42 protein-coding genes, 5 tRNA genes and 1 pseudogene are annotated in these 54,179 nt (G+C 47.9%); 36 read left to right on the top strand and 12 right to left on the bottom strand.

Annotated features, from left to right (window positions below; genetic code table 11):
- Positions 1–372: 372 nt before the first annotated feature.
- The 7 genes from BRO54_RS08730 (at position 373) to BRO54_RS08695 (ending at position 5,964) form a co-directional block, all read left to right on the top strand.
- A tRNA-Gly gene (locus tag BRO54_RS08730) sits at positions 373–444 on the top strand.
- 10 nt (positions 445–454) lie between these two features.
- Positions 455–528, top strand: a tRNA-Arg gene (locus tag BRO54_RS08725).
- A gap of 100 nt (positions 529–628) precedes the next feature.
- Positions 629–699, top strand: a tRNA-Gly gene (locus BRO54_RS08720).
- Positions 700–913: 214 nt separating this feature from the next.
- A tRNA-Arg gene (locus BRO54_RS08715) sits at positions 914–990 on the top strand.
- 727 nt (positions 991–1,717) lie between these two features.
- On the top strand, positions 1,718–1,822 hold the full coding sequence (locus BRO54_RS20995; RefSeq protein WP_074043696.1) for a YqcI/YcgG family protein: 105 nt from the start codon (positions 1,718–1,720) through the stop codon (positions 1,820–1,822).
- Between the two features lie 53 nt (positions 1,823–1,875).
- Positions 1,876–2,514 carry a LysE family translocator gene (locus BRO54_RS08700; RefSeq protein WP_074043695.1) on the top strand — a complete coding sequence of 213 codons (639 nt, stop codon included), beginning with the start codon at positions 1,876–1,878 and terminating at the stop codon, positions 2,512–2,514.
- Between the two features lie 636 nt (positions 2,515–3,150).
- A complete protein-coding gene (locus tag BRO54_RS08695) occupies positions 3,151–5,964 on the top strand; it encodes a tetratricopeptide repeat protein (protein WP_074043694.1) in 2,814 nt (937 codons plus the stop codon).
- A gap of 103 nt (positions 5,965–6,067) precedes the next feature.
- Here BRO54_RS08695 and BRO54_RS08690 read toward each other — a convergent pair whose 3' ends face one another.
- A complete protein-coding gene (locus tag BRO54_RS08690; RefSeq protein WP_074043693.1) occupies positions 6,068–7,309 on the bottom strand; it encodes an aminopeptidase in 1,242 nt (413 codons plus the stop codon).
- Between the two features lie 286 nt (positions 7,310–7,595).
- Here BRO54_RS08690 and BRO54_RS08685 point away from each other — a divergent pair, with 286 nt between their 5' ends.
- Positions 7,596–9,032 (top strand): sodium/proline symporter, encoded by a 1,437-nt coding sequence (locus BRO54_RS08685; protein ID WP_074043700.1) that lies wholly within the window; start codon positions 7,596–7,598, stop codon positions 9,030–9,032.
- 56 nt (positions 9,033–9,088) lie between these two features.
- On the opposite strand, the gene hpaB is transcribed toward BRO54_RS08685, so the two are convergent.
- Entirely contained in the window at positions 9,089–10,534 is a 1,446-nt protein-coding gene (hpaB, locus tag BRO54_RS08680) for a 4-hydroxyphenylacetate 3-monooxygenase, oxygenase component (protein ID WP_074043692.1), read from the bottom strand.
- 317 nt (positions 10,535–10,851) lie between these two features.
- Here hpaB and BRO54_RS08675 point away from each other — a divergent pair, with 317 nt between their 5' ends.
- The 5 genes from BRO54_RS08675 (at position 10,852) to BRO54_RS08655 (ending at position 14,978) form a co-directional block, all read left to right on the top strand.
- Positions 10,852–12,519, top strand: a complete 1,668-nt coding sequence (locus BRO54_RS08675; RefSeq protein WP_420809666.1) for a class I adenylate-forming enzyme family protein — start codon at positions 10,852–10,854, stop codon at positions 12,517–12,519.
- 69 nt (positions 12,520–12,588) lie between these two features.
- On the top strand, positions 12,589–12,837 hold the full coding sequence (locus BRO54_RS19150; RefSeq protein ID WP_420809667.1) for a carboxyl transferase domain-containing protein: 249 nt from the start codon (positions 12,589–12,591) through the stop codon (positions 12,835–12,837).
- Positions 12,838–13,254: 417 nt separating this feature from the next.
- Complete coding sequence (locus tag BRO54_RS08665; protein WP_013524078.1) at positions 13,255–13,539, top strand: autorepressor SdpR family transcription factor; 285 nt, start codon at positions 13,255–13,257, stop codon at positions 13,537–13,539.
- Positions 13,526–14,173, top strand: coding sequence for an SdpI family protein (locus BRO54_RS08660; protein WP_074043690.1), 648 nt, complete (start codon positions 13,526–13,528; stop codon positions 14,171–14,173). The genes BRO54_RS08665 and BRO54_RS08660 overlap by 14 nt, the downstream gene beginning before the upstream one ends.
- A gap of 22 nt (positions 14,174–14,195) precedes the next feature.
- Positions 14,196–14,978 carry a YhfC family intramembrane metalloprotease gene (locus tag BRO54_RS08655; protein WP_074043689.1) on the top strand — a complete coding sequence of 261 codons (783 nt, stop codon included), beginning with the start codon at positions 14,196–14,198 and terminating at the stop codon, positions 14,976–14,978.
- A gap of 81 nt (positions 14,979–15,059) precedes the next feature.
- Here the strand turns inward: BRO54_RS08655 and BRO54_RS08650 are convergent, their stop codons facing one another.
- The gene (locus tag BRO54_RS08650; RefSeq protein ID WP_044743730.1) at positions 15,060–15,242 is read right to left on the bottom strand and encodes a small acid-soluble spore protein H; all 183 of its coding nucleotides are present in this window, start codon (positions 15,240–15,242) and stop codon (positions 15,060–15,062) included.
- Between the two features lie 265 nt (positions 15,243–15,507).
- Between BRO54_RS08650 and bioF the strand changes: the two genes are divergently transcribed.
- On the top strand, positions 15,508–16,680 hold the full coding sequence (gene bioF / locus BRO54_RS08645) for an 8-amino-7-oxononanoate synthase (RefSeq protein ID WP_074043688.1): 1,173 nt from the start codon (positions 15,508–15,510) through the stop codon (positions 16,678–16,680).
- A 92-nt stretch (positions 16,681–16,772) separates the two neighbouring features.
- Here the strand turns inward: bioF and BRO54_RS08640 are convergent.
- Positions 16,773–16,846: transfer RNA gene (locus tag BRO54_RS08640), tRNA-Pro, on the bottom strand.
- 342 nt (positions 16,847–17,188) lie between these two features.
- Positions 17,189–17,650, bottom strand: coding sequence for a Uma2 family endonuclease (locus BRO54_RS08630; RefSeq protein WP_074043686.1), 462 nt, complete (start codon positions 17,648–17,650; stop codon positions 17,189–17,191).
- Between the two features lie 135 nt (positions 17,651–17,785).
- Between BRO54_RS08630 and BRO54_RS08625 the strand changes: the two genes are divergently transcribed.
- From BRO54_RS08625 to BRO54_RS08585, 8 genes are all read left to right on the top strand, one after another.
- Entirely contained in the window at positions 17,786–18,361 is a 576-nt protein-coding gene (locus BRO54_RS08625) for a Uma2 family endonuclease (protein ID WP_074043685.1), read from the top strand.
- A gap of 172 nt (positions 18,362–18,533) precedes the next feature.
- A complete protein-coding gene (gene glsA, locus BRO54_RS08620) occupies positions 18,534–19,460 on the top strand; it encodes a glutaminase A (RefSeq protein WP_074043698.1) in 927 nt (308 codons plus the stop codon).
- A gap of 13 nt (positions 19,461–19,473) precedes the next feature.
- The gene (locus BRO54_RS08615) at positions 19,474–19,878 is read left to right on the top strand and encodes a cytosolic protein (protein WP_074043684.1); all 405 of its coding nucleotides are present in this window, start codon (positions 19,474–19,476) and stop codon (positions 19,876–19,878) included.
- 439 nt (positions 19,879–20,317) lie between these two features.
- Positions 20,318–21,634 (top strand): ABC transporter substrate-binding protein, encoded by a 1,317-nt coding sequence (locus BRO54_RS08610; RefSeq protein ID WP_074043683.1) that lies wholly within the window; start codon positions 20,318–20,320, stop codon positions 21,632–21,634.
- A 181-nt stretch (positions 21,635–21,815) separates the two neighbouring features.
- Positions 21,816–23,123, top strand: a complete 1,308-nt coding sequence (locus tag BRO54_RS08600; RefSeq protein ID WP_074043681.1) for a carbohydrate ABC transporter permease — start codon at positions 21,816–21,818, stop codon at positions 23,121–23,123.
- Positions 23,124–23,138: 15 nt separating this feature from the next.
- Positions 23,139–23,966, top strand: coding sequence for a carbohydrate ABC transporter permease (locus BRO54_RS08595; RefSeq protein WP_074043680.1), 828 nt, complete (start codon positions 23,139–23,141; stop codon positions 23,964–23,966).
- 269 nt (positions 23,967–24,235) lie between these two features.
- Entirely contained in the window at positions 24,236–24,682 is a 447-nt protein-coding gene (locus tag BRO54_RS08590) for a MaoC/PaaZ C-terminal domain-containing protein (RefSeq protein WP_074043679.1), read from the top strand.
- Positions 24,683–24,840: 158 nt separating this feature from the next.
- Entirely contained in the window at positions 24,841–26,136 is a 1,296-nt protein-coding gene (locus BRO54_RS08585; protein ID WP_074043678.1) for an MFS transporter, read from the top strand.
- 162 nt (positions 26,137–26,298) lie between these two features.
- On the opposite strand, the gene BRO54_RS08580 is transcribed toward BRO54_RS08585, so the two are convergent.
- Both BRO54_RS08580 and BRO54_RS08575 read right to left on the bottom strand, forming a co-directional pair.
- Positions 26,299–27,465, bottom strand: a complete 1,167-nt coding sequence (locus tag BRO54_RS08580; protein ID WP_239691230.1) for an RNA-guided endonuclease TnpB family protein — start codon at positions 27,463–27,465, stop codon at positions 26,299–26,301.
- A 115-nt stretch (positions 27,466–27,580) separates the two neighbouring features.
- Positions 27,581–27,727: pseudogene (locus BRO54_RS08575) on the bottom strand (GNAT family N-acetyltransferase); the annotation flags it as partial.
- A gap of 360 nt (positions 27,728–28,087) precedes the next feature.
- Here BRO54_RS08575 and BRO54_RS08570 point away from each other — a divergent pair.
- The 5 genes from BRO54_RS08570 to BRO54_RS08550 all read left to right on the top strand — a co-directional run bounded on the left by BRO54_RS08570 (position 28,088) and on the right by BRO54_RS08550 (position 33,461).
- Positions 28,088–29,092, top strand: a complete 1,005-nt coding sequence (locus tag BRO54_RS08570) for a LacI family DNA-binding transcriptional regulator (protein ID WP_074043677.1) — start codon at positions 28,088–28,090, stop codon at positions 29,090–29,092.
- A 165-nt stretch (positions 29,093–29,257) separates the two neighbouring features.
- A complete protein-coding gene (locus tag BRO54_RS08565) occupies positions 29,258–30,337 on the top strand; it encodes a Gfo/Idh/MocA family protein (protein ID WP_074043676.1) in 1,080 nt (359 codons plus the stop codon).
- A 118-nt stretch (positions 30,338–30,455) separates the two neighbouring features.
- Entirely contained in the window at positions 30,456–31,205 is a 750-nt protein-coding gene (locus BRO54_RS08560; protein WP_074043675.1) for a ThuA domain-containing protein, read from the top strand.
- Positions 31,202–32,356, top strand: a complete 1,155-nt coding sequence (locus BRO54_RS08555) for a Gfo/Idh/MocA family protein (protein WP_074043674.1) — start codon at positions 31,202–31,204, stop codon at positions 32,354–32,356. Before BRO54_RS08560 ends, BRO54_RS08555 begins: the two co-directional genes overlap by 4 nt.
- A 133-nt stretch (positions 32,357–32,489) precedes the next feature.
- Entirely contained in the window at positions 32,490–33,461 is a 972-nt protein-coding gene (locus BRO54_RS08550; RefSeq protein ID WP_074043697.1) for a sugar phosphate isomerase/epimerase family protein, read from the top strand.
- 135 nt (positions 33,462–33,596) lie between these two features.
- Here the strand turns inward: BRO54_RS08550 and BRO54_RS08545 are convergent, their stop codons facing one another.
- Positions 33,597–33,929 carry a hypothetical protein gene (locus BRO54_RS08545; protein WP_013144985.1) on the bottom strand — a complete coding sequence of 111 codons (333 nt, stop codon included), beginning with the start codon at positions 33,927–33,929 and terminating at the stop codon, positions 33,597–33,599.
- A 69-nt stretch (positions 33,930–33,998) separates the two neighbouring features.
- Entirely contained in the window at positions 33,999–34,457 is a 459-nt protein-coding gene (locus BRO54_RS08540) for a CBO0543 family protein (RefSeq protein ID WP_074043673.1), read from the bottom strand.
- A 225-nt stretch (positions 34,458–34,682) separates the two neighbouring features.
- Between BRO54_RS08540 and BRO54_RS08535 the strand changes: the two genes are divergently transcribed.
- The 7 genes from BRO54_RS08535 (at position 34,683) to BRO54_RS08505 (ending at position 48,623) form a co-directional block, all read left to right on the top strand.
- On the top strand, positions 34,683–36,383 hold the full coding sequence (locus tag BRO54_RS08535) for a P-loop NTPase family protein (protein WP_128570078.1): 1,701 nt from the start codon (positions 34,683–34,685) through the stop codon (positions 36,381–36,383).
- Between the two features lie 36 nt (positions 36,384–36,419).
- Positions 36,420–37,994 (top strand): hypothetical protein, encoded by a 1,575-nt coding sequence (locus BRO54_RS08530; RefSeq protein WP_235048623.1) that lies wholly within the window; start codon positions 36,420–36,422, stop codon positions 37,992–37,994.
- On the top strand, positions 37,991–43,036 hold the full coding sequence (locus BRO54_RS08525; protein WP_074043672.1) for an FtsK/SpoIIIE domain-containing protein: 5,046 nt from the start codon (positions 37,991–37,993) through the stop codon (positions 43,034–43,036). Before BRO54_RS08530 ends, BRO54_RS08525 begins: the two co-directional genes overlap by 4 nt.
- An 85-nt stretch (positions 43,037–43,121) precedes the next feature.
- Entirely contained in the window at positions 43,122–44,000 is an 879-nt protein-coding gene (locus BRO54_RS08520) for a DUF4007 family protein (protein ID WP_020755162.1), read from the top strand.
- Between the two features lie 173 nt (positions 44,001–44,173).
- Positions 44,174–47,398, top strand: a complete 3,225-nt coding sequence (locus BRO54_RS08515) for a hypothetical protein (protein ID WP_223810923.1) — start codon at positions 44,174–44,176, stop codon at positions 47,396–47,398.
- A gap of 14 nt (positions 47,399–47,412) precedes the next feature.
- On the top strand, positions 47,413–48,213 hold the full coding sequence (locus BRO54_RS08510) for a hypothetical protein (RefSeq protein ID WP_223810922.1): 801 nt from the start codon (positions 47,413–47,415) through the stop codon (positions 48,211–48,213).
- A gap of 134 nt (positions 48,214–48,347) precedes the next feature.
- Positions 48,348–48,623, top strand: coding sequence for a hypothetical protein (locus tag BRO54_RS08505; protein ID WP_020755165.1), 276 nt, complete (start codon positions 48,348–48,350; stop codon positions 48,621–48,623).
- Positions 48,624–48,744: 121 nt separating this feature from the next.
- Here BRO54_RS08505 and BRO54_RS08500 read toward each other — a convergent pair whose 3' ends face one another.
- Positions 48,745–50,412 carry an IS1634 family transposase gene (locus tag BRO54_RS08500; RefSeq protein WP_074043671.1) on the bottom strand — a complete coding sequence of 556 codons (1,668 nt, stop codon included), beginning with the start codon at positions 50,410–50,412 and terminating at the stop codon, positions 48,745–48,747.
- A gap of 272 nt (positions 50,413–50,684) precedes the next feature.
- Between BRO54_RS08500 and BRO54_RS08495 the strand changes: the two genes are divergently transcribed.
- Positions 50,685–50,972, top strand: a complete 288-nt coding sequence (locus BRO54_RS08495; protein WP_033012018.1) for a hypothetical protein — start codon at positions 50,685–50,687, stop codon at positions 50,970–50,972.
- Positions 50,973–51,664: 692 nt separating this feature from the next.
- Positions 51,665–52,828, top strand: coding sequence for a tryptophan synthase subunit beta (gene trpB, locus BRO54_RS08490; protein ID WP_062898725.1), 1,164 nt, complete (start codon positions 51,665–51,667; stop codon positions 52,826–52,828).
- A gap of 366 nt (positions 52,829–53,194) precedes the next feature.
- Here trpB and BRO54_RS08485 read toward each other — a convergent pair whose 3' ends face one another.
- The gene (locus BRO54_RS08485) at positions 53,195–53,659 is read right to left on the bottom strand and encodes an exosporium glycoprotein BclB-related protein (RefSeq protein WP_239691231.1); all 465 of its coding nucleotides are present in this window, start codon (positions 53,657–53,659) and stop codon (positions 53,195–53,197) included.
- Positions 53,660–53,860: 201 nt separating this feature from the next.
- The coding region (locus tag BRO54_RS20240; protein ID WP_204378354.1) for a tetratricopeptide repeat protein at positions 53,861–54,179 on the bottom strand (319 nt) is incomplete at its 5' end.

The raw sequence follows: 54,179 nt of genomic DNA, 5'->3' as shown, positions 1-54,179 counted from the left end.
AACCTAGCAAGAAAAGTGGAGGCCGCCCGCTTATCGGCGAGGTGCGCTGGAGGGCCTGCGAGGAGGCTCGAACCAAGCAAAGCTTGGTTCTGCGTGGGTGGTATCACAGGAGCGTAAGCAATGTGTCGCCGCCGCAGCAGGACCGAAGCGTCGCGAGCCGATGGCGGCTGGAACTAGACAGTACGAAAAGTGGAAGCGCCGCGATTAGCTCTCGAAGCCAAATGTTCTTCACCCGCAGGGGTGCTTGCACCCCGAGGGGGAAGGTTATTTGGCAGAAGAGAGCTAGGCGCTGGAACTGGACAAAGAAAAGCGCAGGCGAGCGGCTTCTTCCAACGGTTATCTAGTTTTGAAGGAATGAATTTTTCTCATGATGCGGAAGTAGTTCAGTGGTAGAACACCACCTTGCCAAGGTGGGGGTCGCGGGTTCGAGTCCCGTCTTCCGCTTTTCCATCATGCGCTCGTAGCTCAATTGGATAGAGCATCTGACTACGGATCAGAAGGTTAGGGGTTCGAATCCTCTCGAGCGCGTTTATTAACTAACTTCAAAAAAGGTATTGACAAAAAAACAATTAGCGATTATATTTTTATTGCAGTCGTTTCTAAGACAAGTCCTAATGATATTGATCATGCGGGTGTAGTTTAATGGTAAAACCTCAGCTTCCCAAGCTGAAGTCGTGGGTTCGATTCCCATCACCCGCTTTCCTTTTATTTTTATTGTGTAATCGGAGAGATCCCCGTTTTAAAGCGGGGATATTAGAGTGTGATCCGTATCATGTCCCAGTAGCTCAGCTGGATAGAGCAACGAGCAAAGTCATCTTCGAAATGGCTACGAGTTGTCCCGACGCACCAAGCTTCCTTGAGTAGGCTTGTAGAGGAAGGGACAGCGGGAATATTGGGGTGTCCTGTTGATTATGTCCCAGTAGCTCAGTTGGATAGAGCAGCGGCCTTCTAAGCCGTCGGTCGGGAGTTCGAGTCTCTCCTGGGACGCCATTTCCATACGAAAAGAACGCGCAAAAGGCGCTGGAACGAAGTTCTCCGATCGCCAGGAAAGAAGATTGATTCCATGTGCGAGAGGGGAATTTTTTATTTGGTTATAAGAGCCGACAGTGGGAATATTGGAGTGTTCTGTCGATGATGTCCCAGTAGCTCAGCAGGATAGAGCAACGAGCAATGACTTCTATGAACCCGCTACGAGTTGCCCCGACGCATCCATCTTCTCGAGTAAGCTTGTAGAGGAAGGGGCATCGGCCCTAAGCCGTCGGTCGGGAGTTCGAGTCTCTCCTGGGACGCCACTTACATACGATTCGTTCGGGTTAAAATCCTCAAAACCCTTGATACGACCGCGTTTGCGGTCGTTTTTCATTTTTTGGGAATCCCGAAAAAAAACGATAGGATCCGAAAAAATTTTGCACGAATTTTGCACCGTGATCACAAGGCATTATAGAGTTCCACCATGGTTTGATCTACCTGCCGCGATTCTTTTTGTTCCTTCTCGTCTATGATGTGAGAGTAGAAATCTTCATCTGAAAGAGCGTGCAAACGTTCCGAAAGAATGTGCAAAATCCAGAATAATCCGTAAAAATTTTGCACATGATTTCCGAATCCTCCTGAAATAATTTGAAAAAGGGATTCTGAAATAATGTGCTAATTTACATTAAGATATTATGAAGAGAATGTTAATTATATTTGTATTATAATTACAAATATTGAATAAAAAATGATTAGTGTTATTATTTGTATTGAAGGAAATCCTCCTCATCCAGATATAGGCGATTATGGAGACCCTGACAAAAGAGAATGGAAACAGTATATATTATCCTGATACAAATGAAGAAAGTGTGATGAGGTGTCCATTAAAAAAGGAGAGATTAATATATGCTAAGTAGTTTTTTTGCTTCGGTTCTTCTTGGCTTATCTTTATCAATTCCGATTGGTCCTATTAACATAGAAATGGTGAAGCGGGGAATAAAGTACGGATTTTTTCATTCATGGGTTGTCGGATTGGGAGGAATGTCAGCGGATATTGTACTAATGTTTGCCATCTTTTTTGGCTTATCCGTTTTTTTAACAAAATCTGTTGTACAGCTCATCATGTGGTTTTCTGGTTTCTTAATTTTGTGTTATTTGGGTTATGATAGCATAAAGGAGGCATTTAAAAAGGTTGAAATAACCGGAGAGGTTAACAAAGAAGGTTTATTCAAATCATATCTTTCTGGCTTCTTTATAGCTATATCGAATCCACTTAATATTGTTTTTTGGGTTAGCATCTATGGATCTGTATTAGCGATGGAATTGAATTCTATTGAAAGGTATCATGCACTTGCTAAAAGTAGTGCGATATTTCTGGGGATCGCATTATGGGATTTTACAGTAGCACTCTCTGTACATTTGGGAAGAAAAATGATAAGTCAAAAGTGGCTAAAATGGTTATCTGTTGCTGCAGGGATTTCTTTGATTGGATTTGGTATAAGCTTTGGATATAGAGCCTTTAAAACGTTTCTACATATGATATAAGTTTCGGTATCTAAAATCGTTATGATATACGGTACATCTCTCCGAAGCAATCTCTTTATTGACAGGGAGAGTATTTAATGTATCAAGCCATAAAAATAAAAGCCTCCTTTTGGTTTACATCTCACATTTCGCACCCTGACAGGGTAGAAAGAAAGGATTTTTTATTTCGTTTTTCAGGCAGGTCCATTCATCCTTGAAATATCAATAATTTTGTGATGTGCTTGTTATCCCTTCTGGGGGGACGCCATTTACATACGAAAGGAACGCACGAAGTAGCGTGAAAAAAGTCTCCTATTGCGAGCGCCGGATCAGAGGGCGCTGTGATAGGAGACTTTCGTTTTTGATTAAACATATACGGCGAAATCGCACGGAAATAAATCTCCTATCGCGGTTTAGCTGAATTGTGATGGGAGATTTTTTTCTTCCGTAGGCAATAGAACCTCTATTTGTCTGGGCCGGGCTTGCCGACCTTTCTCTCTTTTGGCATCGCACGCTTACTGCGATCGCAGAAGCATTTTTTCGTTAATGGAACAGCTGTGTTTTGTCTTGCAAATGAAAACAAATTGAAACGTTCCTTTCCGCGAAAGTTTGTTAAAATATATAGAATAGAAATAAAATCATAAAACGTGCCATACAATGAACATGCATGGCAAATATACGAGTCAGGTGATCGACATGGGGTTTGAACAGCAACTTGTTCATAAAACATTTTACGAGACGTTGATCGAGGCGGGAGAACGCGACGTTGTCAGCGCGCTTGGCGATATTTTTTTCACGGCGCATCGGGATGGCGCTGATTTGTCGTCGATTCGCTTTGCCCAAGGGGAAGTGTATTTCCACCGCCGCGATTATGAGGCGGCGATCTTTAAATGGGAACAAGTCCATCACGACGATTTGCGCCCGTGGGCGCAAAAAAACATCGCCGACAGCTACTATGAGCTTGGGCGGCTCGAGCTGGCCGAGGAGCTGTACCGTTCGATTGAGACGGCAAGCGAAACGTTGCATGCGGAAATCATTTTGCGTCTGTTTTCGCTCTACCGTGAGTTGGGGGAAAAAGCGAAAGCGGATGATATGATTAAGCGCGGCGTGACGTTGTATCCGGATTATCCGAACATGACCGAATGGGCGCGCGCCTTTTTCGAGGAGCAAGGTGATTGGGAAAGCGCCGTCGAGCTTGCTTTAGGAGAGGCGGTGCGGACGTCGGCGCGCCGCTGGGCGGACATCTTGACCGGTTATGTGGAACAAGGACATGCGCGAACGATGGCGCCTGCGCGGTTTTCACGCTGCCTGGCGCTGTTGTACGAAACGGATCGCGTGAAGTTTGAACGGCTTGTGCAGGCGCTATGGAACGGTTATCGGGATGGAGACCTCTATTTTTCGTGGCTCGCGGAGTGGAACCGCCTCTATGACGAGTTGGCGATCGGCCGCGACTACGACTGGAAGCGAATTCCCGACCTTTTAGGGGAAGCCTATGCGGGATTGATGAAAGGGCCGTACCGATTGAAAGAGTTGGTGGAAGTTGTTCCACCGCTTGTCAAAAGCTGGGCGAGTTTAGCCGACGGTCCGGAGACAGCGGTGGCCGCGGCTGCCGTGTTGGCGTGGAGTGAGAAATTTCCTGAGGCGTTTGAAGAAGATACGGTCAACGACGCCGCTAAGCGGCTCGTCCATGCGAAACGGCAAGCTGGGGAAGCGGGTGTGTCGCTATTTGAAGAAATTGCCGATTGGGCGGAAGAGCAGCGGGCGGGCTCGCATTTCCGCTTCCGCTGGTTCGTGCGGCAGCTGTCCGATTCGCGGACGCATTTCATTTTGGTCGCTGGGGCGTCACGCCATGAGCGGTTGGCGTTTTTGCGGACGTTGGTCGGCGAGGCAGCGTTGGCGGCGCCGTCTGCGCCGGTGCTTGCGTGGAGAAACGGCGGGGAGATGGAAGTCGCGAAAATCAGCGACGACCAGTTTACCGTTTTTTCGAGCATTGACGAATTTCAACAGGCAACGGGCGGCCGCGGAAGCCGGTTTCCCGATGATGTCGTTATCGAGTGCAGAGCACCGTTTTCACTCGTGCCGCAAGGGATTGTCTTGTTGGATATAGGCCCGCTCGGCGGGCGCGCTTCATCCGACCATGAAGCGCTTGTGTCGTTTTCGCTTGCTGATAGCATTCTTTTTCTTCTCAACGGCGAGGATCCGTTTTCTAGCGCCGATGAACAGTTGATGCTGCAGCTTCGCGAGCGGGCGCCGTCTGCGCCGATGTACGTTTTGCTTCCTCCGGGCGACGGGATGGTGGATGAAGAGGAGACGGCGAGAATCGTTGAGGAAGTGGAAGCGCACGTTCGTACGATCGTTCCGGAAGCCAATGTCATGGTCTATTCGCCGCATGCGCCAAGCCGCAAGCAGCAACAAGCCCTCGTCGGCTGGCTTGAGGAGATGCGCCGCTGCGTGTCCCCTGTCCGCCGCGAGGAAGCGATTTTAACGACGATCCGTCAGTTCATCGCTCATTTGTTCCGGCAGCGGGTCGAGGCGGAAAGCCGACTGGCGGAGCTGGTCGTATGGAAAAAAGAAATGGCGGCCAAACTCAGCGGCGCCATTCATCAGCTTGGCGACCTGCAAGAGGAGAAAACGGCCAAAACGGCAAAGTCGTTCCGCACCGTCTTGGCGGAAATGCGGGGCGAGCTGTCAGCGGCGATTCCCGATCTGTTGCGCAACATGGCGGATCTTGTGAGCGAAGACAGCGATTTTTCCCGCTTGCATCTTGAACTGAACGACAAAGCGAACGAACAGCTTCGCGCTTATCTCGATGAAGAGGCGCTGCCAAAGCTGCGCCGCGCCATGGAACAGTGGATTGCAGCGACGGAAGACGAATTCAACGAATGCCAGGTGTTTTTGCATGAAATGGGCGAAGGGTTTAACGCCATGTTCGGCGAGGAACGGCTCAAGCTCGAATGCGACTTTCGCATTCTCGCCGATTGGCGGCGCGATACGGATCGGTTGATCAGCGGGGTGCAAGTGGGCAAGGTGAACTTTTTCTTGCGGAGAACGCCAAGCCAGCTGCTGTTGAAAGGGGCGGGCAAACTGCTCGGTGCCTTTGCGCAAAACAAGGCGATGCTGGCGCAAAAGTATAAGCAGTTCATCCAGACGCAAGATTACGCTGAGGTGGTGGAGGCGATCATCCAGCAGTTGCTACTGCCGTTTGAATGGTTTGCCAAATCGCTTGAACGCGACGTTACCCAATTTTTCCATTCGCCATTAACGGCGCTCGATGAAACGTTGAAACGGCTGGAGCTGGAGATCGCTGCCCAGGAAGGCGAGCTCAAACATATGCGCAAAAACCCTGAGGCGTACCGCGACCCGCTCGTGCTCTTTGGCATTCGTTTGCGGCAATGCGAGCAGCTGGCGCAGGCGGCATCTGCCGCTGTGCACTTGCTGCAGGACGAAAACAAACCAATCGGTTCGGTCTAATGGTTCCGTGCGGAACCGTGCTTGAACGGAATAAGGCTGCGTCAACGGTCGGGTCTGGCCGCTCGTTTGGCGCAGCCTTATTGTTTAGAGCTGGCAAAACCGATTACGACAGTTCGAATGCCCAGTTGCCATTGTGGAAAATCGGCTCGCGCTTCCCGTCTTTCGTCACGCCGTCAATGTTCAGCTCAGCTGAGCCGATCATAAAGTCGACGTGGACGAGGCTGTCGTTGACGCCGCGACGGTCGAGTTCGTCTTTGGACAACGACGCGCCGTTTTCGATATTGGTCGGATACGCCTTGCCGAGCGCCAAATGGCAAGCGGCGTTTTCGTCAAACAGCGTGTTGTAAAAAATGAGATTGGACAGCGACACCGGCGATTGGTGCGGCACGAGGGCGACTTCCCCGAGGCGGCGCGCCCCGTCATCGGTGTCAAGCAAATGCTTAAGCGTCTCATATCCTTGTTCGGCGCTGAAGTCGACGACTTGACCGTCTTTGAAAGTGAGCGTAAACCCATCGATCACGTTGCCGTTGTAATTGAGCGGCTTCGTGTTGCGCACCGTGCCGTTGACGCCGTCTTTATGCGGCATCGTAAACACTTCTTCGGTCGGAATGTTTGGATTGAAGCGCACGCCGCTTTGGCTGGTCGCCGCGCCGCCGTGCCAGACGTGGCCGTCGACGAGCTCGACCGTGAGATTGGTGCCGGGCGCTTCGTAAACGAGCTGTTTGTATTGCTTGTTGTTTAAGTAATCGACGATGCGGGCGAGCCGATCGTTATGTTCGCGCCAGGCAGCGATCGGATCGTCATGATCGATGCGGGTGATGCGGAAAATCGCTTCCCATAATTTGTCGATGGCTTCTTCATCACGCAGATCGCCAAATACTTTTTGCGCCCAAGCCGGCGTGGGGACGGAAATGAGCGACCAGCAGTTCCGATCGGCCATAATGGCGCTTCGGTAGTTGGCGAGCGCTTGAGCCGCTGTTTTATTGGCGGTCGCGATCCGCTTTGGATCGACGTCTTTTAACAAGTCAGGATTCGGGGCGTAAATGGATAAAAAGGCAGCGCCTTGTTCGGCGAGTTCTTCCATCGCTCTCGCCCGCCACATCGGATACTCGGAAAACGCTTCCTCAGGGGCGTGTTGAAATTTGATGTATGTAAGCGCCTCGTCGTTCCACTCGACATACACGTGCTTCGCCCCGGTTTCGTACGCGGTTTTGGCGATTTTGCGGACGAGCGGCGCCGCCTCGAGCGGGGCGTTGACGAACAGCGTTTGCCCGGGCTGAATGTTCACGCCCACCTTCACCGCCAGCTCGGCATATTTGTTTAATTCGTTTTCCCAACGATCCACTTCGGTCACTCCTTTTTTTGGTGTCAAGTCCACTTTAATACAATGTTGTTCCCTTTGGCAACTTTCATACAGCCCGGCCGCTGGAATAAACGACATACCATGATCATAAAAGTAATAATAAAAGAGAAGACAGCAGGAAGGGAAAACGATTGGACAGCAGCGCCGGCATTGTCGTCTCCGCACGATGGCAATGCCGGCTTTTTCTACGAAAGGGGGGATGGCTGGAAGAGAAGGAGAGCACGGAGCGATGGCGGCCAAGCGAATGATACAACGGGGAGGAGAAACGATGAATGGCATCATTTTGGCGGAGCTCGTCCTTTACTGTTTGGTCATTGCGGCGCTTGGATATCGGTACGGAAGAAGAGAGATGAGCCACTCCGATTTTTTGCTTGGCGGAAAAAAACTTCCCGGTTGGGCGCTCGCGTTTTCCGAGCGGGCGACAGGCGAATCGGCATGGCTGCTGCTTGGCTACACCGGGTTTGTGTTTGCGAGCGGGCTTTCTGCCATTTGGGTGGCCGTCGGCATTGTCATCGGCATTGTGTGCGCCTGGCTCTTTTTGGCGGACCGTTTCCGCCAAGAGGCAGAGCGACATGGAGCGCTGACTTTGCCGGGCTATTTAGCCAAGCGGTTCGGCGCCCACGGGCGAACGATTTTGTGGCTTTCGACGGTCCTTATTTTCAGTTTTATGATGTTTTACTTTAGCGCGCAAATCGCCGGTGCGGGCAAGACGTTGTTTGCCGTGTTTCATATCGATCCGAAGCTTGGCATGGTCATCAGTGTGGCGATTGTCATCATTTTGTCGTATACCGGCGGCTTTGTCAGCGTCGTTTGGACGGATATGATTCAAAGTGTGCTTATGCTGGCCACGCTCGTCATTTTGCCCATTGTGGCGCTCGTGGAAATTTACAGCGGCGGGCTGTCGATCAGCGCGGCGCTTCATCAGGCCAAACCGGGCCTCGACTCATGGACGGGCGGGGCAGCCGGTTTTGCGCTCGGGCTATTGTTGTTTAACAATTTTGCCTGGTTTTTCGGCTATCTTGGCGGCCAGCCACAGTTGAGCGTTCGCTTCATGGCACTAAAAGACACCCGCGAGGCGAAAACGGCGAAAACAGTGGCCATCATTTGGACGCTGCTGGCGTATGGCGGAGCGTTTTTGATCGGCCTTGCTGCGCTCGCGCTTTACCAAAATCAATCTTTCGCCGATGTTGAAACGGTGTTGCCGCATATGGCGTTGGATTTGCTGCCGCCGTGGCTGGCGGGGGTGCTTTTGTCGGGCATTTTGGCCGCCATCGTGACAACAGCTGATTCGCAGCTGCTTGTGATCACCAGCTCCATTAGCGAAGATATTGTCCGCCGCTCGCTGCGCCTCTGCCTGTCGGAAAGGCAGCTTGTCGCCCTTTCCCGCGCGGTGGTGGTCATCGCCGGGCTGCTTGGCTTGGTGCTGGCGATGACATCGGAAACGCTTGTGTATTTCATTGTCAGCTGGGCGTGGGCGGGAATCGGCTGCACGCTGTCACCGGTGATTTTACTCTCCTTTTTCTGGAAGCGGTATTCCGGCATCGGCGCCATCGCGACGATCGTTGCCGGTTTTGTCAGCACGGTCATTTGGATTTCCTCGCCGCTTGAAGCCATCATTAGCTCACGGTTTACGACGTTTGCCATTGCCTTAATCGCCGGCGTGCTGTTTAGCCTGTTGTTTCCTGACCGGCAGCAGGCGAGGTAACCTGCCAAGTGGCTGATACGGATGCCTCCCCCGCGCGGCAAGGGGGGGCATCGCTGTCATTGCTGTTCGCTGTCCAAAAACTGACGTACGATCTGCGCGCATGCCTCTCGATCGTATCGGTGGTAGAAAGTCGTTGCAAACCGAGCCGGATCGCCGAAGAAAAACCGCTCATACAGCGTTTGCCGCGTCCCGAAGGCGCTCATCGCCAGATCCCAGGCGAAGCAGAACAGCTGCACCCGCTGTTCGGCGGGAAGCGTCGCCGCTTGCAAGTACCGGTCCAAATCCGGACGGAGCAGGGAAGAAAAGTCCGCTTCCGTCGGCAAGCAGACAAGCCCGCTTGCCCCAAGCAGCTGAATGATGTCGGCAAAGCGCGGGTACAAGCGCGGATACAAAAAAGCGGCGGCATAAAGCGGGGCGGGATCCGGCACCATCGTGCCGCGCCGGTCTGGTTTGGCATGGAGTTCCGCGGCAAGGAGCATCCCCCTGAGCGCCTCCAAGGCAGCGGCGATTTCTCCGATTTTTTCCTGCACATGCTGGTATCCGCCGATTTGGATCGCCTCGCTAAGCAGTTCCACTGTCCCAAGAAAAAACTCTGTTTTGACAATGCGCCGCGCCAGCACTTGGTGAAGCAGCATAATCGCCAAATGGGTTTCTTCCTCCATTTCCTTGGCAAACCAGGCGTTTTTGTAGAAAAACACCCGGTCCCATGGCACGAGCACTTCGTCGAATACGACCATGGCATCGATTTCATCAAAGCGCGAGCTAAGCGGGGCGTCAAACGACGAAGTGCCTGCAGCCAACGGCGGCCGGCAGACGAACTTCAGCCCCGGCGTGTTGCCTGGAATCGAAAAGGCGTACATGTATTCATCGCCAAGAAGCGCTCCGCCGGCCGGCAAAACGAGAAGTTCGTCGGTCATGCCGCCTTGGGTGGCGAGCAGGCGCGCCCCTTTGATGATGAGCCCGTTCGCCGTCTCACGGATGACTTTAGCAGCGATCGGCTCGCCGTCTTCTTCCATGTAGCCGAGGGAACGGTTCACTTGCGGATTGACGAACGTATGGGTAAACGACAAGTCGTTTTTGACTGCCCGCTCATATAGCTGCTCGATATGTCGGCCATACGATGGGTGCTGCTGCGCGAAAAAATCAGCAGCCGAAGCGAGCGCCATAACGGCAGTGTTCATATAGTCAGGAGAGCGCCCCATCATTCCTGCCGTCAAGCGCGCCCATTCTTGAAACGCCAAGCGCCGGTGTTCGAGATCCTCTTTGGTCGTCGGCCGCAAAAACGCTGCGCCGGCCAGCTCTCCCGCCGGCGTGCGGAACGTGAGCACCGGCTGCCTGTGAGGATCGTGCTGGGCGTCGTATAAGCGGGCTTGGGTCCGCATGACACCGGCGAAGGCGGGGTGTTCCGACAGCTTTCCCTCGACCTGCTGGCCGTTGATCCATACATTTGACCGAAGATTGTCAATGCGCTCGATATATTGGGCCCCGTTAATAATGGCCATGATCGCCATCCCCTTTTTTGCAAAACCGTTTATGGCTATTGTATGCGCGCCTAGGAAAAAGGGGAGGGGATTCATTCATGAAAAGGGGCAGCCACTTCCGTCCGATTGCGTCCGCTTTGTTTGGCGCGATTGAGCGCCTGATTGGCAGGAAGAGGGCGGCCGTTTGCCATGTCGGAGAAAATGATTGGTTGTTCGAAACAGGAAATCGACGAATGACAGCGAAATTATATTCATATGGATGAAGCAGAGGACATGAACAATTGGGCGAAAGCGTTTTCTGAGCAAAAAATACTGACCATTCAGTATTCTGTCGAAGGATGGTGAAACATGTGAACCAAACACGCCCGTACTGGCCGAGCGGGCTGCCGAAGGAGCTCCGCTACGTGCTCGGCGAACAGCCGCTCTATCATTATTTGCGCCATCGCGGCGAGCGCGAGGAAAACGAGCCGGCGTACATCTTCTACAACAAGGTGATCACTTGGGGAACATTGCTGGATCACGTCCGCCGTTTTGCCCGCTATTTGCAGGAAAAAGGGGTGAGGAAAGGGAGCTATGTCGCCTTGTACATGCAAAACTGTCCGCAATACATCATCGCCCACTTCGCCATCCAGCAGTTAGGCGGCGTCGTCGTCCCGCTCAACCCGATGTACCGGGAATCGGAGCTCGCCTATTTTTTCGCTGAAGTGCCGCTTGTCGGCATCATCGCCGGAGAGGAAGGAGTGCCGCGCGTTCGACAAGCCGAACAACAAACAGCGCCTCTGTCGTTTATCGTAACGTGCCACTGCGGCGATTACGCCGATCCGGCAGGGGGCATCCCGCTTTGCGCCGAGCTTGTGCAACCGAAGCAGCCGGATAGCGCCGCGGACGATTTTGCGGCCATCATCGCCGCCTATCCGCCGCTTGATGAGGACGCCCCCATTGACTTATGGAACGATGTCGGGTTGATCATTTTTACATCGGGTACGACCGGTCGGCCGAAAGGAGCGATGCTCACCTATGGCAATGCGCTATTTAAGACGGCCGCATCCGCCCAGGCAAACCGGCTGACGGAAAAACCGGAAACGTTGATGGCCCATTCCCCGCTTTGCCATATCGCCGGGATGGTGATGGGACTGAATACGCCGGTGTACACGGGACATCCATGCGTGCTGTTTACCCGCTTTGACCCGATGGCGACGATCAAAGCCATCGAAACGTACAAAGTCACGGCATGGTACAGCATCGCGCCGATGAATGCGGCCATTTTGCAAGTGCTGTCAACCACCTCTGCCGACTTGTCAAGTTTAAAACGCAACTTGGCGACGAGCTTCGGTCTGCCGGTGACGAAAGACCTTGCCGAGCGGTGGGCGGAAACGACCGGCGGCTGCCTGTTGTACGAAGCCGCCTACGGGCTGAGCGAGACGCATACGTGTGACACGTTTATGCCGGATGACCGTGTGAAATTTGGCTCGTGCGGCATCCCGACGTATGAGACGGACATTCGCATCATCGATCCGGAAACGAAACGGGAGCTTGGGCCCGGACAGTCGGGGGAAATTGTCGTCAAAAATCCGGGGGTTTTTAAAGGCTACTTCCGCCGCGATGACGCGACGAACGAGACGCTGAAAGATGGGTGGGTGTACACTGGCGATATCGGGTATGTCGATGAAGACGGCTATTTGTATTTCCAAGGGCGGTTGAAAGAAATGATCAAAGTGTCCGGCTACAGCGTCTTTCCGGAAGACGTCGAGGCACTGTTGAACGAACATCCGGCCGTCAAGCAATGTGCAGTCATCGGCGTGCCTGACCCGATGAAAGGGGAAGTGCCGAAAGCGTTTGTTGTTCTTCACGATTCGTACAAAGGAAGGGTCGCGCCGTCTGACTTGATCGAATGGGCGAAAACGCATATGGCGGCGTTCAAGTATCCGCGTTATATCGAGTTCATTGATGAATTGCCGGCGACGCCGTCAGGCAAAGTATTGCGAAAGCTGCTTCCAAGAGAATAACATAGCGGCGGGGTTTGGCGCGGGCCGCCCCGCCTTTTCCGAAAAAAGGGGGATCATGGTACCGGACAGATTGACGCCGATGGCGAGACAGAGGCAGAATGCATCGAGCAACTAAAAAGGTTTTTTTCATACATGCCGCAAAACGCGAACGAGCGGCCGCCGATGCGGAAGACGGACGATGACCCATACCGGATGGTTGAGGAAGTGTTTTCAATTTTGCCGGACAAACGTAGCCGCGTCTATGATATGCGAAAAGCATTTGATCGACGATGTCATCCATCCGGCGGAGACGAGAAAATTCCTTTGCCAGACACTTGAATATTTGCTTACATCCAAGCGCGAAAAAAGCGAGCGCTTGCTCGCCGCTTGGCCGACGGGGTTTTAATAGAAGCCAGTGAGAAGCCCCCTTCTACCAGTGGTGGAGGGGGCTGCGCTTGGCTGTTCGCCTCTCTTTCATCGAGGGGTAGCGATCGGCCACCGCATGTGGGATGTTAAAAGTCGGAAAATACATTGACAATCCAATGGAAATGGAATATTCTTTAATTAGAAAGATGTCTAAATATCGAATGTTTTACTCTATGTTTAGATAGTTTTCTAAATATCTAACTATATACAAGCATGAAAAACTGTTTGCATGTGCCGCATAGGAAACAACGCCAAACGAAAGATACTCCCTAGCGGCCAATCCAACTCTTGAAGGTGTATCCAAAACTCGTTCGCAAGGTGGGATCGCCCTTGTCATTCAACGAAGCGTTTAAAGCGATCGCCGACCCGACGCGCCGGAAAATTTTATCCTTGTTGCGAACAGGGGATTTGACGGCAGGGGAAATCGCCTCGCATTTCGATATGCAAAAACCGAGCGTATCGCACCACTTAAAAATTTTAAAACAGGCTGATTTGGTGCAGGACCGTCGGGAAGGCCAGCATATCTATTACTCGCTCAACACGACGGTTTTCCAAGATTTGCTCCGCTGGTTTTACGATTTTGTCGAAAAGGGGGAGAAACATGGTGAAGAGTAATAGGCTTGCGATCGTGCTTACAGTTTTCGCTTATGTCATCAGTCTGGCTGCCATTCCTTATTTGCCGGATCAAGTGGCGATTCACTGGAACGCAGCGGGTGAAGCTGATGGCTTCAGCAACAAATGGGTTGGCGCGTTTTTGCCGCCTCTATTGATGACAGGTCTCCTTATTTTCATGAGCGCATTGCCGAAGTTTGATCCGAAAAAAGCCAACTACAGCCGCTTTCAAAAAAGCTATCGTATTGTCAACGCGGCGCTTGCCTGCTTTTTCTTGCTCCTGCATATTGTAACGTTGGCGTACAATCTCGGCTTTCCAGTCGATGTTGGGCTGCTTGTGCCGATTGGTGTTGGGGCGCTGTTGATTGTGCTTGGAAACTACATGCCAAAAATCAAACCTAATTATTTTATCGGCATCCGCACACCGTGGACGTTGGAAAGCGAGGCCGTTTGGAACAAAACGCACCGCCTTGGCGGCAAAGTGTTTATCGCAATGGGAATGTTGTCGATGTTGACCGCATTTTGGCGCGGGGAGATGCAGTTTGTCTTGTTGATCGTCATCATCATTTTTGGCAACTTATATATCATTGTTCAATCATTTCTCTATGAACAGCAAGAACAGCGCAAACGTTCATAAATAAGCGAGAGGGGGAGAGGACGTGGGAATGATCGGTGCGGCGGTGCAACTCGCCATTTCACTGTTTGTTCCAGTCGGTCTCGTATGGTACGGAAGAAAAAAAGGATGGCTTTCATGGAAAGCGCTCGGCGTCGGGGCTGTTGTGTTTCTCGTTTTCTCACAAGTATTGGAAAAAGCGCTGCACATCGCTGTGCTCGAACCGGGCCGGCCGGCGTTAAAAGGAACAGACAGCGTTTGGCTCTTTGTCCTGTACGCGGCGCTTGCCGCTGGCGTGTTTGAAGAAATTGGCCGCTATGTCGGGTTCCGTTGGCTGCTAAAGCAACATCGCGGATATGGCGATGGTTTATCATTCGGGCTTGGGCACGGCGGGACGGAAGCGGTATTGCTCGGGGTGGTTGGCGCGGTCAACGTCATCGTGCTTGCGAGCCTGATTCAATCCGGATCATTCGACAAAACGATCGCCCCATCGCTTCCGGCAGGACAGGCGGAGCTGATCAAGGAGCAAGTGTTGCACACGCCGTTTGCGATGTACGTGTTAGGCGGCTTGGAACGGCTGTTTGCGCTTACAGTGCACGTGGCGCTGTCGCTCCTCATTTTGTTTGGGGTGCGGGAGAGGCAATTCCGCTATGTCCTGTACGCCATTTTGATCCATGCGGCGATGGACGTGATGCCGGCGCTTTACCAAGCGAAAGTGGTCACGAACGTTTGGGCGGTCGAAGCGGTGCTGCTCATTTGGGCGGTCGCCGCTGTTTCGTTCATTCGCCGCATGAAACCGGCATTCGAACAGGGAGGAGAGAAACGATGATTCGTGTAAAACGACTTGACCATGTGCAAATAAATCCAAAAGCGGGAGAAAGGACGCGTCCTTTCTCTCGCTTTTTTGCGGTCAAGCATGCTCTTCTAAGCTTGCGACCGGCACGCTTTGCTTTTGATTCGGGTTGTCAAGCGGGTGAATCGTTGCTACGCCTTTTTGTTGGTCAACATGCTCAATGTAAATGCGCTGGCCGTTGTACGTGACGTTTGCCATCACCGGCGACGACGCGATTTCTTGCGCCCGACGGACATCCATTTCCAACACCTCCTTTTTGCAGGTAACATGGATAGTATGCCATTCTTGCGGTCGAACTATGCTTTTTTCCATACGCATCGGTGAGCAAAACATTCCTTCGATGGTCGCGCGATGAACGTCTGACCTGTTTTTTAAAGGGACAAAGGATGAAAATTTATTTCTGAAACATTGTGCTAAATAATCATTCAAACTATGCTAGCCGATCGAACGGTTTTAATGTAAACTATTAATAAAATTATGTTTACATATTTAAAGGGGGATGGGGATGAAAACCGAACTGACCGCCCAACTGCACGAATGGGAACAAAAAGCGCAAAAACGCCAGCTGCGCCGGGCAGAGGCTTCAGGCGCTACGGTCATCCTGAACGGAAAGCCGATGTTGAATTTAGCGTCCAATAATTATTTAGGGTTGGCGGATGACCAACGGCTCATCGAAGCGGGCTGCGAGGCGATGAGAGCATATGGGGCAGGAGCGGGTGCGTCACGGCTCGTCGTCGGCAACCATCCGCTTTATGAGCGGGCGGAAGCCGCGTTGAAACAGTGGAAAAAAGCAGAGGCGGCTCTTATTTTCAACAGCGGTTATACGGCCAACATCGGCGTGCTGACGGCGTTAATCGGCCGAGATGATCTTGTCTTTAGCGATAAGTTGAACCATGCAAGTTTAATTGATGGCATCCGCTTGAGCAAAGCCGCCTGTTTCCGCTATCGACATAATGACATCGATCAGCTGGAATCATTGTTAAAGCAATCTCCGCCCGCGAAGCGGAAATGGATCGTCACCGATGCCGTCTTCAGCATGGACGGCGATATGGCGCCATTGAAGGAGCTGGTTGAGTTGAAGCGGCGTTACCGTGCCGTTTTGCTCGTTGACGAAGCGCACAGCGGCGGCGTGTTCGGACCGAACGGTGAAGGGCTGCTTCACCATTTCGGGCTTGAGAAGGAAGAGGATGTGATCGCCATCGGCACCTTCAGCAAAGCGCTTGGCAGCTTCGGAGCGTATGTAACGGGAGAGCCGTGGCTGGTCGACTATTTAATCAACAGCGCCCGCAGCTTGATTTTTACAACCGCCTTGCCGCCATCGGTCCTTGCCGCCAATGAAGCCGCCATTCATATTGTCCAAGCTGAGCCAAAGCGGCGCGAGCGGCTGCACGCCCTAAGCGAAAGATTCCGCACTAAGCTGAAGCGGCTTGGGTTTGACACAGGCGGCAGCGAGACGCCGATCGTTCCCGTGATCGTTGGCCCGAACGACCGAGCCGTGGCCATGAGCGAGCAGCTTCAAGAAGCTGGCATCGCGGCCGTCGCCATCCGGCCGCCGACCGTCCCTGAGGGGACAGCGCGCATTCGCTTTTCCATTACCGCCGCGATGACGGAAGAAGACATTGATATGGCCGTTGACTGCATCGCTTTGGCCGGGAAGCGGATTGGACTGATTTCGTAGGAGGAAACAGCATCATAATGATGGAACTGATGGAACGCGGGAGAAGAAAAACAAAAAACCAGCCGGACGTTTTTTCGGCTGGTTTCCTTCGATCGGGATGACAGGATTTGAACCTGCGACCCCACGCACCCCATGCGTGTGCTCTACCAAGCTGAGCTACATCCCGAAATGGATGGTGAGACATTTCCGATTATACAAGAAAAGCAGGACAAAATCAATGGCGAATTTTGCGTTGAGTCGGAAAAGGATGCCGTTGAAAGACTAGCGGCATCCTTGTTGCTGACAAGTCTGCTTTTTTGTTTCCTGTTTTCATGCTCATTTGAACGTATCTTCCTCTGTCTACCCGCCTCTGCTTTTGCGACAGAGAATTCGCCATTGATTATACGACAAAGCATGCAAGATATCCCGCTAAAGAACTCGTTTCAAGCTGAGAAATCTTGCGCCATCGACTTGTCTTCCCCTGCAAAAACCGCCGATGGAGCGAAAAGAATCGTTTTTCGCCGGCCTTCTAAACACCTTGGAAAACGAGCGCGGTGTCAATCGTTCCGATAACAGAATCGAACGTTTCTCCGCAGGCGATGATCGTCTCGGCGTATCGATCATTTTCGAGTGTGCACTGACGGATCGTTTTGTTGTATGGGTCGGCGATCCAGTATTCTTCCACTCCGTAGGCGCAGTACAAATCTTTTTTCAGCGTCACATCGATTTTGTATGTTGACGGGCTGACAACTTCGATGACGATGAGCGGCCGCCCCTTATAGCCGCCGATGATTTTTTCCGGCCGTTCGCAATAGACAGCGACATCCGGCTGGATAAACTCGTTCATCACTTTTCCGTTCTTTTCGAGTTTCACGGACAAGTTTGAAATCGGTTGACATTGGCTTTTTCCTTTGATCATGGAAACAAGATTGTCGCAAACGATTTGATGTTCCCATGACGGGGACGGGGACATGTTGATGGCTCCTTGCATGCTCCTCACCTCTTTTTCATTATACTTGAAACTGTTCTCCCTTGCCTACAACGGGTTGTTGAGAAAAAGAAAACGCTAGGTTGCCAGGTGGTATTCAAGTATACTAAAAGAAAAAGGGGAAAGGAGGCTGTTTTGATGCCGATGCCGGAAAAAGGGCAGCCGTTCACCTATGCGCAATATATGATGCTCGACGAAGATGTACGCTATGAGGTCATTGACGGCCAAGTCTTCAACATGTCCCCCGCTCCGACGCCGAAACATCAGGCGGTGCAACGTGAATTGTTGGTGGAATTTGCGGCATATTTGCGGGGGAAAGAATGCACCGTATTTGGCGCTCCGATCGACGTTTGTTTGGCGGAGAGAGATGATCCGGAACAAATTCGCGAATGGGTTGAGCCGGATCTTGTCGTTGTCTGCGACAAAAGCAAAATTCGCGAAAAACGAATTGTTGGCGTGCCGGATCTCGTTGTGGAGATTATTTCAAAATCGACGGTGCGCAAGGACAAAATTGTCAAATTTCACCGTTACGAGCGGGCAGGGGTGAAAGAATATTGGATTGTCGATCCGATGAATGAGACGATTGATGTCTATGTGCTGGAAGAAGGGAGATTCCGCCATCAAGGGATGTATGTCCGCGATGATACGATTCCTGTCCGCATGTTTCCCGGATTTGCGATCGAATTGAAAAACGTGTTTGCCGAAGAAGAATAAGAAAAACGGCTGCTGTTCAAACAGCAGGCTCAGGTTGCTGCCTTGAGAGGAGCGGGGCGGTTTTTTGCCGGCGGTCCGCTTGGCGAGGGCAAAGCGCCCCCGTCGGAAACCGCCGCTGTTTGAATCGTTTGGGCATAGAAACGGAAAAAATAGGCGATACTAACCATCGGTGATGCTTGTGTACAACCAAGAAGAACTGGTCCGCTTTGTCGAAGAAGCGAAGCAGTACGCCCGCAGCGGCAAAGTGGCCGATTACATCCCCGCCTTGGGCAAGGCCGATCCGAACGAGCTGTCCATTGCGATCTACACGCCGGATGGGCGGGTCGTGGATGCTGGCGATGTGACAGTCAAGGTGACGCTGCAAAGCATTTCCAAAATTATTGCGCTCGCCCTTGTGCTCATCGACCGGGGCGAGGATGAGGTGTTCCATAAAGTCGGCATGGAGCCGACGGATTATCCGTTTCATTCCATTGCCAAATTAGAGGAAAAGCCTGCCAAGCCGCTGAATCCGATGATTAACGCCGGCGCGCTTGTCGTCACGTCGATGATTCAAGGCGGATCGGTGTCCGAACGGTTGGAACGGCTGTTAGCGTTCGTCCGCCGTCTCGCTGGCAACGAACGCATCTCGTACTCCGACGAAGTGGCCCGCTCCGAATTTGAAACAGCGTTTTTAAATCGTTCGCTTTGCTATTTTCTAAAGCAGCACGGGATGATTGACGAAGATGTCGAAGAGCTGATGGAATTGTACACGAAACAGTGCGCCATCGAAATGACCTGCATTGATTTGGCGCGCATCGGCTTGGTGCTCGCGCTTGACGGACGCGATCCGCATTCGAGTGAGCCGCTCATGCCGCTTGATGTCGCCCGCATTTGCAAAACGTTCATGGTCACGTGCGGCATGTACAACTCATCAGGTGAATTTGCCATCAAAGTCGGCATTCCGGCGAAAAGCGGCGTCTCGGGCGGCATTCTCGCCGCCGTGCCCGGGCGGTGCGGCATCGGCATTTTCGGCCCGGCTCTCGATGATAAAGGGAACAGCTTGACCGGGGTGAAACTGCTCGAGCGGCTCTCGAAAACGTATTCATTAAGCATTTTCTAAGGAGGAAATCACGATGAAAACATTTACGGTTCAGTTTCACCGCGAAGACGACGTCGAAGCGATGAACGTCGGCAAGTTGAGCCCAGAAGAGTTTGACAAGGCGACCGAAGGCGGGACGCGGCATCTGTTTGACCTCGACACGAACATCGGCTATTTCGTCTTTTTTGACGCCGAGGACAACGAAGGCAAGGTATCGTATTTAATGCTTCAATACGAAGAAGACAACGAAGACCCGAGCGCGTGCTACAGCTTTGAGCTGAAAGACTTTTACGAATTTATGGCGCTTTACTTAAACGATCTTGAATTCGCCGACGAAGAAGAAATGGCGGAAGACGGCGAGGAAGAATACGGTCCGATTCACCATTTGGCGCATTTGCTTTACCATATTGTCGAGGAAGGAAAGACGATGGAGGTGTGAGGCATATCCCAAGCAGAACGGCTTGGGGTTCTTTGTTTATATGACAAAAAAGAATTTGGGGGCTTGACGAAAGATTTTGCCGCGATGTAAGATGGTTTTGTAATCGATTACATAATGAAGGTTGGAAAAAGAAACCGGCAAAGCGGATAGGGGGCGCGATGATGATAGACAAGTTGCCTTCATTGAAAAGGGGAACGTATAGGCGATGCCCGCTTTTCGGCTTTGTCGAGAAAAGAACAGACAAGCGAAAATAACGGTTATTCATCCATTTGTATGTAATCGATTACAAACAATCGATGCATAGACAAGCAGTGGGGGATGCCAAGTCAAAAGTCAATGGATGTCATGTCCAGGGGGTGATTCGGGCAGTCGAAGCAACCGCCATACGCGATGCCATGTGGTGTTTGACAAATCAAAAATCTAAAGGGGGAGAACGACGATGAAAAGGACTTTGAAATCATCTGCAATTTTGTTAGCGCTTACGATGGGGCTCGCGGCATGCTCCGGAGGCCAAAGCGCCAGCGATGCGGGCAAAGACAGCAAAAAAGAAGAAGGAAAAACCGGCCAATCAGAAAAAGTCGTGAAAATTGTCTATGCCCGCGGCCAAGATTCCACGAAAGCCACCGAAAAAATCATCGAAGCGTTCGAGAAAGCGCATCCGAACATCGATGTAGAATTTCGCGAAATGCCGGCTGACACCGGGAAGCAGCATGATACGTATGTCACGATGTTAAATGCGCAGTCGTCGGAAATCGATGTCATGGATCTCGACGTCATTTGGCCGGCTGAGTTTGCTCAAGCAGGTTATACGCTGCCGCTCGACCGCTTTATTGAGAAAGACGGCATTGACCTAAGCAAATACAACCAAGGAGCGCTTGCGGCCGGCAACTTCAATGGCAAGCAATGGGCGATGCCGAAATTCATTGATGCCGGCATGTTGTTCTATCGCACTGACCTTGTGCCAAAGGACAAAGTGCCGAAAACATGGGATGAACTCTTAAAAGAGGCGAAAGAACTGAAAGGAAAGGGCGGCACGAAATTCGGCTATTTGATGCAGGCCAAACAATATGAAGGATTGGTGTGCAACGCGGTGGAATTTATCGCCTCTTACGGCGGACAAATCGTTGATAAAAACGGGAATGTCGTGATCAACAGTCCAGAAACGATCAAAGGGCTGAAGAAAATGGTGGAAATCGTCAAGTCCGATGTTGTGCCGAGCAACATCACCACATTCACCGAACCGGAATCGCATACCGCGTTCATTGAAGGGCAATCGCCGTTTATCCGCAACTGGCCTTATCAATACGCGTTAGCGAACGACAAAGAACAATCGAAAATCGTCGGCAAAGTCGGCGTGGCTCCGCTTCCGGCCGGGGACAAAGGTTCGGCTGCCGCACTGGGCGGCTGGATGACAGCCATCAACAAATATTCGAAACATCCGAAAGAAGCATGGGAATTTGTCAAATTTATGACGGGGCCGGAGGGGCAAAAAATTTCCGCGATTTACGGCGGTTTAGCGCCAACGCTTCCGGAATTGTTTAAAGATCCGGATGTCTTAAAAGCCAATCCGTTCTTTGCCGAAGAAGGATTTGTCAATGCGTTGAACGCCGCTGTGCCGCGCCCGGTCGTCCCGAATTATCCGGAAATTTCGGAAATCATCCAAATTAACGTATCCAAAGCGCTGGCCGGGGAGCTGACGGTCGAACAAGCCGTGGCCAATATGGAAAAAGAAATGAAAGCAGCCTTGAATAAGTAAGGCGAATGACTTGGCCGGCGCGCGGTAGCGGCCCGGATCTGGCCAACGCCGGCCAATGCCCCATCAGTCAAACAAAGAACGCGATTTTGTTTGACCACTTTCGGTTCATTAGCCTTCAGACCGTTGTCTGCCCGGTGCTGAAGGCTAATATCCTTTTCCAAGCAGAAGGGAGAGAACAGCGATGAGGAATGAAAAGCGAATGGAGCGCCTATTAGGCTATTCGCTTGTCGCGCCGGCCATGCTGCTCATTTTGGCGATTGCCATTTGGCCTGTCATCCAGTCCTTTTATTACAGCTTGTTCGACTATCGGCTCAACGACCCGACCAAATCGTCGATTCACTGGAGTTACAGCCTCGATCTGGAAGGATATCTACAAAACTATCCGTTCCTCAAAAGCGCTCTTAAGCAGGAAATGGCGGCTGCGGATGGACAAACGAAACAAACGTTGGCGCAAATCGAACAAAAACTCGCGAAACTGGACGCGGCGATCCGTTCCAACGATCAAGTGGCGAAGCAATATGACAAAGTGAACGAAGTGCTCGACAATTTCGAGACGCCAAGCGACGAGCTGAAGATCGCCGAGCTGGACAAACAGACGGCCGAGCGGCTGACCGTCACGGTTCATGATGTCGTCGAGACGCTCAAAGAGATGAAAAAAGCGGGCGAACTGCAGCAGGCGGATAAAGTCGTCGGCCTTGCCGAAGGGCTCGAAGGGGTCGTGATCGAGCCGAACTTTGTCGGCCTCAAGCATTATAAGGACAGCTTCAGCGACATGCGCTTATGGAAAGCGTTATGGAATACGACGTTCTTTACGGTGGTGTCGGTCGCCATTGAGCTGGTGTTAGGACTCGGAATTGCGTTGCTCATCAATAAGGCCTTTTTTGGCCGCGGGCTTGTGCGGGCGACGATTTTGATTCCGTGGGCGATTCCTACCGCCGTATCAGCGCTTATGTGGAAATTTTTATACGATGGACAAAACGGCATTGTCGCCAAATATTTCGAAACAATCGGCCTTGTCGACCGGATGGGGGATTTGTTGACGACGGAAGCGGGGGCGATGTTTGCGGTCATTTTTGCCGATGTATGGAAGACAACCCCCTATATGGCGCTCTTGCTGCTGGCCGGGCTGCAAACGATCCCGAGTTCGTTGTATGAGGCCGCCTCCATCGACGGAGCCACCAAATGGCAGCAATTCACAAAAATCACGCTGCCGCTGTTAAAATCAAGCATTTTAGTCGCGTTGTTGTTTCGCACGCTCGATGCGTTCCGCGTGTTCGACTTGATTTACGTCTTAACCGGCGGAGGACCAGCGAACTCGACGGAGACGATTTCAATTTTAGCGTATAAAGTCATGTTCTCGCAGACGAATTTCGGCGCGGGGTCGGCGCTCGCTGTCATCGTGTTTCTCTGCGTGGCGGTGATTTCCATGATCTATATTCGCTGGCTTGGGAAAGATTTGTTGTCTGATGGCTCCAGCGTCAAACGATAACGAAGGGGTGAGACGATGCAAAAAAAAGCCGGTCCGTTCTTTTACGTGTTTTTGGCCCTGTTTGTGTTCTTTGTGATGTTTCCGTTTTTATGGGTTTTGCTCAGTTCCATTAAGCCGCTCGGCGAATTGTTTGGCGACAAAGCGTTCGATTGGTTTACGAGCCATCCGACCTTAAAATCCTATGTGTCGGTCTTTGTCAATTACCCGTTTTTGCGCTATTTATGGAACAGCACGGTTGTTGCCACCGTTACGACGGTGTATACGGTATTTGTCGCCGCGTTTGCGGCTTATGCGATTGCGCGCCTTGAATTTAAAGGCAAGACGGTCATTCTCGGCTTGGTGTTGGCTGTATCCATGTTTCCGCAAATTGCCACCATTTCTCCGATTTACATGTTTGTGAAAAAATTCGGGTTGACGAACAGCTACTTGGGATTGATCATTCCGTATACGACGTTTGCCTTGCCGTTGTCGATTTGGCTGTTGGTCACCTTTTTCCGCAAGATTCCGTTTGACTTGGAAGAAGCGGCGAAAATGGACGGGGCGACGCCGATGCAGACGTATTTTAAAATCATTTTTCCGCTCGCTGTGCCAGGGGTGTTTACGACGTCCATTCTCGTCTTCATTGCCGCATGGAACGAATTTTTATTTGCCTTGACGATCAATACGGCGGAAAAATACAAAACCGTTCCGGTCGGCATTGCCATGTTCCAAGGCCAGTATACGATCCCGTGGGGCGAAATTTCCGCGGCCACCGTGATTGTGACGATCCCGCTCGTCATCATGGTGCTGTTGTTCCAGCGCCGCATCGTCTCTGGGCTCACGTCCGGCTCGGTAAAAGAATAAGGAACGAACATGAAAAAGGATGCCAGGCGAGCATCCTTTTGTTTTTTGCGGTAATGCCCATTTTGAAACACGAAACAGAGAAGGAGCTGTTCTATCAGCTCGACTCCGTTCATATGTTAATGACAGACGGCTAGCGGGGAGGGATGCGTAAAGGCCAAAGATGATATGATTAATATTCAGAATATTAACAAAATAGGTGGTGGCAGCCGCGGAAAGGGGGTGGAATTTGTTTTTACTCTTTTTTGCACCAATCAAGGGGAGGGGAAGACGTGCGATTTGATCGTCCGTTTGAACAGTATGCGCTTGGCGAGCGCCACCGTTCGCGCGGGCGAACGATCACCGAAGCTGATATTGTGCAGTTTGCCGGCGTTTCCGGAGATTTTTATCCGCTGCACATGGATGGGGAATACGCCAAGCGGACGCCATTTGGCGAGCGCATCGCCCATGGGATGTTGACGCTGTCGGCGGCGACGGGGCTGTGGATGATGGAGCCGGGAGTGGTCCTGGCGTTTTATGGCATCGATTCACTTCGTTTCGTTCGTCCCGTCAAGATCGGCGATACGATTTACGTGGAATCGGAAGTGAAGCGGTTGACGGAACGGGGCGAGGAAGCCGGGCTCGTCACGGTGCATCAGTGGATCGTCAACCAACGAGAAGAAACGGTCGTCGATGCCGTTGTGCATGTGCTTGTTGCGCGGGAAGGGAAAGCTCCATGACGGGCTTGTGGTACGGCATTACGGTCTGACAAAGAAACGAGTCAATGACGGTTTGTTTTTGGAAGCGCTGACATCATGCTCATTTTTGGCTATCATCCATTTGTTTTTCCGTTTCCATGAAATGCGCGCACTTTGATTGCGTGAAAGGGGTGTTGTGAATGGCTGTAACGATGATGGATGCGGCGGAATTGAAACGCCAAAAAAAGCGGGCGGCGATTTCCAGTGTGGTCGGTACGACGATTGAATGGTACGATTTCTTCCTTTACGGGACGATGGCCGCTCTCGTGTTTCCACAATTATTCTTTCCACAAGGAGATTCGTACGTCGCGCTGATGCAATCCTTTACCACCTTTGCTTTAGGATTTATCGCCAGGCCGGTCGGCGCCGCGATTTTCGGCCATTTCGGCGACCGCATCGGGCGGAAGGCGACGTTGGTGGCCACTTTGTTGCTGATGGGGTTGGCGACGGCGTTCATCGGCCTGATGCCGACATATGAGCAAATCGGCCTGTGGGCGCCGGTGTTGGTGACCGTGCTTCGTCTCATTCAAGGCATTGGCGTCGGCGGGGAATGGGGCGGTGCCATTTTGATTGCGATGGAGTGGGAAGAAGGCAAACGACGCGGGTTGATGGCTTCGCTGCCGCAAATGGGCGTGCCGTTCGGGCTGTTGTCCTCTTCCCTTGTGACGACGCTGATGCTTGCGGCGGGCGGCGACAGCTTTTATGCGTGGGGATGGCGCGTTCCGTTTCTCATCAGCTTCCTTCTCATCGCCGTCGGGTTGTATATCCGACTGAAAGTGCTCGAATCGCCGCTGTTCCAAGAAGCGATGAAAAAACAAGAAACGAGCAAGATGCCGGTCGGCGAAGTGTTGGTCAAACATCCGCGCGAAATCCTTTGGTCGGCGCTTGCGCGGGTGATTGAAAACGGGTCATTCTACATTTTTGTCACGTTTATCGTCAGCTATGGGACGACATTTTTGGGGATGGAAAAAAGCATTTTCGTCAATGTGACGATTATCGCTGCGGTGATCAACGCGCTTTCGATCGTCTATTCCGGCCATTTATCGGATCGGTGGGGCCGCCGCCGCGTCTACATGACGGGCACGATTTTGTTGATGCTTTGGGCGTTTCCGTATTATTGGCTTGTCAATACGAAAAGTGTCGGGCTGATCTTTTTGGCGACGGTCGTGGCCATGCTGTTCCACGGCATGCTGTATGGCCCGCAGGCGGCCATGATCGCGGAAAACTTCCCGACGCGCTTGCGCTACAGCGGCGCTTCGCTCGGTTACCAGTTGGCATCGATCATCGCCGGCGGCCCAGCGCCGCTCGTGAGCACATGGCTGCTGCACAAATACGGCAGCGCCACGGCCATCTCCTTCTATATCGTCGTCATGGGCTTGATTTCGCTGGCTGGGGTGAAAATGCTGCAAGACCGTGCGCGTCAGGCGATTGAGTAATCGAACCTAATTCCATTACGGGCGCCGTTGCGTTCAGGCAAAGGCGCCCTTTTACGCTGTCTGCTTGCAGTGCGGACGGGCGGATATGTTTGTTTAAATGTTCATACTCATTTTGACACTCCGCACGCCTAAAGGCGTGGGATTCTTGGGTCGTTGGCGTCCTCATCCATTTCTGGTTCGGACAACGCCCAAGTTCAGGGGTGTGTCATCACCCCGTCCCATCGGGTTAAGATGTACCCCAATGGGCGGCGCACCTGTGACCAGTGCGCTAGGTTCGGCGCTCAAACCCGAAATCGCTTTGGCGATGTTGATCGCGCCATTCAAGTCAGCATGGAGAGTGTATCCGCACTTTTGGCATCGGAAGCGGATGCCGTTTCGGTTCGCTTTCTCTCGATGTCCACATTTACACGTTTGGCTCGTGTAGGTCGGCTTCACCCACTCCACCCGAATGCCCGCCATTTCCGCTTTATAGGCAATCATCGTTTGCAGTTGGTGAAATGCCCAAGAATGAAGGCTTCGTCCTGCTTCTTTGGCCGATGTTGCCCGCTTTCGAATCCCCGTCAACTCTTCCATCCGAATCACGCCAACACCGTTGGCGAGGGCAAAACGGACGATTTGACGGCTGATTTTGTGGTTTCGATCCTTCATCCAGCGGGACTCTTTACGGCCGATTTTGCGAATCATATGGAGCTTCTTGGCTTTGCCCAACTTTCGACGCAAAGCCGCATATCGTCGGCGAATGAAAGCGCATTGGCTGCCCTTGAAAAACAACGATTTCGTTCCCACGCTGGCAACGGCGATATAGCGAAGCCCAAGGTCAACCCCCATCACCTTTGTTTCGTGTCGCGGCTCCACTTCAAATGTGATCGCAACAGCCAAGTACCATTTCTTTCTCTTTTTGTAGAGCTTGGCTGCCCCTTGTTTGGCTGTTCCGTCCAACAATCGATTCAGCCATGCTTCTTGATAGGGACGCGTGACCACCGGCACACCGACTCGCTTCTCTAATGTTGGGAATGAAACGGTGTAGAACTCTCCTTTCTTTTCAACCTTTACGTTTTGATTGTTAAAGCAACACCATAATGTTCGAAACTTCTTTGTTTTCTGGTTTTTCTTTTGGGACTTCACTTCTCGAATCGTTTGATTCACGACAGCAGAAGGAAACCGTTGCGACGAAAACTCTTTAAATAGTTTGCTCGTCGCTTGATTCAGCTCGGGATGATTCAACAGCCAATTCGCAAACGCTGTATTCACTTCTGTCATCCGTTCGTACATGTCTTGTTTGACTTTCGTTGGTTTGTGCAGTTCCAGCCTTAGTGTGATCGTCGGCATGGATTCACCTCCTTATGGCGATGACAGGATACCATTTTTTTCAGAATCATTCAATATAAGAAAACGGCTCGCTTTCATCCCACCCCTCAAGGAGAGGGCTTTCTCGCTCACGGGTCTGTAAACGAATCTCTGAATATCCATCCTGTTTAAGATGTTCGATGCCGGTTTCTATTAATTTCCTTGCAATTCCCTTTCCCCTAAATTCTTCTAACACAAACAATTCGTAGATAAATCCATATATTTTCTCAGTAAGCGGGTCTTGAGGGATGGTGAAAAACGACCCACTTTCCGAATCCATTCTTTCGGACTGGCAAAGAGGGGCGATCGCACAAGGTTTCTCAAGTTGAGAAGAGGACGACTTTTGCGGTTTTTTCACTAAATCACTGGCCTTCTAGATTTGAACGCTCTCCCACTTACGCTTGCGCTTGGAGGTGGGGGGCATCGATTCATCTCATGCTTACGCTTGCGTAGAAGCTTTCTTGATGCGGGATGATCTTTTTAGCCTATGAGAAAGGGGCAAACCATGTCTAAGACGGATAGGAAAAACAACGCTTGACAACCGCCCTGTCTTTCATATACGATGGAGATGTAATCGATTACATAACTGAGAGGACTATAACGAATGGCAAGCATAAAAGACGTGGCGAAACGGGCGAACGTATCGACGGCGACCGTATCGCGCGTGCTGCGCAACGCGGGCAACGTCACCGAAGAGACAAGGCAGCGCGTGCTCGAAGCCATTGAAGCGCTGAACTACCAGCCGAACGTGCTCGGCCGGTATTTGCGGCGGATGGAGACCGAGACGGTGCTCGTCGTCGTGCCCGATATTACGAATCCGTTTTTCTCGAAGGTGCTGCGCGGCATTGAAGCGGTCGCCCTCGAGCACGGCTATCAAGTGCTGCTTGGCGATACGCAAAACGATGTCCGGCTTGAGGAGCAGTATTTGAATTTGCTGCCGCAGCGGCAAGTCGACGGGATGATTTTTTTGACCGCCCGCATCCGCAAAGAGCTGGTGGAAGAGATGGCGCGGCAGTTTCCGATCGTCTTGGCGTGTGAGTATTTGGAAGGGGCGGACATCCCGACCGTTTCGATCGACAACATCAGCAGCGCCCGCAAGGCGACCGAACATTTGATCCGCCTCGGCCATCGCCGCATTGCCCACCTGTCCGGGCCAATGAACATCATTTTAAGCCGCGACCGGCTGCGCGGCTACCAACAGGCGCTGGCCCAGCATGAGCTTGAGGCGGACGCCGCGCTCGTGCAGGAAGGCGATTTTACCTATGAGTCCGGATATAATTTAACGTTGAAGCTGCTCGCTCTTGAGAAGCCGCCAACCGCGATTTTCGCCGCCAACGATGAGATGGCGATTGGGGCGATCAAGGCGGTTCGCCATCGAGGCGGACGCGTTCCCGACGATGTGGCTGTTGTCGGATTTGACGACATTCAAATGGCCTCGATTTTTGAACCGAGCCTCACGACGATCGCCCAGCCGATGTTTGAGATCGGCCAAAAAGCGATGGAATTGCTGCTTGCGCTCATTGAAGGAACGAGCGCCCGGCGGCGTCAGCTTGTTCTTCCCGATCGGCTCGTCATTCGCGATTCGTGTGGAGGAGAGCGCTCTGCCTGAAGGGGCTGACAGCGCTCTCTGTCCGGTGCGGGGAACGGGCGGATTTTTTTAGCATGGTGATGTAATCGATTACATCACTGCTTGGCCGTTGTTTTAGAAAACGGACGGCGAATCGGTGGAGCATATGGGACAGAGAAAACAAATGAGCGCAAGGGGGAAAAGGACATGGGAAACACACTTCCAATCCGCCTCGGCTTGATCGGAGCCGGAGGGATTTCCAATGAACACATCAAGGCGGCGCTAAAACTTTCGGAGCGCGCCGTCTTGCAGGCGATTTGCGACGTCAATGAACAAGCGGCCGCGGAAAAAGCGAAAACGTACGGCATCCGCAACGTGTACCGCGACTACAAAGAGCTGCTCGCCTCTCCTGATGTCGATGCCGTCATCATCACGGTGCCGAACTTTTTGCACGCCCAAGTGTCGGTCGACAGCTTGCGGGCCGGAAAACACGTTCTTTGCGAAAAGCCGATGGTGACCAAAGCGGAAGAGGCGGACGCCATCATCCGCGCCCGAGACGAATCAGGCAAGCAGTTTATGGTGGCGCTGAACAACCGCTTCCGCCAAGCGGCGCAATGGCTGCATGAGCGAATCCAATCTGGCGCGTTCGGTGAGATTTATTACGCGAAAACGGGTTGGGTGCGCCGCCGCGGCATTCCCGCATGGGGGGCGTGGTTTTTTGACCGCGAGCGCTCCGGCGGCGGCCCGCTCATTGACCTGGGCGTCCATATGCTCGATGTGACGCTTTGGCTGCTCGGGAACCTGAACCCGGTCGCGGTGACGGGGAAAACGTACGCGAAGTTCGGCCCGCGCCATCAAGGGGCGTGGCCTGGGACATCGTTTGCGCCTGATGCCGCCTATACGGTCGAAGATTTCGCCTCGGCATTCATCCAGCTGGAAAACGACGCGACGGTGCTGCTTGAGACGAGCTGGGCGTCGCACATTGAAGAAGAGCGGGCATATGTCGAGTTCCTTGGCACGGAAGGCGGCGTGCGCTGGGAGTGGAATATCGCCGGCAACCGCCAAGAAGTGAAATGGTTCCGCAACGAACACGGCGTTCCGGCCGATGTCACGCTCCATTTTGATGATCAAAGCGAACGGGTGGCGCTCCTTGACCATTTCTTGACGAGCATCGCCGAGAACACGCCGCCGCTTTGCACCGCTGAACAAGGGCTTACGATCGCCAAAGTGTTAGAAGCGATTTACGCATCGTCCGACCAAGGGCGGCAAGTCCGCATCGAATGGTGAGAAACGCTCCATGAATCGCACTGGCGTCCCAACGAGTCGCGAACATGGGAAAACATTCCAAAAAACACTCCGCCTAGCCGCATACAGGCAGGCCGAAAGAACCAAGGGGGATCAACGAATGACCACACCCATCCGCGTTGTCGTCTGGAACGAATTTCGCCATGAAAAGAAAGATGAACAGGTAAGAGCGATTTATCCGGAAGGAATGCATACCGTCATCGCGAGCTACCTAGCCGAAGCTGGGTTTGACGCCGCGACCGCTGTCTTGGACGAACCGGAGCACGGCTTGACCGACGAGGTGCTCGACCGGTGCGACGTCCTCGTCTGGTGGGGGCATATCGCCCATGATGAAGTGAAAGATGAGGTTGTCGAACGCGTCCACCGCCGCGTGCTGGAAGGAATGGGGCTCATTGTCCTTCATTCCGGCCATTTCTCGAAAATTTTCAAAAAGCTGATGGGGACGACATGCAATTTGAAATGGCGCGAAGCCGATGAAAAAGAGCGTCTCTGGGTCGTCGCCCCGGGCCATCCGATCGTGGAAGGAATCGGACCGTACATCGAGCTTGAGCAGGAAGAAATGTACGGCGAGTTTTTCGACATCCCAGAGCCGGACGAAACGATTTTCATCAGCTGGTTTGAAGGCGGAGAAGTGTTCCGCAGCGGTTGCACGTTTACGCGCGGGAAAGGGAAAATTTTCTACTTCCGCCCCGGCCATGAAACGTATCCGACGTACCATCACCCGGATGTGCTGAAAGTGATCGCCAACGCCGTCCGCTGGGCCGCGCCGGTCAACCGCGGGGAAATCGTCTTTGGCAACGTCGAGCCGCTTGAGCCGATCAAAGCGAAACAAGGAGGAGTGACGCAGTGAAACCGATCAACGTCGGCATTATCGGCACGGGCTTTTCCGCTTCTTCCCATATTGAGGCGCTCCGCCGCCTGCCGTTTGTGAACATTGTCGCCATTGCCTCAAGCAGCCAAGAAAAAGCGGAGGAAGCCGCGCGCCGGTTCGGGATTCCGAAAGCATACGGCGACTACCGCGCCTTAATTGACGACCCGGACGTCGAAGCCGTTCACAACTGCACGCGCAACGTTTCGCATTTTCCCATCAACAAGGCGGTGCTTGAGGCGGGAAAACATTTATTGTCGGAAAAGCCGCTCGCCATGGACAGCGAACAGTCGGCGGAGTTGAAGCGGCTCGCTGAACAAAGCGAAAGCCTTAGCGCGGTCTGCTTCAACTACCGCCACTACCCGCTCGTTGTCGAGGCGAAAGAGCGGCTTGCCCGTGAGGCGAAGCGCGTCCATTTCGTGTACGGCGGCTATGTGCAAGACTGGCTGTTGTATGACACCGACTACAACTGGCGGCTTGACCCGGCGCAAAACGGCCCGTCGCGCGCCATTGCCGACATCGGTTCGCACTGGTGCGACACGGTGCAGTACGTGCTTGGCAAGAAGATCGTTGAAGTGTTCGCCGACTTGCGCGCCGTCCATCCGGTTCGCTACAAGCCGAAACAGGAAGGAAGCACGTTTACATCCGGCAGCAACCAAGACGCCGAGCCCGTCCACATTGACACGGAAGACGGCGGCAGCGTGCTCGTCCATTTTGACGACGGCACCCATGGCGCGTTTACGATTTCCCAAGTGAGCGCCGGCCGGAAAAACCGGCTCTATTTTGAAATCGCCGCCGATGAGATGACGCTCGCCTGGGACCAAGAGCACCCGAACCGCCTCTGGGTCGGGCGCCGCAACGGCCCGAACGAAGAAATCGTCCGCGACCCAGCGCTCTTGTCGCCGCAAGCCGCCGCTTACGCCCATTATCCGGGCGGCCATGAGGAAGGCTGGCCGGACGGGCTGAAAAACCTGTTCCGTGATTTTTACAGCGCCATCATCCGGAAGCGACGCGGCGAGGCGCTCGGGGAACTTCCGTTTGCGACGATCGCCGACGGCCACCATACGATGAGGATCGTCGACGCCATTTTGGAAAGCCATCGCACGAAACGGTGGGTGCGGGTGGCGGAATAAGCGGCGTCAGCGCGGCGGAAATGTCGGCCTCGTTTCGCTCGCTGGGTGCTAGATGATGCCAAAACAAAATGGAACGGCGGAGCCGGCCGCCGACCGGCCGGCTTCACACCGCGAGAAAGGGGAGAAGAACGAGATGAAAGTAGGCGTATTTACCGTTTTGTATCAACAGCTGCCGTTGGAAGACATGCTCGACAAAGTCGCCGCCATGGGCATTGAGGCCGTTGAGCTTGGCACCGGCAATTACCCGGGCAACGCCCATTGCGATCCCGACGCGCTTTTGGACCAGCCGGAAAAAATCAAAGCTCTGAAAAAAGCCGTCGCCGACCGCGGCCTTGTCATCAGCGCCTTAAGCTGCCATGGCAACCCGCTTCATCCGGACAAAGCGTTCGCGAAACAGTCGCATGATACATGGCGGAAAACGGTCAGGCTCGCTGAGCAGCTTGAAGTCTCGGTCATCAACGCCTTCTCCGGCTGCCCGGGCGACCATCCCGGCGCCAAATACCCGAACTGGGTCACGTGCTCCTGGCCGCCGGATTACTTGGAAATTTTAAAATGGCAATGGGAAGAAGTCGTCATCCCGTACTGGCGCGAAGAAGCAGCGTTCGCCAAGGAGCACGGCATCACGCAAATCGCCTTTGAAATGCATCCGGGCTTCGTCGTCTACAACCCGGAAACGCTTCTCAAACTGCGCGAACACGTCGGTGAAGCGATCGGCGCCAACTTTGACCCGAGCCACCTGCTTTGGCAAGGCATCGACCCGATTGAGGCGATCAAACTGCTCGGCCGCGAAAAAGCGATTTTCCACGTCCATGCGAAAGACACGTACTTAGACGAAGCGAACATCCGCAAAAACGGCGTGCTCGATACGAAACATTACAGCCAAATCCTTGACCGCTCGTGGGTGTTCCGCACCGTCGGCTACGGGCAAAGCGAAAAAATGTGGCGCGACATCGTCAGCGCCCTGCGCGCCGTCGGCTACGACTACGTGCTGTCAATCGAACACGAAGATATGCTCGCTTCGATCGATGAAGGGCTGTCAAAGGCCGTCGCCCTCTTGAAAAAGGTGTTGTTCAAAGAAGAACTGCCGGAGATGTGGTGGGCTTAAAAAAGAAGGCGGCAAGGAGACCGAGGCGCTCTTTGCCGTCTGTATGCTTGCTTTGACATCTGCCGCTGATCAGGCATGGGCGCAAGCGCGGCTGTAGACCGATTCATGTAGGGCGGCCCAGGGCGCAACAGTCTTTTACATAGCGCGCGCCGTCTGGCTGCGGATGCGCCCCTTCAGCAACAGAAGTCGATGCCCGTCCACCGTCAAATCGATCATCGCCCCGTTCAATATGTCTTCGCCTGATTTCCGCCCGTTCGCCTGCAAATACTTCACCCGATACCATTTTCGTCCATATTCAAAATAGAGATACTGTCCGCGCTGGAAATCGATCCAAAACTTCACCGCCTCGCCGTTCACGGTCTTCCATACATACCCCCAAGCCCGATCTTGGCGGATCGGCGCCATTTTCGGGCGCGCGGAATTGATGGCTTCGTAATACAGGCGGTGTTTGATGTCAAACAGCACCATCCTATTCGCCTCCTTTTGGACAACTATACTATATGTATAGCGCCAACTAGGAGAAATAGACATGCCAGCTTACCCGTTTTCTTTCAGCAGCCGTCCCGCCATCACCCGAACCGCGAGCGTCACGACAAACATCGAGACGAATGAATATCCCCACTTCCACGTACGGTATTCGATCAGGTCGGTGTGCCGCTCCAACAGGGTCTCGACCGCCGTCATCGCCCCTGTATAAGCGGCGCACTGCATCCATATCCCCTTCCAGCCCGAGCGGCGCGATGTCCCGTAAACGTACACACTGACAACAGGGTAAAGCAAGTATTCAAAGATCACGCTATCGTTCGTATAATCTGGAAACAGCCGCACCGGATATGCAAGCATTCCCGCCCCGCTGACGATCAGGCCGGTCAAACTGGAAAGATACGCATTCAGCAAAAACGAAAACCATACTTCCCTTGGTGAAAGAAAGCGGAAGCTGAGCCCCAGCAAACCGATGCCCACCGCAGCAAGCAGCCAAAGAATCCATTGTTCCATGATAGCCCCCGAGTGCGAATCATGTCGATTTTTCTTTAGTATGGGATGAAAGAGGGGGGAGTATGTGAAAAAGTTAAGGTTTTTAATCTTATGCCAGCATATTCCGGTAAGTCATTGACGGTCCCAAATTTCTTACAGTAAAATAAAAATAGTTTCAAGAGCGAATGTAGGGGAACAAGTCTTACTTATGAATTCTGTTTACTTAGATTAGAGGTGAAACAAAAAGTGATCGGGAATCCATTTGTGACATATTTAGACAAGTTTAATGTACTTTCTCCTAATCATTCGAAAATCTACGATGAATACAATCGGGAGATGGAAACGGAAGAATCGTTTGATTTCACCATTGCAACAAAAATTGAAGAGCATCTGAAAAACATCTTCTCCAATAACCCTCACAGTGTTATCCTAACAGGAAACGCTGGTGACGGCAAGACTAGACTGTGCCGTTTAATTCATGATCAATTTTCTGATAAATCTTTAGTGAACTGGCCGGAAAATGGGGTTGTAACTGTTCAGTATGAAAAGGGAACCATTAAAATTGTTAAGGATTTATCGGAGTTAAAAGAGGAAATTATATATGGTATTCTACTGGAATTACAGCGCTGTGTTTGTAATCGACATAAGGATAAAGTGTTCTTTCTGATTGCGGCAAACGAAGGAAAATTGTCAAAGGTATTGATGCGCTATAACGAGTTAAGTGTTTTGCGTCAATACATTATGGCACGGTTCGATTCGTATGAAAATAATGACGACCATTTAAGTGTTATCAACTTATTAGATGTGACTTCCTCTGTTTATGTAGAAAGGGTATTAAACGAATGGAATAAAGAAGAATATTGGAAGGCTTGCGAACAATGTGAAAAGAAGCCTCAGTGCATTATTTATTTAAATCATCGGCGCACTTCCCAACCGTCTATACAGAGAAAAATAGTAAGCCAGTATCGTTTGCTCGATTATCTAGAAACTCATATCACCCTAAGGGAAATGCTAATACATATGAGTTATTTAATTACCGGGGGATATGTTTGTAAAGATATTTTGGAAGCGGATCATACGCATATACGGGAACAATCTAAAAAGGCTTATTACCAGAATTTTTATGGTGTAGGAGTTGGTGAAGAAGGTTTTTCCGAGATGAAGGCATTGAGGGCATTTCGTTCTTTAGATCCAGGTCTTTATTCTTACTCGCCGATTGATGATTTTATTATGAATGGCGATATTAATGGGGATGAAGAAATAGAAAGGTTATATAATGAAGTTTTTGATGATGATTTAGATATAGAATTTGACTATTTTAAGAAAAAAGTTAGATTTTATAGAGAATATGGTCAAAATATTGATCAACCCTTTTTAGAGCATTGGATGCCTAAGTTAAGAAGAAAAGTATACTTCGAACTCGAAGGACAAAATTATCTTAATACCTTGAAACTTCTCCCGTTTGAGTATTTAGAGCAATACATTGGTTTATTTGATAATGACAGCGCTCAAAGTAATGTCCGAAAGGATTTAGTAAATGGACTAAATAGAGCCTTTTCTCGCAGGCTTACCCATAAATTTAAATCCAAAGGCTCTTTCTATTTGAAAGTTTCTAATGAGACATTGATGATCTATGGATCTTTTGACCGAAGAAAGATAGAGCTATTGCAGGAGAAAGGGAGAGACGACCTAGATCATTTGTCTTCGAAGTTCTTCCTTGTTGTTGATGGAGAGGTAAGATTGAAAATTAATTTATCGGTTTTTGAGTACTTAATGCGGTTAAGTTCTGGGGGTACGCATAATATTCTTAGTCAAGAAGTGGAAATATTATTGAATACATTTAGAAACGAACTAATTAGAATTAGTGAACCAGATATGGATGTATTGGAGATATACCGGTTAGATAAAGATAGCGGTGTTTACGTCGAACATGTGCTAGATGAGTGAAAATAAACATAGTTTTGGATGAAGGGAAGGACAGGAATGGCCACTGGAACTGAAGGATTTGCTGCTCAGTTGGCATCAGAAATATGGGGACACCGATTTATGGATGGTCAACGAGGCCCAGAGTATGTTCTTGAGTTTATGAACGTTCTTGCAGGGACAAATTATACATTAAATGCTGATAAGTATAAAAGAAGAAAGGCAGAGGGATTTAGGAGATTTGTTTTTGAAGGGGACAAGGAAGGAAGTAAAAATGACATTGTTCAATTAGAACAAGAGAAACGTCAGCTATTATATAAAGAAGTTGGTGGAGAAGATACAGTGATGGTGATTAGGGAATTCTTTAGAAATCTGGAAATCCCTTTATATGATGGACGAGGGAATTTAGCAGATCGTTCTTGGTATGCAAAGACTTTGTACCCCCTTCATGAGTCTTTGCTGTTTTTTGAACTAAGAAGAAAAAAAGGAGAAAAGGTTGCTAGTTATGAAAGAAACTTCTTCGCGCGAGGTGGAGAGTTGTACTATCTTATGTTATCTTATGGAACAGAGAAACAACCATATCTAAGGAAAGAAATCGAAGCTAGAATGGAAGAGCTGTTGCAACGCAATAAAGCAATTGAAAAAATTGTTAGTAAAATTATTAATGTTTTAGATAATGATGAAGAGACGAAAGAATCTGATTATGCCCTGTTGAAATCCATAGAGAACGTTAATCGAGAATATCCGAGATTGCCTATAACAGAGCATGTTCTTTTTGATAGATTTGCTCAAGAGTATCATCAACTTATCCATCTCAATCTAGATATTTTTGAAATGTTTCATTTGTTAGTCAGCCTCGTTGGTTTTCAATTGATCCAATATATGTATGATAGAACCAAGAAAGACGATAATGATAAACTTATTATGTTTTTTGATTGTTTAGATGGTCAAGTAGGTCAGGTTTTAAAATTATCAGCCCAGTCATTTCAAGAGAATGAAGCAATGGTGAGAGAAAAATTTGAAAAGGAACTAAAAAGACTTTTAACTGAAAAGATTAGTGCAATTTATGAGGCCAATAAAAAACTTGAGCAATGGCAGAAAGACCCTGATGAATTGCTCAAAGTTTTAGGATTGAAAAAAGTAAGGACTGGAAAACAACGAATTATTAAGGCTTTAAGCCAAGCGAAATCATTTGAGGAGTTGGTAGACGATATCACAATAATTGTGCAAGAAACAGTATCACCACAACTCAAAAAACATTATCTTTCCATTATTCGTGGAATTATAAGGGATAGCGGAATGGGGGGGTTTCGTGCAGGAACAAACTATCGTTATTTTATGACAGATAAATTTTTAGAGATGTTGGTTTTAGTAAATATTCCCCCTCAACAATCGATGGAGTTTGCTGAATTTCTTCATCAGATCTACAACAAGTATGGTTTTGTCATAGGTGAAGAACACGCAAGGTTGAGTGGGCTGTATGAGAAATCGAAGCTGAACGTAAGTTATTTCCATAAAAACGAACAATCTTTGCGTGAGAAGTTGAAGAGCAACGGCTTGCTTATTGAATACTCAGATGCGACGGCAATGATCAGAAATCCTTACAATTCTGTACTAGAAAAGGTGGGATTATGATAACAAGCGAGCAATTTTTGGCTAAGTGGATTAACCTTACTATTTTAGAACATTTAAAAAAACAGAAGGATAATGCAAAGAAACTTTTTATTAAGCTTAGTGGTTTTTCGGGCAAAGATGTACATTTTGTTTTGAATGAATTGAATAGCAATTTAGATGTATTTAAGAAATATTATGAACCGATCATACGTACTATTGCCTCTGTTCCTGGATTTGAGGAGTACAAATTTCGTGACCATGAAACGAGTACGTGGTTGAGAAATAATATTAAGGACAACCAAGCGCTAGTGTTAATCATTAATGAAATGACTACGGAAGCGCAAAGTTTGGAAAACTTGTTTGCTATTGATGAATCATATTTGTTATCTCCAAAAGGGCTTAGTATACTTTACGAATTATTGGTTCAGGAATTTCGTTTTGCTTCGGATGAAATCGAGGAGTTGAAAGTATTTCTGGAGATGGTTCGGGACGTAACTGATCCCCAGCTGCGAATATTGTTGCAATTTCTTGTAGCGATTACACATGAAAATATGTTAACCATCACACATAGAATCCAAAAGCATTTGCCTTCATTGGGTTTTTTTAGGGATTCTAAATTAAAAATCGGGAATAACCATACAAAACGTTTAAAAAGTAACTATATGTTGGCCAATCTGCAAAAAGGAACATCATTGCTGGATGGGGAAAAGCTCCTTGAAAAACTTGATTCATTTCTAGAATATGAGGAGAAACAAAACTGGGTAAGCGAGCTATGGAACGAGGTTGAACCGGATATTTTTCGAAAAGAAGCGATGCAGTTTATTCAAACAGGCAATAGGGAATTTCTTAAGTACGAATTTGAGATTATTGAACAGATCTTTAATTTTAAGGTTAATCAAAGTTTAGCTGAAAAGGTTAGTGAGGCTATTAGCATACACAACAAAACGGATCAAGAGAAGAAAGAAATTGAATGGGGAATTGAAGCTATTCGCAGGGAAGAAGATCCTGACGATATTCAGGAGTTCTTAGACAAGTACGAAAAGGAGATTTCCTCGCCGGCAATAGTTAAACGGATTAATCGGTTAATTGAAAAATTGCGTCACCCTGCTGAATATGATGATATTCATAAAGCACTTTTATATGAATCATTTTTATTAATAGATGAGTACTATTCAAATGATAATTTGCAACGGTCAAATATCAAAGAAGCACATTTTCAATTGAGGGTCGTCACTTCCAAGGTGAATGAAAAAGAGAAACAGTTGTTAAATATATATTTCAAGGGCTTATCCAGCATTGTTCCTATTATAAAGTTCCATGAGGAAAGCATACCTGTAGAATGTGATGAAACTGTAAAAAATGAAGGAATTACCTTTGAGTTGGAATTTATCCATGATAGCACTGTATTAGGGAAAAACAAATTTAAGCTTCTTAACTTCGCAGATAATATTATCTACTCGTTGATTGATGAAATTAACCAAGGAATATTGCCCTATATAAAAAATTATTTCCAGCATAGGGTTGATAAGGTAGATGTGAGGGAGTTGGTAGGCGATAATATAAAATATTATTTAATTTCCAAAATGGAAGGAATAGAATTACACTTTGAAAAGTGGAACTCATTTATCGATGACTATTGTTTGTTATTAAAAAATGTTTTGATAAACGGGGTGTGTAGCATAAATCCCGATGAGTTGGACGAGATATTAGGCCGTTTATTATCTAATATATATTCCTCTGTCAATGTCGCAAAACTTATTTATAAGGCGTTACATTATATTGGAACTATTGATATGTTTGATTCTATAGATGAGAAAACTTTAGCGGCTCCTATTGAAAGAGTTGTCACTGTATTTAATCCAATTCGACTGTTGAGCTATTTGCGTCGACTTCAGTCAATAAATAGCTGCATTGAAGATTGGATTCAAAGAGCAAGCAATAATAACCTTGAGGTTTATAAAGTAGATGATTATTTAGTTTTTACTATAGATAAGTATTCTCATCTGGCTCCGCGTTATATGCTTAACGAAGATGAAGAGACTTACTTAATAGCGAACCATGAAAACTTTGGAAACGGATGGTTTGTTTTAAATACGCACGCAACGAATTCCAGTATTCATTTATCTAAAGAGTTGTCTTCGGAATTGGTTAATGTTGTAAAAAACTACTTAGAAGTATACCCTTACGCAAGAGATGGTCTTGATTTGCTGTTTTTGTATTGTCAAAGTGCTGACGTTGTTATTCGATCGATTGATGAGCTGGTTAAGCGCGTTCCGAGCTTAACAAAATTAAAGTTGACAGTTCATAGTGTTCATGCCGCCCAGTTGCATAAAGAATTGAATAATTGGATTGAGTTAAGAGAAGAATATAAAAATCCTTCTTTTAATATGATGTTCCCTAAATTAGAGGTTAATGTGATTAACGGGGCAGATATTGATGAAATCTCAACTCAAGTCCGTGAACAAATGATAGATACAGATTTAGTAGTATTGATGGATTACTTTGGGCAAAATGGGCAGGTTAAATATAATTTTAATAAGGTTAACCCTTTACTGAGCAATGACTGGTTCAGCGAACCTTATAAAGAACCACTGTCTGTTCAAGAAGCGTTAAAACGTATTCCTTATGTAAGTAATAGTTTGCCAAGAACGCTTCAGTATTTTTATCAAATGCAGTATATTATTTATAGTAAATCTATGCCCAATGAGGATGAACTTTACTTACTGAACGTAACCATTTCTCCTAATCATTTCAGTGGTTCTTTGGTTGACTTTATTCATGAACACTTTAACTGGGTTATGATTATGGACCGTTTCTTGGATAAATCTTTATTACAAAAAATTTCTTCAAGAGCACAAATCATTCAATATAAGTCAAAAGCAGGGAAAAATAAAAATTTTAAGCTTATTTTGTCTTCATCCAAATATATAAGAAAGTTAAGCCATCAAACCCAAGATTATGCTTACTATGACCGATTGCATCGTAAGCTGGCAGATATTTTGAAAAACAGCCAAGTTCAACGAGAAGCTGTTATCGAGGCGGTAGACAAGGTAAAAGATATTTCCGGAGCATTAGTTCTAAAAGTAATTGGTCCGGGAAAGTATGCTCATGAGATGCTAGCCACTTATTTGACCACTAAACGGAAAGATCAAATGGACTGCAAAGAAAATTCATTGACTGTTTGGTCGTGGTGTGATGAGTTGCCATGGTTTTCGGCGAATACAAGAAGACCTGATCTTGTACGTTCTGTCATTTATAAGAGGAATGGCCGACTAGTCATCGATTTTGAATTAATAGAACTCAAGTTCGTAAACCATCATATTTTAGATAGGGAAAGAATAGATGCTATCAAGCAAGTCGATGTCGGATTGAAAGAGTACAAACAACGTTTTTCATTCGCTGATAATCACGCTGATGCAGAATATTGGAAAAGTGAGCTAGTGCATTATCTAGTGGAAAAACAGGCTTATTTGCCGTTCGAGGTTGAACTTTTAAAAGACATGCAAAATACTCGAGCACAGGATATAGAAGTGAATGTTTCAGCTTCCATTGATGTTTATTGCTATACGTCCAACTTAACTGATCGAGAGTTCAAAGAAGTGGAAAAAGGGGTTTACGTTGATATCATTGGCGATAGTTACTACAATTATATTTACGGACGTCATTATATACTCGAACAATTGGGGGCTGATGAGCAACAAATTCCTTCTTATGACGAGCTTTTGGAAGAGGATGATGAGTTGGCTGCACAGCTGCCAATTGTTGTGGATACAGACAAAACAAAAGTTATTAGTGATAAGGAAATAGGGAATGAAGAAGAAAACAAGCAAGCAGTGGACGACTATAACAGGGAAGATAATGGGGAAGATAACGGGAAGGATAAAGAGAGTGATAATGTTACATTAGGTGATTATCCAGAGCTTATAGCGTTAAGAGGGATTCAACTGAACCACACAAGTATTTCGCAAGACTACACAGAGATATTGCATGAATTAGAGAAAAATTTGGTGCGTAATTTCCTAAAAAACGGCTTAGATGTTAAAATTAAAAAGAGTATAGTAGGATCAAGTGTAATTAGGTTTTATTTGAATATTCCAGGCGATGTTTCAGTGAAAAAAGTTGTATCTCGTTCTCAGGACATTCAAATATGGTTAGGGTTAAACAATGAACCAACTTTTGCTATTGACAAAAATGGTGTTTATATGGATGTTATAAGAGACGATCCTGAAATTATTTACTTTGAAAAGTTCATGAGACTAGTTAGGGATCAACTTAGCGAAAAAATCACACGAACGAACTTGATTGCACCATTAGGCCTTGATCCATTAAATAACGTGGTAAGCATAGACTTAGCTAACCCCGTGTCACCACACCTGCTCGTTGGTGGAACAACCGGGAGTGGTAAAAGTGTGACACTTAATTCTATTATTCTTAGTATTATGTGTTTATACAGTAGCAAAGATGTTCAATTCATTTTTATTGATCCGAAGCAAGTGGAATTTAACTTCTATGAAGGAAAATCACATACCCGTAAAGTTATTACTCAGATAGAGGAAGCTGTTCAGGCATTAGAAGAGCTAGTTGAGGAAATGGATCAACGGTATGCCGTCATGAATAAGGAGTATGTGAGCAATTTGGAAGAGTTTATCGGTTTGACTGGAAAAAGTATGCCTAGAATAGTGGTTGTGTTTGATGAGTTTGCTGATTTTATGAGTCAGGATAAAGAGACTGCAAAACGGGTTGAAACGGCGATACAAAGGCTAGGTCAAAAGGCAAGGGCGGCAGGAATACATCTAATTATTTGTACACAATATCCTAAAGCTGAAATTGTCAATACAAAAATACGTGCGAATTTGCCGGGAAGACTGGCATTAAAAGCAGCAGATAGCGTGGCATCTCATGTCATTCTTGAACAAGAAGGTGCGGAGAGATTAGGAGGTAAAGGGGATTTCTTGGCAAAGGTTGGTTCAGATGGGGTTGTTCGTGGTAAAAGTCCGTTCCTCACACCTGAAGTTAAAAGGGCCCTGCTAAAATATTTTGAGCAAGAAATATATAGCATCTAGATACAATCCTGTATCTAGATGCCTCTTTTTCGATTTTCAGCACTGCTGGACAAGTCGTTCCATTAATGTTACGAGGTGATTAAAGTTGGCATATGGTCAACATCAAAGCTTTTATTTACGAGATCGTTGGCTAAGTAAAGCTCTTCGCTATTTATTAGAAGATAAACGTTTCTTTTATAACAAGGATTCATTTGAAAAAGTCGGTTTAGGAAAAAATATGCTACAATCATTACGTTTCTGGGTTATTGCTACTCGTGTGGTTGAGGAAAAAGTGGATAAAGATCAGAAAAGGGTGCATTATATAACCCCTCTAGGGGAAGTAATTTATAAATTTGATCGGTTTGTGAGATTTAACGAAACGGCATCCATCCTGCACTATGAAATGACAAAAGAAAAAGAACCGGCGACTGCTTGGTATTGGTTTTTTAACATATTTCCTCAGCAGGTTGTTTCAAAGGATGAATTGCTTCAGTCATTTGTTTACTGGGTAAATGAACAGGAAACAAGGGAAGTGTCTATAAAATCACTAAAGAGAGATATAGAGTGTCTGCTAAAACTTTATACGGCTGGACACTCGACCTTCGATCCTGAGGAAGTGATACATAGTCCTATACATAAGATAGGGTTAATCGAGGAAAATAACAATATAATTTACAAAAAAGTTCCTGGTATAGATGATATAGGAATTACTGCCTTAATGTATTCTTTATTAGACTATAAGGTAAGAAAGGGAATAGATACTGTTTCGGTAGACGAGATTGCAAACGAAAAAGGATTATGGGGAAAGATTTTTAACATGGATCGCTCTAGTGTTGTGAATGCATTGGAGTTGCTTGCGAATCGATCTGTATATCCTATTTCATTTACCAGGACAAATAATTTGGACACGGTTAAACTTCCAGATATTTCTCCAATTGAATATTTGCAATTCGAATATGCGAGAAAGGTTGAGAGTTTAGTATGACTTTTAAATCAAGCATCAACATTAGGTTCGACTTAGGCAAGCTTGAATATTTCGAGAGATATATGCCTACCCCGTCACATGCGGAAGTACTAAGAGGGGTATTGAGAGGGATCAATTACAAAGAGTCTAGAGCTCATATCGTAGTGGGACCGTACGGGACGGGTAAATCTCTTTTGGGTACTATTATTGCAGGCATTGTTTCAAAAAACGTAGATCCAGCTGCATTTAATATTTTGAGAAAAAAATTTAACCAAGTGGATGATGAGATTTATAATGAGCTGGGCAATGTACACTATCACTCATATCGCTATTTACCCGTTATTTTAAATGGATATGAAGGAAACTTCCGTCAAGCTATTTTGTCGTCAATTATGAGGGTCTTAAAACAGAATCGTATTCCGATTGTTGCTCCTGGAGTTGTCAGCCGCATTCTAGGAACCATTGATACGTGGGAGAAGGAGTACAAGCAGACATATAAAAAGTTTCTACAAATGCTCAATGATAAGAAAAAAGATTTAGAGATTTGGCGGATAGAAATATTAAATTACAATGAAAAAGAAATTAAATGGTTTCAAGATATTTATCCTGCACTAACCTCTGGAGCAGAACTTGTATTTGATTTTGAAGAAGAATTTATTTTTCAAGTTCAATATATTTTAAATGAATTAAGCAAACAACGTATAGGTCTTTTCATTGTATACGATGAATTTGGACGGTTTTTGCAAAATATCCATGTAAACCAAATTTATCAGACGATGCAAGACATTCAGGATTTGGCTGAGCTAGCAGATCACGGAAGTGATAACTTCCATATTATGTACATTACTCATAAAAATCTGCGCCATTACTTCTTGAAATATAGCGAAGAATACCACAATGAGTTTCAACGCATTGAGAAACGTTACAACATATATCATATTGAAAGTGACGGGGCAACTTATATTCGACTCATTCAACATATCATTAATGAACTGTATGGGAGAGGGAATATAAGCGAGAATAGGAAAACAAAATATATCAATTATTTGCGTAAGTTCCCTCTTTTTCCTGAGTTTAACCAAGTAGAAATAGAACGACTGGTAGTTGAGGGAACATATCCAATGAACCCAGTAGCATTGGCTTTGCTGCCAAATGTATCTAGTTTATTTGGCCAAAACGAGAGAACGTTATTTACTTTTTTGGAAAGTCGTCAGGTTGGGGGATTGATGTATTTTGTTACAAAAAAAGAGGAAGAGGTCTATACAGCAGCGCATTTGTTTGATTATTTCTTTCCAAATGTAGAAGAATTAGATTTGGAAGAAGGCTTTGAGGAGTTAGGAACATATCAAAAAATAATAAAGAAAACCCCACATCTTGATAATAAGCATTTAGCAGTGCTGAAATTTGTAACTTTATGGAATATTGCCGGATTCCAAGCTACATATCCCTTGACCACGGATTTAATTGCATTTGCCTTAGACAGTGATGAGGATGAAACAGAAGATGTCTTAAATAAGCTAGCAAATAATAAGGTGATAAGATTTAACAGCATTTTAGGGTATTGGGAGCTATTTGAAGGAAGTGGGGTAGATGTTGGAGAAATTATCGAAGAGAAAATAAAAGGATTTTATTTAAAAAAGGATAGAAAACTAGAGATTCTCGAAGAGCATCTTGAAAAGAAGTTTTATTTAGCCAATGAATATAATGATGTGAAAAGTATGACGCGATTTGCTTCAGTACGTTTATTATTTAGTTCTGACATTTTAACAGGAGATTTACCAGCCGTCTCTATAAATAGCAAAGCAGATGCGATGATTTATTTAGTTTTATTGGATGATAAGAATGACAAGGATAAAGTGATTAAAACACTGCAAATGCGTAGGGATCCAGATCGCTTATATTGTGTACCGAACTTTGATGATAGATCATTAGAAAATCATGTTGAGGTTTTTGAGCTCATTGACAATATTCTTTTGAAGGATAAAGAATTACTGAAAACGGATCCGAATCTCAAAAACGAACTGATTTTAAAGAAAGAAGAAACAGCGTTTGTTATTCGAAAATTCCTATCTCGATATATTAATTTTAATGAAGATTTAGTATGGATTGTAGGCGGTGAGATACGCTACATACCAAATGAATTCGTCTTGGAAAAAATATTGTCAGACATAATGATGGAGCTTTATCCATTGACTCCAGAAGTGAGAAATGATTCTTATAATCGAAGAACGGTAAATCGCGTTCAGTTTAAGGCAGGATGCAATGTTATTGATCATATATTAAGATACTGGGACTCCCCCCAATTCAATATCAAAGGAAATGGACCGGACTATTTGCTTTATGCAACAATTTTTAAAAATAATAATTTAGATATTACAAAACTAGATGAGATTTCGGACCAAAACTTTAGATTAATGAGGAATAAACTAGTACAATTAGTAAATGAAGAGCCTATAGGTTCGCTGCAGTCATTTAAAAACATTTTTAGCAATCCGCCTTTTGGAGTAAGGGAGCCACTTATCCCTATCTATTTTGTCAGCTTGCTTAGAGATAAATGGGATTGTTTGTCGTTTTATCGAAATAATATGTATGTACCTGAGATTAACGGTGAGAAACTCTTTAGCATGTTTGAAGAGGCTGATCAGTATCAGTACATTTATTATGAGTTCGGAACAGAATACGAAAATCTCTTTGTACAAATTGAAGAAATTTTTCTACAATATGGGTTAGAGAACTCGATGCCCAGACATTTAAGGGCAGCAAATTTAATATTAAAATGGCTACGCTCTTTGCCGAGATTTACACAGATTAGCGGAAGAATGGATGAACAACTCCTCCGTTTAAAAACAATGATAAGGAAAGTAGAGGTTAATCCGAACAAAGCTTTAGAAGAGCTTGCAAGTGTATATGGGGATAACCCGGGATTGTTGAAAAATCATGCGAGGAAGCTAGAAGAATATTGTACGTCACAAAAAGAGAGATTTAAGCATACTGTGCTCCAAATTTTGGGTGTTAGTACAGATGAAGAACTAGTGGAGTGGGCGAATAGACAAAACGTTCTGGATAAAAAACAAAATCCCCTACTCACTTCCATACTAGATTCTTCCGACTGGTTTGATACATTAGTTGATCGTCTTGTCGGTGTTCCTTTTGAGGATTGGTCTGATAATACGGCAGATATGTTTTTAGTGCAGATGAAAAACGAGCTTGATCAAATTGATGGTGCATCTCATTCTAAGGATAGTATTTTATTGTCAATTGGTGGTCGGGAAAAAGCGGTCGCTAAAGTAGAGTTGTCTCCGAAATCAAAAACACTTTACCAAAATATTCATCGTATCATTACAAATGGTGGAAGAACAGTTCCGAGAGAAGAAATTGAATATTTGATTTACAAACTTGTGGAGGAATTTATCAAATAGAGAAGGTGATTACATTGAATAGAAAGCCTGTCCATGTGGCTATGTTCAGCGGAGGTGCAGCAAGCGCCTACGTTGCGTACCGGATGGTACAAGCATATGGAAAAGAAAATTGCATTCTTTTCTTCACTAATACTCTTTGGGAAGATGAAGATAACTATCGTTTTATGGAAGAAGTGGCCGAATATATTGGAATCGAGATTACGGAAAGAATTGATGGACGCACCCCAGAAGAGGTATTTTACGATTACCGATTTTTAGGTAATGCAAGACTGGCCAAATGTTCTGAGGAACTTAAGGTAAGACAAACGGTCATGTTTATAGAGGAGTTACGTGATGAACACAATTTGGAGCCCATCTTATATTTTGGGATCGGCCCACATGAAAAACACAGGGCAGATAATTTGCGGGAATTTTATAAGCATGTTCCTCTCGAGCCAGTAGAGACACGATTTCCGATGATTGAAACATTTACAGAAGATATCGATGTCAAGTCAATTATTGAAAATGAATGGGGAATCCGGCTCCCGCGAATGTACAAATTAGGATTTGCACATGCTAACTGTGGTGGGCGCTGCGTTCGAGGCGGTTTTTATCATTACGCTCAACTATATAAGATTTGGCCTGATCGTTACAAAGAACAAGAGGAGATGGAGGAAAGATTTAGAGCATATTTTCAGAAAGATGTGTCCATCTTGAAAAAGAATGGAAAACCTTTTACATTGCGGGAATACCGAGAACAATTAGAGAGAGAAGGAGTCGAACGGTTTTTAAAAACCGAAGACGATACCATTCCTTGTGTATGTTCTTATTCATAAACATTCGTATAATGGTTGAGTATAGGGAAAAAGTTTCATAATGATACAAAGCCATAGTCCCTTTCTCCTTCTCGATAAACGGAGAAAGGGGAATGGCTTTTTCTAAATTCGCTTTTATATTTAGGAGGAAATAAATGGGGGAACAATGGCTAAATGAAATAATTAAAGCTTTAAAAAAGCTCGGGGGAGTCGGGACATTACATGAAATTTATGATCAGATAGAAAAAAACGGTGGGATTGACCTTAGCTACTATACTGACTGGAAGTCACAGGTTAGAAAGCATATTTATCTTCATTCTAGCGACTGTGACATTTTTAAAGGCACTAAGGGAGGAGAGAATGATCTTTTTTACTCCGTTAAGGGAAAGAGAAAAGGGAGTTGGGGACTTAGAGGTTTCGGATCTTCGTAGGACATAGGAAAACCCGAGTTCGACAGTCACCCGAGTTCGACAGCGACTAGGCAAACAAAATCCCTCTGATCCTTTGATACAAAAGGGATCAGAGGGATTTGGGCATACTTTAGGCGTGTATCTAGGGGCGAGGATGGATGCCTAGAATCTTCGGAGGAGGCTCCATCCCTAGAGCCGCAAAGAGTTGAGCCTGTTTGGCCGTCAGTTCGGTTCGTTGATAAAGGTCTCCGTTTTTTGAAGAAAAATGTCCAAGCATGAGACGCTCACATTCGTCTCTTACTTTTGGCCATGATTCATGAGTTCGGATCTCTACGATCCGAACCAGTAAGAGCGCCAACCAACTGAGCAGCACATGCGCCCGGATGCGGTCTTCCAAGCGATGATGCATGGGGCGCAGCTCGAGTGTCGATTTCAACGTCCGAAAGGCCTGCTCGATATCCACCAGTTGCTTATACCCGATGGCAACATCCTCGGCAGACAAGGTATCGTCGGATGTCCGGATGAGATATTTGCCGTCGTACTTTTCCGCTTCACGAACCGCTTGCTTGTCGATGCGAAGCGTTCCATCCTTCAACTGGCGTAAGTATTTTCCGTAGGACGGATGGGAACGCAATCGGCAGGTCGCCTTATGATGGGCTTCGTTGGGGAGTTGTCGAAGCCCTTCCAACTCTTCTTTCAGCGATTCGAGCAGCGTTTCCCGCTCCTTGCGTTGGCGTTCGGCTTCGCTGGGATTGTACACGAGAACATAGCGCTGACGCGCTTCACCGTCGCCGACGATGATGTCTTTGATGTGCAAATTCTCGTCCACTTCATGATAACGTCCGCGACGGCTTAAGGCCTCTTTGACGGCGGCTTTGCCGGATCGCATGTTTTCGCCGACAATGTAGTGTCCTCCGGCCTGTTGCAAGATTCGCAAATTCTCTTCAGAGGAAAAGCCGCGATCCATGACGCTGATCACACGCCCAAGCTTCCAGCCAATCAAGTCTTGTTTCACCTGTTTGATGACCGTCATGTCCATGGTATTGCCAGGCCATACCCAAGCGCGAATAGGGATTCCTTCCCGGGTGACAGCCAGCCCAATGACGATTTGAACCAAGTCTGGGCGTTTGTCTTTCGAGAATCCTTGTTTTCGAAGCGATTCTCCTTCCGGTGTTTCAGAGGGATCCACTTCGAAGTACGACGAAGTCGTATCAAAGTAAATCAAATCGACTTCCAGGTTCAATAAATCGGCCACGGCATGGAACACTTGGCGTTCCAATTCCGGTTGCACGGCCAGCAGTTCATCCATCGCCCGATATAACTGATGGCTGGCGACTTGGGGAAGATGGGGGATATGCACGTCTTTCTCCACCCACTCCTCCATCGCCAACTTGCTTGACGGATGAAGGGCGCGATTCGCCACCATGGCAAAAATCAGCCGTTCCAACGGCATCTGATGATGCCGGGAGGCAAACAAGGAGTGGAGAATCTCTCCCAACCCCAGTTGTCTCCAGAGCTGATCCAAGAGCCAAACGCCGCCAAGGCGTTTGCTTGACTGAAACTGAAAGTCATCCGACACTTCTCCTGTCAACGTCTCGATTTCCCAAGCCTGTTCGGGAGAAAGGAATCGCGAAATGCTTTTGGCCAGACGCTCCAAGACAGCACGATCCACCTCGTCTTCGCGCCCAAACGAATAAATCACCTTCGCCTTCGCATATTTGGCCTTCGGATCCCATTCGTTGTGAGCAAGCTGGAGATAGGCCACGGTCGTTCCATCTTTGTTTTTGCGTGTGACTCGTCGTATGTACATGCCTATATTATAAACGATATTGGGCTTTTTTAAAAGGATAAATTGTCAAGTCGTGTGCCTATGAAATTAAGCGTTTTTTTCTAGGATCCGTATCGCGAAATCCTTGATATAACAGCATTTTGGCCATTTTCATTTGCCTAAAATGGCCTCAAAACTGTCGAACTCGGGTTTTACTCACACCTTGCAATAATAAAATTCCTATTTCCTATGGCAAATTTCTTCTAACGTTATATAATTAGGATTAAATGAAAATAATTCAGGAGGACATTATTATGTCAGAAAAATGTGTGAAGTGCCATCGGCATGATGTTGAGCTATTGGAGACAGGGGACTTGAGAGAAGAGCGCATTGAACTAATGTGCGAACAGTGCATTATCGCAATGTATGAGGAGAAAATTGAAAAAGAGAATATGGTGTGTGATGAATGCGGGGGCAAGTTGTATATTTATATTGACGATGGGATAGCATGGTTCTCCTGCACCAAGGATCGTGAGCATATGTTTTACGGGGAATATTTGCTCGAGCCGCTCGACCCGCCAGAAGGGGAGAGTTGGTTTTAATTTACCATTTTGCAATTTTGATGCATGTATATCGTTTCGGGGAGTTTTCTTTTCATGACGACCATCTTTGGAATTTGGTGTTAGCTTGTCGAGAATGCAACTTGTCGAAAAGGGATTGGATTGCGGATCGCGTATTTTTGGGTTTTTTGATTGACCACAATTGATAATTGATTTCCTTAGAAGGCTGGTGAAAAACGAGTTTTGCGCCCAACTCGGCAACGCTGGACGGGAAAGGAATGTCGCTCTGACAACGTTTCTCTAATAGAGAAAGAGTTGGGATCCGACGATTTTTGCTTTAATCACCATCCTTCTAAAGACGGGATGTTTGATTTCTTCTATGAACCTGAATAGTTCTGCCACTGTGTGGGCCATCAATAATCAATGAGTCAGTGTGTGTATAAAAAAGATCGGCGCATACGATTGACGTAGGCATTTCACCAACTTCATTCGTTCATTCATTGAATACAAGGCACAACTACACGACAGCCACGTCATCGTTTGTTGATCCTGCTTATACGGACCAATAATACCTGAAATGTGGTTATACACATAAAGATAATCGCAAAAAGCAGGATCTTCTTAAATGAGGAGTTTATTAAAAAGTGAATTTTTAGAAAATATTTTGTTGACTTATGTAGCCAAACAGTCTATGCTAGTACTGTCCACGATATTGAGCAGAGGAGAGATGAGCAATGAGTGTAGCACAGGAAAAGAAAGGCTATTTCGGCGAGTTTGGCGGCAGCTTCGTTCCGCCTGAACTGCAGGAAGTGCTTGACTATTTGGAAGAGCAGTTTCTGAAATATAAAGATGACCCAGAATTCAATGAGGAGTTTCGAACCTACTTGCGGGAGTATGTCGGCCGTGAGAGTCCGCTGACGTTTGCGGCGCGGTTGACGGAGCGGCTCGGCGGGGCAAAGATTTATTTGAAACGTGAGGATTTAAACCATACCGGTTCGCATAAAATCAACAACGTCATCGGGCAAATTTTGTTGGCGAAGCGGATGGGCGCGAAGCGGGTGATTGCGGAAACGGGTGCAGGCCAGCACGGGGTGGCGACCGCTACCGCATGCGCCATGTTTGGCATGGACTGCACCATTTATATGGGGGAAGAAGATACGAAGCGCCAGGCGCTCAATGTGTTCCGCATGGAGCTGTTAGGGGCGAAAGTCGTGCCGGTCTCGAAAGGGCAAGGGCGGTTGAAAGATGCCGTGGACGAGGCGCTGAACGATCTTGTACAAAACTATAAAACTACGTTTTACTTGCTTGGTTCGGCGGTTGGTCCGCATCCGTATCCGTCGATGGTGAAACATTTTCAGTCGGTCATTAGCGAAGAAAGCAAGCGGCAAATTGTCGAGAAGGAAGGGCGGCTTCCAGATGCGGTGGTAGCCTGCGTTGGCGGGGGAAGCAACGCGATCGGAGCGTTCGCCCATTATTTGGATGAACCAAGCGTGCGGCTCATCGGTGTCGAGCCGGAGAAAGCGGCGACGTTGACGAAAGGGGTTCCGGCGGTTCTTCACGGATTCAAGTGTCTCGTGTTGCTTGATGAAAACGGAAACCCGCAGCCGACATACTCGATTGCCGCTGGGCTCGATTATCCGGGCATTGGTCCGGAACATAGCTACTTGAAAGTGTCCGGGCGTGCGGAATATTACACGGTCACGAACGAAGAGGTGCTTGAGGCGTTTCAACTGCTGTCCAAGACGGAAGGGATTATCCCAGCGCTCGAGAGCGCCCATGCGGTGGCATACGCTATCAAACTCGCGCCGACATTAAGCAAAGATCACATCATCATTGTGAACCTATCAGGCCGCGGGGATAAAGACGTCGAGCAAGTGTTTTCAATGTTACAGTCATAAAGGGAGAAGGCGGGCGGATTTTCACGTTGGTTTTCATGTGAAGCCGCCCGCTTATTGTTTTCGATCCTCCGTTTCCCGCTTGGTGATGTTCTGCGCTTTTTCACCATCGAATTGCGCAAACAAAAAGAGGAAGTTCGTGGGTTGCTTAAGAACTAATTGGGGCCAAAGATGCTTATATTTTGCGCAATAGAGAGTGAGGTTTGCCTTCGTCACGCCTTAGCGTGACGAAAGACCAAACAACCGTCCGTTTCACAGACCCATACATAGGTCTGGAAGCGGCGTTGTTCGGTCGCCGGGCAGTCGATCAAATCGCTCTGTAAAAGCGACAAATGCTAAATATGATTGCATTTACATCGTTCGTTGCGGCTAGCTAATGGCCACTCCCGCACTAGCATATCCCGTGATCGATGAGACAATAGAGAGACCGGAAGTAGTGACTGAAAACACCATGAGCAAGCGATCGCCTGCATTGACAGGCACGTTTAACCCTGTCATGATTCCGCTAGCGTTTTGCAGTAAGGAGATTGGAAATGTGATAGTTGGGTTTAACGTGACTAAAGTGCTTGGGATGGCGGTGAATATGTTGCTAGAAGGAGAGGTGGAAATGTATAGTTGAGCTCGGATAGTAGCGGTTCCTAAAAGCGCTGTGCCCGTGGTGGCAGAAAAGTTGGCTGCTACAGCTGTAATGATTCCATTGCGTGGAACAGTAAATGAAAAGTTGGATACACCGCCCAAGTTAATGGTGTTTCCGATTAGGCTAATGCTCGAAGCTGAATTTCCAACCCCAATTAAGCTAGCTGTATCTGCCAAACCTACTGCTGTTGTTGCCAGAGTAATTGTTGTTCCTGAAGCGAAGGGGATGATTGCGCCGTTCCCTGCCGGTCAGTAGGTCCGGTTGGCCCTGTGGGTCCAGTCGGTCCAGTGTATACCTTAACGATGGGTGGCTGGGTGCCGCATAAAGGGGAAAGACATTTTACACGAATAGGATGTCGGTCGGACAATTGTCAATCCTCCTTTCGATTTAAAGATTGTCTATTCACTAGTTTGATGGAACGTGCTTTTGGCAGAAAGAATGGATTCTAAAAAACATTTATTGTGCAATACGTCAGGATGATTGGGTACATACTCCCTAGCTTTCTCATTATGTTTGTATGCTAGTTCATACTCGCCTAAATAGGCGTAACATACACCGAGCTGCAAATGGGGAAGCCACGTCCAACAAGCGTGATGAAAAAATCCCCAACTGTCCGATGGCATCGTTAGTTGAGTGGCTAAATGATACCAAAACGCAGCGAGTCGATATTGTTTGCGTTGGAGAAAATAGTAGCCTAGGCGGCAGCAAAATTCAGGG

It is taken from the genome of Geobacillus proteiniphilus, from assembly GCF_001908025.1.
In the GTDB taxonomy this organism is placed as follows: Bacteria; Bacillota; Bacilli; order Bacillales; family Anoxybacillaceae; genus Geobacillus; species Geobacillus proteiniphilus.
This window is presented reverse-complemented; position numbering and strand designations above follow the sequence as displayed.

Coding starts and splice junctions, on each gene's coding strand:
- glsA (WP_074043698.1), top strand. CDS start 18,534: ATGCTTGTGTACAACCAAGAAGAACTGGTCCGCTTTGTCGAAGAAGCG.
- BRO54_RS08660 (WP_074043690.1), top strand. CDS start 13,526: ATGGTGAAGAGTAATAGGCTTGCGATCGTGCTTACAGTTTTCGCTTAT.
- BRO54_RS08540 (WP_074043673.1), bottom strand. CDS start 34,457: ATGGAACAATGGATTCTTTGGCTGCTTGCTGCGGTGGGCATCGGTTTG.
- BRO54_RS08700 (WP_074043695.1), top strand. CDS start 1,876: ATGCTAAGTAGTTTTTTTGCTTCGGTTCTTCTTGGCTTATCTTTATCA.
- BRO54_RS08685 (WP_074043700.1), top strand. CDS start 7,596: ATGAATGGCATCATTTTGGCGGAGCTCGTCCTTTACTGTTTGGTCATT.
- BRO54_RS08530 (WP_235048623.1), top strand. CDS start 36,420: ATGGCCACTGGAACTGAAGGATTTGCTGCTCAGTTGGCATCAGAAATA.
- BRO54_RS08565 (WP_074043676.1), top strand. CDS start 29,258: ATGGGAAACACACTTCCAATCCGCCTCGGCTTGATCGGAGCCGGAGGG.
- BRO54_RS08570 (WP_074043677.1), top strand. CDS start 28,088: ATGGCAAGCATAAAAGACGTGGCGAAACGGGCGAACGTATCGACGGCG.
- trpB (WP_062898725.1), top strand. CDS start 51,665: ATGAGTGTAGCACAGGAAAAGAAAGGCTATTTCGGCGAGTTTGGCGGC.
- BRO54_RS08560 (WP_074043675.1), top strand. CDS start 30,456: ATGACCACACCCATCCGCGTTGTCGTCTGGAACGAATTTCGCCATGAA.
- BRO54_RS08615 (WP_074043684.1), top strand. CDS start 19,474: ATGAAAACATTTACGGTTCAGTTTCACCGCGAAGACGACGTCGAAGCG.
- BRO54_RS08675 (WP_420809666.1), top strand. CDS start 10,852: ATGGTGAAACATGTGAACCAAACACGCCCGTACTGGCCGAGCGGGCTG.
- hpaB (WP_074043692.1), bottom strand. CDS start 10,534: ATGGCCATTATTAACGGGGCCCAATATATCGAGCGCATTGACAATCTT.
- BRO54_RS08600 (WP_074043681.1), top strand. CDS start 21,816: ATGAGGAATGAAAAGCGAATGGAGCGCCTATTAGGCTATTCGCTTGTC.
- BRO54_RS08495 (WP_033012018.1), top strand. CDS start 50,685: ATGTCAGAAAAATGTGTGAAGTGCCATCGGCATGATGTTGAGCTATTG.
- BRO54_RS08585 (WP_074043678.1), top strand. CDS start 24,841: ATGGCTGTAACGATGATGGATGCGGCGGAATTGAAACGCCAAAAAAAG.
- BRO54_RS08500 (WP_074043671.1), bottom strand. CDS start 50,412: ATGTACATACGACGAGTCACACGCAAAAACAAAGATGGAACGACCGTG.
- BRO54_RS08610 (WP_074043683.1), top strand. CDS start 20,318: ATGAAAAGGACTTTGAAATCATCTGCAATTTTGTTAGCGCTTACGATG.
- BRO54_RS20995 (WP_074043696.1), top strand. CDS start 1,718: ATGATTAGTGTTATTATTTGTATTGAAGGAAATCCTCCTCATCCAGAT.
- BRO54_RS08525 (WP_074043672.1), top strand. CDS start 37,991: ATGATAACAAGCGAGCAATTTTTGGCTAAGTGGATTAACCTTACTATT.
- BRO54_RS08625 (WP_074043685.1), top strand. CDS start 17,786: ATGCCGATGCCGGAAAAAGGGCAGCCGTTCACCTATGCGCAATATATG.
- BRO54_RS08505 (WP_020755165.1), top strand. CDS start 48,348: ATGGGGGAACAATGGCTAAATGAAATAATTAAAGCTTTAAAAAAGCTC.
- bioF (WP_074043688.1), top strand. CDS start 15,508: ATGAAAACCGAACTGACCGCCCAACTGCACGAATGGGAACAAAAAGCG.
- BRO54_RS08550 (WP_074043697.1), top strand. CDS start 32,490: ATGAAAGTAGGCGTATTTACCGTTTTGTATCAACAGCTGCCGTTGGAA.
- BRO54_RS08580 (WP_239691230.1), bottom strand. CDS start 27,465: ATGCCGACGATCACACTAAGGCTGGAACTGCACAAACCAACGAAAGTC.
- BRO54_RS08695 (WP_074043694.1), top strand. CDS start 3,151: ATGAACATGCATGGCAAATATACGAGTCAGGTGATCGACATGGGGTTT.
- BRO54_RS08650 (WP_044743730.1), bottom strand. CDS start 15,242: ATGGATGTCCGTCGGGCGCAAGAAATCGCGTCGTCGCCGGTGATGGCA.
- BRO54_RS08545 (WP_013144985.1), bottom strand. CDS start 33,929: ATGGTGCTGTTTGACATCAAACACCGCCTGTATTACGAAGCCATCAAT.
- BRO54_RS08595 (WP_074043680.1), top strand. CDS start 23,139: ATGCAAAAAAAAGCCGGTCCGTTCTTTTACGTGTTTTTGGCCCTGTTT.
- BRO54_RS08630 (WP_074043686.1), bottom strand. CDS start 17,650: ATGCAAGGAGCCATCAACATGTCCCCGTCCCCGTCATGGGAACATCAA.